Source organism: Amycolatopsis sp. NPDC104587 (genome assembly GCF_055583645.1).
On record NZ_JBVJNO010000009.1, the window covers coordinates 141,249 to 195,574 of the forward strand.

A 54,326-nucleotide genomic window follows, 5' to 3' on the forward strand; every position below is an offset into this window, starting at 1 on the left:
GGCACCGAGAAACATCCCCCCTCCCTGGTCGGGCGGCAAGGCGCCACCAACCCTACCGACAAAAAACCCCCCCTCTTCCCCCCCCCCCACGCCCCCCCCCCCCCCCCCCACCCCCCCCCCCCCCTCCCCACCCACCTCCTCCCTGGAGCACGACCATGAACGACTCGCCGGTCCGACGCGGCCTCAAGCGCTTCGCCGCCCCCGTCCTGGGCGTCTGCGCCACGCTCGCCCTCGTCACCGTCCCGCCCGCCTCCGCCTTGACCGCCCACCCGAGGACCGCCGGCCACCCCCTCGGCCCCGGCGGCGACGTCACCACCGCGGCCGCGCCCGCCCAGCCCGCCGCCGACGTCCTGCCGGTGACGAAGTCCTGCACGAGCGCGCTGCGGATCCGTGCCCAGCGGATGACCGCCGCCCAGCTGAGCGCGACCTGCTCGAGCCTCACCGGGCAGGACTCCTACTTCCACCAGCTGGTCAAGGACAGCGGCCCGGTCGCCGGCGACCGCAACACGGCGCTGGAGGTGGACGTGTTCGACTCCCGCGCCGACTACCAGTACTACGCGCCCTCGATGTTCGGCATCAGCACCGACAACGGCGGCGTCTACCTCGAAGGCGACCCGTCGGCGGCGGGCAACCAGGCCCGGTTCGTCGCCTACCGCGACGACACGAAGCCGGCGTTCGAGATCAAGAACCTCAACCACGAGTACACCCACTACCTCGACGGCCGGTTCGACATGTACGGCGACTACCAGGCGAACACCTCGACGCCGACGCAGTGGTGGATCGAAGGCCTGGCCGAATACGTGAGCTACAGCTACCGAAAGGTCTTCTACGGCCAGGCCGCGACCGAAGCCGGGAAGCGCACGTACGCGTTGAGCACGCTGTTCGACAACTCGCCGGGCAACGATCAGACGCGCACGTACGTCTGGGGTTACCTGGCGGTCTGGTACATGGCCGAGAACCACCCCGCCGACGTCACCAAGCTGCTCGGCTACTACCGCACGGGCGCGTGGAGCGCCGCGCGCACGTTCCTGAAGCAGACGATCGGCACCCGCTACGACACCGACTGGTACCGCTGGCTGCTCACCTGAGCCTGCTCCGACCGGCCGCCGAGGTGCCGGCGAGCTACCGTTGCCGAGGAGGAAGCCCGCAGCGGAGGGGAGTTCGTCGTGGCCGCCGAGCCGTTCGAGGTCAGCGTCACCGACGCCGAGATCGCGGATCTGCGCGACCGGTTGCGCCGGACTCGGTGGCCCGAACCCGAGCCGGTGCCCGACTGGTCCCAGGGCGTCCCGCTGGCTTACACGCGGGAGCTGTGCCGCAGCTGGGCCGAAGACTACGACTTCGGTTTCGCGAAGCGGGTCAACGCCTTCCCCCAGTACCGGGACACCGTCGACGGGCTGGGCGTCCACTTCCTGCACGTCCGCTCACCGGAACCGGACGCGTTCCCGCTGGTGCTCACGCACGGGTGGCCGGGATCGGTGCTCGAGTTCCTGGACGTCCTCGGCCCGCTGACCGACCCCCGGGCGCACGGCGGGGACCCGGCGGACGCCTTCCACGTGGTCGCGCCGTCCCTGCCCGGGTACGGCTGGAGTGACAAGCCGTCGACGACCGGGTGGGGCGTCACGCGCATCGCGCGCGCCTGGGACACGCTGATGGGTTCACTCGGCTACGAGCGCTACGGCGCGCAGGGCGGTGACTGGGGGTCGGCGGTGTCCGGCGCACTGGGCGAAGTGGCGCCGGAACGGGTCGCCGCCGTGCACCTGAACCTCGGGTCGGTGGCGGCGGGCACGTTCGATGACCCGACGCCCGCGGAACGGGCGAATCTCGAGGCCGAGAGGGAGTTCCAGCGCACCGGCCGGGGGTACTCGGCAGTGCAGGCGACCCGGCCGCAGACCCTCGGGTACGGCCTCACCGACTCCCCGGCGGGTCAGGCCGCCTGGATCGCCGAGAAGTTCCGGGCGTGGACCGACCACGACGGCGACCACGAGGACGCGGTGTCCCGGCAGAAGATCCTCGACGAGATCTCGGTGTACTGGTTCACCGCGTCGGCCACGTCGTCGGCGCGCCTGTACTGGGAGAGCTTCGCCCGCTTCCGGGACAAGGTCACCGCACCGTCCGGGCTGTCGGTCTACCCGCGAGACATCACCCGGCCGTCGCGGCGGGAGGCCGAGCTGCGGTTCACCGACCTCCGCTGGTTCGAGGAACTGCCGCGAGGGGGCCATTTCGCCGCGCTGGAGCAACCGGAGTCGCTGGTCGACCAGGTCCGCGGGTTCTTCCGCCTCTTCCGCTGACGACCGTGGCCGGGTGACGCTGCTGTTGGGCGCCTACGCGCTCAACTGCCTGCTTCAGGTGTTGTCGGCCGTCTACCTCCGGACCGACCTCTACCTCCGCGAAAACCTGGCCTGGGTTTCGACTCCCGGCCGGAACGGCGCAGGCCTTCCGGCGTGACGGCGGCCGTCGTGTGGTTCGGCCCGGTCGCCGCCGGGCTCGTCGTGGTGCTCGTCGGCCACCCCGGGATCGGCTCCTTCCGGCGACCGGCACTTCGGGATCCACCCGGCGATCCTGCTGCTGTCCCTCCTCGGGTTGGCCGCGGTGCCGCGTTCCTCGCACTGCTCTCGATCACGATGATCGTCACGCTGGTCATCGTCCACCAGCGAGCGCGATCCGCGCAGGCGGCAGACCACGTTTTGCCCGTGGCTCGAACGGGTATCGATCACTGAGTTCGCCAGAACGGACCGAGGGGGGTCATCAGTCTCTTGACGATCACTACCGGCGTGCGCCGATCCGGTTCCTGAACCGTGCAGGCCAAAACTGTGAACCGACGACTGCTGCTGACGCTCGCGCTAGCGGGAGCGGCGTCCGCCTGCGGCACTCACCAGCCGAGTCCGGCCGACCGGACGACACCACGCCAGCCGGCCTCTTCACCGGATCCCACCCCGAAACCCACGCCTTCGCCGTCTTCGAGAGCGGACACCACACCCCCGCTCCTCGTCGGCTTCTGCGGCACGCCGGGCTCTCCTGCCCTCGGCGCCATGACGGGCGACCTGACCGTCGCGAGCCGGAAGCTCCGCGACACGATCAGCACCTACCCTCCCGGGCGCCCGGTCCAACCGGTCGTCGAGCTCATCGCCACGACCGCGCACCGCTCACCCGGCGCGGACGGCAGGTACCGCAGCCGGTGCACCGACGAAACGGTGCGGCACTACCTCGACGCCGCGCGGGAGCTCGACGGCGTGCTCCTGCTCAACATCCAGCCGGGGCAGGCCGACTTCCTGCCCGAAGTGCAGGCGTACGAGCGATGGCTCACCGAACCCGACGTCGGCGTCGCTCTCGATCCCGAATGGGCGGTGGATCCCGGGGTCGTCCCCGGCGAAGAGTTCGGCAACACCACCGGGTCCGAACTCGACGACGTGGCGAGCTACCTCGGGAAGCTGGTCGAAGACCATCGGCTGCCGGACAAGGTCATGGCCTACCACCAGGTGGCGTCGTCCGTGGTCCGCGACGAAGGGTCGTTGGGCGTCCACAGCGGTGTCTCGGCACTCAAAGTGGTGGACGGGATCGGCTCGGCCTCCGCCAAGAGCGCGACCTGGCGGAAACTGACCAGCGATCTCCCCGACCAGGTCCGGACGGGTTTCAAACTCTTCTTCGACGAAGACACGCGAAACGGCTCCGCGCTGATGACGCCCTCGCAAGTGCTGGCCCTCGAGCCGACGCCGTCCTACGTCGTCTACGAATAAACGTTCTCCTTGCCCGGTGCGGCCCTGAGCCGAAACCATCGCGTGGATCCGGGGCCTACCAACCGGATGCGAGCCGCTCCGCGGCCCGACCGGGCTTTCGCCGTACCTACCAGGGCAGTTCGCCGCTCTCGTCCTGGAGGGTTCCGGTCGGGCCGTCCGCAGCGAGCACGGCCAGGCGCACGACCGTCTTGGCACTCTCGGCCGGCGGCCGTCCGATGCCGAACGCGGCGGTCATGTCGGTGGCGGTCGTGCCGGGCTCGACGGCGTTGAACTTGATGCCCGGCTGCGACTTCGCGTACTGGACCGTCAGCATGGTCGCCGCGGCCTTGGACGCGGAGTAGAGCGCGAGCGGCAGCCCGAACTCCGGCCGGTCCGGGTTGGTCACCGCCCAGAACGAACCGGCGCTGCTGGACACCGTGACCACGGTCGGGTTCGAGGACTTGCGCAGCAGCGGCAACGCGGCTTCGGTGACCCGCACGAGCCCGACGGCGTTGGTGTCGAACACCCGCAACGCCGTCGGGCCGTCGAGGGAGTCGCCACCGAGGACACCCGCGTTGTTGACCAGAACGTCGAGGCGCCCCTCGGCGGCGTCGATCGTCGCCAAGGCTCTGGTCACCGAAGCCTCGTCGGTGACGTCGAGCTGCACGAACCGCGCACCGAGCTCGGCTGCGGCTTTCTCGCCCCGCTCGGCGTCGCGGGCACCGACGTAGACGGTGTGGCCGTGCTGCAGAAGCTGTTTCGCGGTCTCGAACCCGATGCCCTTGTTGGCGCCGGTGATCAGGGTGACGGTCATGGATCTTCCTCTCAGCGGGTGAGCTGCCGGCGCAGCTCGCCGGCGTCGTGCAGGGCGGCCATGTGGACGAACCGTCCGTTGTGGACCCGGTAGATGGCGTATTCGGTGATCTCGAACGAGGCTCCGGTCGGTGCCACGCCGAGCCATTCCCGCACCGGGGTGCCGGTGTTGACCAGGCGCGCGGCCAGGCGGTCGCCGTCGAAGAGCAGGTCCTGGAGCTCCCAGTGCAGATCGGGAACCGCGGCCACGTCGGCCTTCTGGACGGCGATGAGGTCGTCGCGGGTGGCCGGCTCACCGTTGAGGGTCGTCCGGTCGTCGATGAACTCGGCCATCCGGTCGAACTCGTGGGCGTTGAGCTCGCCCAGGTAGCGCTCGTAGAACTCGCGCAGGTCGCGGTCGGGCATCTGCCGCCTCCGCTCTCGGTCCGATTTCCGCATCGATCGATGCAGAACTCGACCATAGCAGATTTCGCATCGATCACTACAGAAGTGGCGGCCGGCTCAGGAAAGCGGCCAGGCGCGCAACGCCGCGTCGGCCATCTCCTCCAGCTCGGCGCGGCCGACACCGCCGGCCGCCTGCACGGCGATGCCGTAGGCCAGCGCCGTGAGGTAGCGGGCCAGCAGGGCCGGGTCCGCTCCGGGCGGCAGGTCACCGTCATCGACGGCTCGCGCGAACCGGTCACGGAGGGCCCGGTACCCGTCCTCACGCCAGTCGACCAGCAGATCACGGGCGCCGCGACCGGTGTCTCCGGTGACCAGAGCCCCTTGGACACCCAGGCAGCCGTGCGGACCGGCCGGCCGGGTGGTCGTCCTGATCGCCCCCGCGATGAGCGCGGTCGCGACTTCGAGCGCCGTGGGCCGGTCCAGCGCTCGCACGACATACGCGCTCGGGCCCTCGGTGTAGCGCTCCAGCGCCCTGCGGAACAGCTCTTCCTTGTTGCCGAAGGTCGCATACATGCTGGTGGTGGAAATCCCCATGGCCTCGGTCAACGCGACCAGGCTCGCCCCCTCGTAGCCGTGTTCCCAAAAAACGAGCAGGGCGCGCTCGAGTGCCTCGTCGGGGTCGAATCCCCGTGGCCGCCCCGTCGAGCGACGCCGTCCGGTCTCCACGGCGACAGCCTACTCCTTTTCGCATCGATCACTACGAAAATTGGCGGAGGCTGGGCACCTGCGAGCGCTGCAGGAGCTGTACGAGCAAGAACCCGAGATCGCCGGGGTGTTCCCCGTTCCGGCCCACCCCGCAGCGCATGATCGCCGCCACCGCCGCCGGGCTGCCGAACACGTCCTGAAGCGAGCCGTCCCGGCGCAGCGCACTCAGCCAGGCCCACAGCGGAGCGTACAGCGCGGAGAACCCTCCGCCCGGTCAGGTGAATCGCCGTCGCCGACGAGTGTCACAACCGCGCCGTTCACTCCCGAGGTCCGATGATCCTGCTGGCGATCCGAACCCGAGACCCCGGAGGCGACAGCCATTCTCTACGCCCTGGCCGCCCTGTTCCTGATCGCGGCACTGGTCAGCATCCGCCAGGACCGTCGGCGGTTCCGCAACGCGGTCCTGCTCGGCTTGGCCGTCGCCGGCCTGGTCATCGCGCTCCTCGACGACATCGACCGGCTTCCCCCGGAAACCGCCGGCGTCGTCGTGTTCTTCGTCCTCCTGGCACCACTGATCACGGTGCTGGTCCTGACGGTCTTCCTGCTCGCGAACGGGGTGACCATGATCCGGCGCGAGAGCCGGTCCCTGGGCAACCTCCTGTCCTTCCTCGCCGGCCTGGGGCTGCTGGGCCTCGTGGTTCTGCTGGTCGCCGCCGAGTACACCCAGCACCCCACCATCGGAGCCGTGGCCGTGGCCGCGCTGGCCGCGGTGTCCTACGTCGGCTTCCTGTTCTGCTGCTACCTGGGTTACGCCTTCCTGTACAGCCGGCTGCGCGTCCGTCCCGGCGTGGACTTCGTGATCGTGCTCGGCTCCCGCATCATCGCCGGCCGGATCCCGCCGCTGCTGGCCGCCCGGCTCGACAAGACGATCGCCCTGTACCGGGACGAGCGCGACCGGGGCGGCGACCCGGTGATCGTCGCCTCCGGTGGCCAGGGACCGGACGAAAACCAGCCCGAATCCCACGCCATGGCCGACTACCTCATCGCCCACGGCGTTCCCGACGACAAAGTGCTCCGCGAAGACCGCTCGGCGACCACGGCGCAGAACCTCGCGTTCAGCCGCGAACTCATGCGGCAGCACCGGCCCGGGCACCGGTGCGTGGTCGTCACCAACAACTTCCACGCCTTCCGCGCCGCGATCCTCGCCCGCACGGCGAAGGTGAACGGACAGGTCGTCGGCGCACCGACCGCCCTCTACTACTGGCCCAGCGCCACCATCCGGGAGTTCACCGCCATCCTCATGGAGCACCGGCTCGTCAACTTCGGCGTGACGGGGTTGCTCGCGCTCACCGGCTTCCTGGCCGCGCTCCCCTGAACTCGCCTCCGACGCCCAGCCGGACCACCGCCCCGATGCCGGGTCTCGGAACTGAAATTCGGAAATGCGGGCAACAGGAGAAACCGGGCTCCATCGTCGGGGCCGGCGTCGCGGCGCGCGACCTTAGCCGAACACCGCGCCGCCCGCCACCCGTCGGTCACGAATTGCATTAATCCCGACCAGTACCGAAAAATCGCCGTCTACGCGAATTCGACCAAGGTCTTCCGCCATTCGACGACGCCTGCTCTGCCGAATGGCACAATCCGACGTGCCCGTTCCGCCGACAGGGTGACAGCGGCCAACCATGACTCTTTGTGATGCACCTGCTGTCCACGAGGGCAAATCACTCCCACGCGCTTGACAACGGCAGAAATTCGGCTCACAAGACAGATTCATGAATTACATTATTGTTGTTCAAGAATTGCACCCATGACGCCTTGACCGTGGAACGGCAACGATCGTAAGGTCGAGATCGCCCAGATCGGGAAGGTTCGTAAATTGACTCGAATCATTCATCAATTGGCATTCAATGAGAATCATTGGCCCCTGTTGCCGGGAGTGCCGGAAGCGCTGGCCGGCTCACTCGCCACCATCAACCTGACCGGTGACGCACTCGCCGCGCGGCTGGAACGGCGACTGGCCGAGGACCTCGGGACGCCGGCGGGCCGGGTGGTCGCCGGCGCGGGTTCCGGGGCTCTGCTGCAGCAGTTCCTGACCGCGCACTGCGCGCCGGGCTCGACCGTGGTGCACACCGAGCCGTCGTTCGACCTCTACCCGCTGCTGATCCGCAACGCGGGAGCGGAGCCGGTCGCGGTGCCCGCGGTTGAAGACGACCGGCAGGATTTCGCCGCCCTCGCCGGAGCCGTCGACGAGCGGACCCGGGTCGTGCTGGTGTGCAACCCGAACAACCCGACCGGCGAAGTCCTGGGCTTGCCGTGGCTGCGATCCCTGCTCGCCGCGCTGCCGCCGCACGTGCTCGTGCTGGTCGACGAGGCGTACCGCGAATTTGCCGATCCCGTCCTGATCGGGGACGCGACAACGTTGTCGGATCCGCGCCTGACCGTGGTCCGCACCTTCTCCAAGTCGCACGGCCTGCTCGGCCTGCGAGTCGGTTACCTCGTAGGGGCGGAAGAAGTGGTGGGGCCCCTGCGGCGGACGGCGCCGTTCCACCGCGTGCCCACCGTCGCGCAAGCCGCCGCGCTGGCCGCTCTCGACGCCGGTGACCGGATGCGCGCGCAGTGCCGGGAGGTGGCCGCGGAACGGGACCGGGTCCGCGCGGGCCTGCGCGAACTGGGCTTCGACGTCCCGCTCAGCGGGGGGAACTACCTCTGGGTGCGGCTCGGGTCGCGCAACCAGGTGTTCATCACGCACCTGGCCGAACACGGGGTGGCGGTGCGGGAAGTCGCCGGTGGCGTCCGCGTGAGCACCGGGCTTCCCGAGGCCAACGACGCCGTGCTCGCCGCGGCCCGCTCGTTCACCACCCACCCGCTCGTCACGGAGGCCGCGCGATGACCGGCACGATGAGCCAGGCGCTCGAGGCAGGCGACCGGTCCGAGGTGATCCGCGGCGCCCTCGTCGGGCGGCGGTCCGGGGCCGGTGACCGGTTCGATGAGCTGACGCACTACGCCATGGCCGTGCCGGGCAAGCTGCTGCGCCCGTTGATGCTCGTCACGGCCGCGGAAGCGGTCGGCGGCGCCGCCGAGAACACGCTGCCCGCGGCGGTGGCGGTCGAACACCTGCACGTGGCCTCGTTGGTGCACGACGACATCATCGACGGCGACGACCTGCGCCGCGGCCGCCCTTCGGTGCACGCGCGCTACGGCGTCGCGGACGCCATCGTCACCGGGGACGCCCTGCTGTTCGACCTGTTCGCCGCGGTCGCCGAAAGCCGCGCACCGGCGCAGGTGGTGGTGGCGGTCGTCGACGAGCTGGCTCGCTCGGGCGGTGATCTGTGCCGTGGGCAGGTGCTGGAGTCGGCGATGACACCGCCGGGACCGCATCGGCCGGGGAGCCGGTTGGCGGACTACCTCGACGTCGCCGCGTTGAAGACGGGGGCGTTGTTCCGCGCCGCGTGCCGGGCCGGCGCGCTGCTCGGCGGCGGTTCGGCCGAGCAGGTCGACCTGCTCGGTGACTACGGCCGGCACACCGGCGTGGCCTTCCAGATGTACGACGATCTGCTGCCCTACCTGGACTCCGCCCGGACCGGCAAGCCCGACGCCAGCGACGCCGCCAACCTCCGGCCGACCTGGCCGGTGCTGATCGCGCACCGCGACGGCCGGCCGGAACACCGGAAGGCCGTCGAGACCGCGCTTTCCGGCTCGCTCAGCCCGGCCGAGGCACTCGAGTCGCTGCGGCTCGCGGTGATCGGCAGTGGCGCGCTCGACACCGCTCGCCACCTCGCGCGGGAGCGCTCCGGCATCGCGGTGGCGCGCCTGCGGGAGCTGCCGGGAGCCGAGGCCGCCGACCGGCTGGCCGGCATCGCCGAGCTCGCCGTCGACCGTGACCACTGAGGCACGCGCCCCCGGGATCGCCCGGCGGACGGTACGGGGACGGGCGCAGGCGCACTGGGAGACGTGGCGGCCCTACACGACGTGCTACCCGGCCCTGCTCGGGCTCGCCGGCGTGCTGCTCGCCGGGGGCCGGCACCCCGCGGAGATCGCCGCCGCGGTGCTCGCTCCGGTGCTGGGCTGGATTTCCGGGCACTACCTCGGCGACTACTTCGACCGGCACCTGGACGCGATCGCGAAGCCGCAGCGGCCGATCCCGTCCGGGCGGTTGTCCCCCACCGCGGCGCTGACCGCGGGCATCGGCTGCGCGACGGCGTCGTTGGCGGTCGCGGTCGCGCTCAACTGGCGCATCCTGCCGGTCTTCGCGCTGGCGATGGGCGGCGTCGTCGCCTACAGCGCCGTCTTCAAGCGGATGGGGTTCAGCGGGAACCTGAGCCGGGGTGTGCTGTCGGCGCTGGCGCTGGTGATCGGCGCGATGACCGCCGTCCCCTGGCCGCCGATGGCGCTGCTGCCGGTGGCTGCGGGATTTTTGCTGCACGACACCGCGTCCAACCTGATCGGCACGGTGCGGGACGTCGACGGCGACCGGGCCGGCGGCTACCACTCGGTGCCGGTGCGGCACGGCGTCGCGACCGCGGTCAAGCTCGCGAGCGGGCTGTGGCTGGCGGGCACCACCGCGGTCGGCCTCGGCGCCCTGGTCGCCGCGCGGCCGGGCGCGCAGCTCGCGCTGGTCGTCGTGGCCGCGTTGCTCGGCGGCTGCGCGTTCTCGGTGGCACGGCCGGTGTCGCTCACGGCCCGGCGAGCCCTCCGCTCGCACGAGCTCCTGGTCGCCGAACGCCTGGTGCTGACCGCCGCGGTGGTCGCGGGGGCCGCCGGCGCCGGCACCGCCTTGCCGGTGCTGGTGCCGGCGCTCGTCTTCTCACTCGCTCTGCAAAGCCGGATGCGGTCCCGGCACGAGTTCCCGGATGGCACACCGAACAAGGGAGAGAGGCCATGACCTCGGTCCACACCGGCACGGTGGAGGAACTGGAAACCGCCATCTCGGCGGGGGCGCGGGACCTGTTCGGGGCCCAGCGTGCGGACGGGGTGTTCGACTTCGGGGCGAGCACCCTGCGCTCCACGCTCGCGACCGCGGGGGCGATCACCGCGCTGCACTTCGCCGACCCGGGCGGCGCCGCGGACCTGATCGAAACGGGCGCCGACCGGCTGCGCCGCACCCGCAACGACGACGGGGGCTGGGCGATGGTGCCCGGCCTGCCGAGTGAGCCGGGCCCGACCGCGGTGTCGGCGGCGGCCCTGCACCTGATCGACCCGGCCGGCAACGCACCGGTAGTGGAGGCCGGGCGGCGATGGATGGCGGACTACGGCGGCCTGGAGGCGATCCCGCACCCGGAAGTCGTGCTGTGGTGCCGCCAGTTCTACGGGTTCGCCGGCTGGCTCGCCCCGGAGCGGATGCGCCGGTTCCCGCTGGAGCTCGCGCTGGTTCCGGGCCTGTACCGGCGGTTGTTCGACCTGCGGCTGCCGATGGCCTCGGCGCTCGGGCTCGCGCAGGTCCGGCACCGGCCGCTGACCCGGCTGCAGCGATCGCTGGCCCGCCGGGCGGAGCCGAACGCGCTGCTGGGCATCCGGCAGGCCTTCGAACACGAGGGGTCCGCCGGCTCCTGGTCGGAAGACGCCTGGGTCACCGGGCTGGTCTGCATCGGCCTCGCGCGGGCCGGGCTCGGCCAGGACATGGTCGACGCGGCGGTGCGGTGGTTCCGTCGCACCATGCATCCCGACGGCTCGTGGGCGACGACCCCGCTGGACGCGGCCTGGACGATGTACGCGGTCCGCGGTCTGATCGAGGCCGGCTATCGCGACGACGAACGGCTGGCGGTGTCGCGGGACCTGTTCGTGCGCCTCCAGCAGCACCGGCCGTTCCTCGCGTTCGCGTGTCCGCCGGGGTTCTGGGGCTGGTCGGGTGCGGTGGGGTGGCCAGCGGTGCTGGAGACCGGCGAAATCGTCTCCGCCCTGGCGAAGCTGCCCGGGCGTGGACAGGCCGACGCCGTCCGCACGGGCGCGGCCTGGCTCGGGGATCGCCAGGACAGCCGTGGTTCATGGGGACTCTGCGTGCGCAACACCAAGGTCGCCAACAGCGGCCCGTGCCCGATGACGACGGCGCAGGCCGTCGATGCCCTGCTCGACGCCGGTGTTTCCGCGGCGGACAAACGGATCCGGCGCGCGGTGCGGTGGCTGGGCCGGGCGCAGCTGTCCGACGGCAGTTACGAGTCGGTGTGGTACCGCGAGCACACGATGGGCACCGCGGCGGTGCTGGAAACCTTCGCTCGCTGCGGCGCCGCCGACGGCGAAGCGGGGACCCGCGCGCGGTCGTGGCTGCTCGGCACGCGCAACGACGACGGCTCGTGGGGTGACGGCCACGGCGCTGCCGGCACCGTCGAGGAGACCGGCTGGGCGGTGTCGTCCCTGCTGGCGGCCGGCGAGGAACCGGCCGCGGTGGCGGCCGGGATCCGCTGGCTGCTCGACGTCCGCGCCGATGGCGGCGGGTGGCCCGCCGAGCCGGTGCACGAATACGTCCGGCGGGTGAGCCGCTACGCCAACCCGGGGTTCACGAACGGCATGGCGTTGCGGGCCCTGGGCCGCTACCGGGCGGTGACCCGATGACCGCGCCGGACGTCGTCGTCTGCGGAGCCGGCGTGGCGGGCCTCGCCGCCGCCTGCGCACTGGGCCGGCTGGGGCAGCGAGTCCTCGTGCTGGAGAAACAGCCCGTGCCCGCGCCCGTGGCCAAGGGAGAGGTGCTGCAGCCGGGTTCGCTGGCGATCCTGCACGACTGGGGCGTGACCGACCGGCTCGAAGCCGCCGGGGCGGTGCGGCTGTCGCGCCTGGTTGCCCGCGCCGCGGACGGCTCACCACGCATGGTGCTCGACTACGCCCGGCTTCCGGCCGCGCAGCCGTGGTTGCTGGCCCACGACTACCAGGCGATCCTCGACGCGTTGACCGACGCGCTCCCGAACAGCGTCGAGGTGCGCCGAAACGTGCACGTCCGCGAACCGCTGCGGACCGGCGGCCGGGTGGCCGGCGTCCGGTGCGACGACGGGGACATCCCCGCCGCGCTCGTCGTGGCCGCCGACGGCATGTCCTCCCGGTTGCGCACCGCCGCCGGGCTGAGCGCGCGGCGGCAGGACTACCCGCATCGCTTGGCGGCGTTCGAACTGCACGACGTCGCCGAGCTCGAACCGGACTTCTCGGCCTACGTCACCGACGGCGGGTTGCGGCTGCACTACCCCCTGCCCGGCCGCCGGGTCCGGCTCTACGCCCAGGTCGGCCCCGGCGAGCTGCGCGGGATCGGCCCGGACGGGCTGCGGACGTGGGCGGACGGCGTGCTCGACGGCTGTCCCGGCCTGGCGCCGCTGGCCGCGGCGTTCCGTGCCGGGCTCGAGCGCCGTCAGGTGCTGCCGGTGTCCCGGTCGACGGCGGAAACCTTGGTCGCGCCGGGGATCGCGCTGGTCGGCGAGAGCGGGCACTCGGTGCACCCGATGGCGGCGCAGGGCATGAACAGCTCGATCGCGGACGCCCACGAGCTGGCCACGATGGTGCGCCAAGGCGGCACACTGGCCGCCGACGTCCTCGACCACGCGTTGCGCCGCTACGACGAAGCGCGCCGGGCCAACCTGGCCCACATCGGGCGGACGAGCCACAACGCCGCGCGGATGATCACGACCCGGTCCTGGGTCGGCCGCCGGGCGCTGGCCGGCACCGGCCGCAACGACCGTCTCCGGCACGAAGTCATGCACACGATGTCGGGGCTCGGGGTGCGCCGGCTCACCCCGCTGGACCGGCTGCACCAGATCGAACTGCTGCCCGACCCGCGTGCGACCCGGCTCCCCGCCTGGGTGAACCGGGCGGTCTCCGTGGAGCCGGCCCGATGAGTCCGGACCGGTCCGGACCGGTGCGTTTTCCCCGAGGCATCAGGGAAAACGCACCGGGGGACTCACCCGCGGGCGTACTCCAGGATCACCAGGCCGTTCGCCCCCTCGATCCGCCCACACGGTTTCAGACCGGCAGCGGTGGCGAGCGCGTCGAAGTCCTCCGGCCGCCGTTCCCGGCCGCCGAGCAGGGTCAGCGACTGCAGGTCGAACGACGAGTTGTTCTTGGCGTGCTCCGCGCCGGCGAGCACCTCCACCACGAGCACCCGGCCGTCCTCCGGAACCGCCTCCGCGCAGCGGCTCAGGATCCGGGTGGCGTCCGCGTCGGGCCAGTCGGTCAGCACGCGGGAAACCATCAGCACGTGGTATCCGGTGGGAAGTGGGTCGAAGAAGCTGCCGCCGGCGAACTTCGCCCGGTCGCCCAGCCGGGCGAGGAACTCCTCGGCCTCCGGCCGGACCTCGGGCAGGTCCAGCACCGCGCCGCTCAGGTGGGGGTGCGCGGTCAGCACGGCCGCCAGCAGCGCGCCGGTGCCGCCGCCCACGTCGAGCACGCTCGGCACGGCGCTCCAGTCGTGGCGGGCGGCGACCTCGGGACCGGTCTGCCAGGCGAACCCGGCCATCGTCGCGCCGAAGAACGACCGCAGCTCTTCGTCGTCGCGGTAGTCCGCCCAGAAGTCCCGGCCGTGCACCGCACCGTAGGCCGAGGCGCCGGTGCGCACGGCGTGCAGCATCCCGCTGTAGGCCAGATCCATCTTCAGGCCGGGACCGTCGGCGTCGAGCCACGACCGCAGCAGCGCGTTCTGCTCGTCCAGCAGGGCCCGGGACACCGGGGTCAGCTCGTGCTCGCCCGGTGCGGGCTCGGCGAACAGCCCGACCGCCACGAGGTGGCGCAGCAGGCGGGCCAGCGCGTCCGGATCGGTGCCGGACGCCTGCGCCAGCGCCGCTGTCGTGGTGCACCCGTCCCGCACCAGCTCGGGCAGCTTCAACGCGACCGCGGACCGCACCGCGAACGGCGTGGCGAGGTCGACGAGAGCGGCGAGGGCGGCGGTGCCGGTGGTCTCACTGGTCACGGTGGTCCTTTCGGGAATGTCCCGGAGAGGGATTCGATGACCTTCTGAAGATGGCACGAAAAACCGGCTCGGACAAGTTTCCGGGGATATTCGACCATCCGTTCCGCGCGATGCGGAACGGCTGTCAGGAATGAGTGGAAAATGATTTCTCTTGACGTTCGCCCCCTCACCGGGGCGCTGGGCGCCGAGATCCGCGGGGTTGCGCTCGCCGACGTCGACGACGCCCTGTTCGACCGGATCCACCAGCTGCTGCTCGAGCACCTGGTGCTGTTCTTCCGCGACGAAGCCGGGCTCACCCCCGCCGATCACAAGGCCTTCGGCAGCCGCTTCGGGCCGCTCGAAGTGCACCAGTTCCTGCCCAAGCTGGCCGAGCACGAAGAAATCGTCGTCCTCGACTCCGACCAGGGCGCCAAGGCGGACGTGTGGCACACCGACGTCACCTACGCCGCATCCCCGCCGATCGCCTCGATCCTGCAGATCGTGCAGTCGCCGGAAGTCGGTGGCGACACGATGTGGAGCAACCAGTACCTGGCCTACGAGGCGTTGTCCGAACCGGTCCGGGAACTGGCCGACGGGCTCACCGCGCTGCACGTGTTCGAATACGGGTCGTTCCGCAGCGAGGCCGAGCACCCCGTGGTCCGCGTGCACCCGGAAACCGGCAGGCGATCCCTCTACGTCAACCGGATGTTCACCAAGCGCATCCCGCAGCTGACCGCCGAAGAGAGCGCGGCGGTGCTGGCCACCCTGTTCGCCGTGTCCGAGAGCCCGCAACGGGTGTGCCGGTTCCGGTGGACCGAGGGCGCGGTCGCCCTCTGGGACAACCGCGCCACCCAGCACCACGCCGTCAACGACTATTCGGCACGCCGGGTCGGCCGGCGGGTGACGGTGCTCGGCGACGAGCCCAAGGGCGACGGCGCACGCTGGCCGCACCACCGGGTCGCCGGCATGAGCGCGACCGCCGTCAAGGACTGACGCCGTGGACGACCGGGACTTCATGGCGTTGTACTGGCAGGATCCGCACCGCGCGCTGGCCTACGCCCGCGAGCACACCCCCGTGCGCGAGGTGACCTTCGAGACCGGGCCGACCTGGCTCGTCACGCGGTACGCCGACGTGCGGGCCGGGCTCGCCGACCCGCGGCTGGCGAAGGACTACCGCGCCGCGCTGCCCGCCGAAGAACGCGCGACCGCCCCTCCGGGACTGCCCGCGCCCATGTCGCACATGCTCACCTCGCTCGACCCGCCCGACCACACGCGGCTGCGCAGCCTGGTCACCCAGGCGTTCACCGTGCGCCGGGTGGCCGAACTGCGCCCTCGCGTCGAGGCCATCGCCAAGGACCTGCTTTCCGGCCTGCCCACCGGCGAACCGGTGGACCTCGTGGCCGGCTACGCGATCCCGCTGCCGATGGAGGTGATCTGCGCGCTGATCGGCGTGCCGGAGCTGGACCGGGAGGACTTCGCCCACTGGTCGACGGTGCTGATCGACGAATGCCCCGAACCCGAGCTGGTCCGCGCCTCGAACCAGCTGGCGGACTACCTGGGCGGGCTCGTGGCGCTGCGCCGCAAGAACCCGGACGACGCTTTGCTGTCCGGGCTCATCGAGGCGTCCGACGGTGGCGAACGCCTGTCCGACATCGAGATCGTCGCGATGGCGATGCTGCTGCTGATGGCCGGCCACGAGACGACGGCGGTGTTCGTCACCAACAGCGTGCGGGCCCTGCTGGCCGACCCGGCGGCGCGGCGGCGGCTGAAGCCGGGTGCCGCGGCGGAGCTGGTCGAGGAGCTGCTGCGCTGGGTCTCCCCCGCTCTCAACGCGTCGCTGCGGTTCGCCACCGAGGACGTGGAGATCGGCGGTGTCACGATCCCCCGCGGCGCCTCGGTCACCCTCTCCACGGGGGCCGCCAACCGCGACCCCGGCCGGTTCGCCGACGCGGCCGCCCTCGACCCGGATCGCGAACCCGCCGGACACGTCGCGTTCGGGCACGGCATCCACCGCTGCCTCGGCGCGGCGCTGGTGCGACTGGAAGCGGAGGTCGCTCTCACCGCGTTGTTCGGCCGCTTCCCGGAACTTCGCGCCGCCGCCCCCGAGGACGAACTGACGTTCCGCCGTAGCGTGCACGTCCACGCGCCGAGAACCTTCCCCGTGGTGCTCGGACAGCCGTCCGACGCGAGCTGAGCGGCCCGAAGCGTCAGCGGACTGCTTTGCGCGCGTTGATGTACGCACTCGACGGAGCCAGGAACGAGAGGACCACGCCGGCCACCGCGGCGAGGACGCTGACGTACGTGACCCACGTGCTCTGGCCCACCAGGACCGACAAAACCTGGAGGACGGTGATGACCGTCAGCACGATGCGGGCCCAGTTGCGGCCGGCGCGGAGCTTGAACGCGAACAACAGGTACAGCAGGGCGATCACCACGGCGATCACCACCGCCACGACGAGGCCGATCGTGACGGCCTGGTCGATCTGCGCCTCGGTCAGGCCGGTGCCGTTCCGCCTGCTGGCGTCCCGGGTGGCCGTGGCCAGGGCGTCCCTGTTGCCGAAGACCAGGACGCCGCCGATGAGGCTGATCACCGTGGAGGCGATGAACGCCCAGAACGAGGCCTCGATCGTGCTGGGCCGAGGCGGGGCACCGGCACCCGAAGCGGATGCGCCGGACGAAGCCGGATAACTCGGGTATTCACTCATCAGATCAACTTGGCACACCCGTCCGGGCCCCGCCCGCTGAACACGAAAGGCCGGCTCGACCGTCCGGAGCCGACGATGAAAAGCGATAGTGACACCACGAAAAGTCACGAATTTCGCGGTTTCGCCGAACGGGTTCCGCCGGCCGGGGCGGCTTCCGCACGAAGATGCAGTTCCTCGACGCCCGGACGCGGCGGCTACCAGCCACTGCCGTCTTGTCCTGAGCAGTCGTGGACAACGGAACACACGAGGACACGCTGCGCAGGATCGTCCAAAAAGGACGGGAGGATGCCGTGGCGCAGGAGCACTCGGGCCCGGCGGCGTGCCTCGGCGGCCTCCTCTACCAGCCTCATGATGCTGCGCCGCGGTGTCGGGTACGTGCGCCGCGCTCGTGCGGTGGTCGCTGACCTGCAGCACGATCCGCTCCGGCCGGGCGGTGATGCGGGCCGGCGAGCAGCCGTCGCCGTGCAGCACAGCGTTGGACACCAGCTCGTCGAGCGCCATGACCAGGTTGATCACGCGGGCTTCGGTCAGCTCGGGCGCGGGGTCGCGGTGTTGTCGCTGGTCGTGCCGGACTGCCTTTTCGCCGGCCCCGGAAGTCCGTGGCCCCCTCGGTGCGCGCGCAACTACTCCAGCACTGCGCCCTGTGGGCGATCGACCGAGGTCAACTCGGCCCAGACCGTCTTGCCGTTTTCGTGCTGAGCCTGGCCCCACACCATCGCGCACGACTCGATCAGCGTCAGCCCCCGTCCGCCGTCCTCGGCCGGCGGACGGGGGCATGCTCCGTCCACGCAGGAGTCGTCGACCTCGATGCGCAGCCAGCCCGGCCGGCGTTTGAGCCGGACCTGACGCGGCGGGGTGCCGTGGCGCAGGGCGTTGGACACCAGCTCGTCCAGCACCATGATCATGTCGGTGAGCTCCCGCGCGGGGATGTCCTCGAGGGCGGTGCGCGCCCAGCCGCGGACCCGGGCCAGTTCGGCCAGGTCGTCGGCCACGTCGAGGATGCTGACCTCGACCTGCTTTTCGGTGTGTTGGGCACGGTCAGCCGTCATCAACGATCCAATCCGGTTCGGCGCCCCGACTCCCCCAGGGCAACACAGCCACTGGACTTATGCCCCGTTCGGCGGGTGGCCAACCACGGACAGCGGTACGGCATCCGGGCGCGCAGACCGGCCGTCACGGGCAGCCTTCTCGCTGTGACGGATCCGTCACAGCGGGGTGAAGGTCGAGCCCGCTTGGCAAGAGCTGTCGGTGCCTCCGGGTAGTCTCATCGTGCGACGTCGTTGAGCACCCAGCCCCGTCGCTTCACCCCCGTCGGCACCGGCTCCGGCGGTCGCCTCGCACGCGACCGGCCTCACAGTGCCAGGGGCCACCGCATCACGGGCTGGAGCACCATGGCCGTCGACGACGCGTCCTCGCGTGCGCTGTTCACCATCGAGACTGCCGACCGCGGCGACGTGGTGGTAGTCGAAGCGTCCGGCGAGCTGGACTTGGCCGCGGAGCCGCTGCTGGGCGCCACCCTCACCCAGGCCGAGACCCGACGACGGCCGGTGATCGTGGACATGACCGCCGTGACGTTCTGCGCGTCGTGCATCCTCGGGCAGCTGGCGGCCACGGCGGTCCGGCTGACCGAGGCCGGGCTGCCCCTGGTGGTGGCCACCGACGTCGATGCCGTTCTGCGCCCGCTGACGCTGCTGGGCATGGACCGCTACCTCACGATCACTGCCTCCTTGGCCGCGGCTCTGACCACGGTCAAGGCGGCCCTGACCTCGGATCCGCTCGAGCCGGAACCAAGCTGAGCTTGCGACGCCGGAACACCCGTTCGGCGTCCCGCAACCGTTAGGCGGACGATCCGCATGACCGAACCCACCACCCTCTGCTGCACCACCTGCGAGCACCCCGACGTCAGCGTCGTGGTCGCCACCGGCGCGCTCGACCTGCACACCGACCCGCAGCTGGAAGTCGAACTGGCCACCACCGACCCCGACCTGCCACTGATCGCCGACCTGCAGGCGGTGACGTTCTGCGCGGCCAGCAGCGTGGGCCTGCTCGACGCCGCCCATGAGAGCCACGCGCACCGCGACGACCTGCTGGCCCGCGGCGGGTTCGTCCTGGTGACCCGCCAACGGGCCGTGCTGCGCCCGGTGCAGGCGCTGGGCCTGGACCGGAAACTGACCGTGGTCCCCACCATGGCGCGGGCACGGGCCTGGCTGGGTCTGCCCCCGGCCCTTGCGGCGATGTCTCGATGACCGAACGAGAGCACCGCCGGATCCGCTCCGGTGCGCGACACGACCGGAGGCCCGGGCCTCACCATTGCCACCATGGCGGCGCCATCGACCGCACCGACCCGCGCGCGAAAAACCATTCCGGATCAGGCCCAATCCCTCCCGGAGATGTCCTGTTGTGCCCGCAGAGGCCGAATCCATGAGCAGATCCTTCTGATCGGATTGCCACGCACGAGACCGTGGTGCGATCGACGCCCGTCGCGTCGCGGAAGTGACGGGACCGCCCGAAGCGCCCCCTTCGGTGACCTCTCGGAAGATGCGGTCATCGTTCGACCGGGACATTCAGCACCACACCCGGTGCTGCTATCCGGCGGCGTGCGAGCTGTCTGCTTCGACGCCACGGACCATCCGCGCCTGCTCCGGCCCGGCGTGGCCACCGGTGGCGCGCACCCCGGCGAGCACGATCGCGGTGACCCGCCGCGCGTCGGCTCGGGTGAACACACGGGCGCCGCGCCCGAGGAACAGGTGGACGGGACCGCTGAGCAGCTCGAGGAGAAAGTACGAATCGACCGGTGGCAGCTCGCCGGCCCGGATCGCCGTTTCCACCCGCCGGCGCAGCGTCGCTTGGCGCCGGGCGAAGACCTCGTCGACGACAGTCTGCAGCTGGGGATCCTCCCTGGCCGAGCTCATCACGTTCAGCAGGGCCCGTCCGTGCGGGCTCGCCAGGGAGGCGGCGAGGGCTTCGAGAAAGTCGACGAGGTCGGCTTCGATGTCACCGGAGTCGTGCAAGGGTGCCGCATCGGCGCTGAAGGCGGTCAGCGCGTCGGCGACCAGGGCCGTGCGGTCGGGCCAGTTGCGATAGACGCTGGTCTTGTTGACCCCGGCCTGCTCGGCGACGTCCTCGTAGCGCAGGCCTCGGATTCCGTCCCGCGCGACCAGCTCGACGGCGGCCTCGAGCATCTGCCGGCGCAGCCGGGCGGTCCGCCCACCCGGCCGGCGGGCGGGTTCTCGCTCGGGTCCGTCGTCGGCCACGGACGACACCCTACAGCGGCTGCACTGAGCGCAGCCGGGCGTTGCGCTCCTCGATGGCCTCCCAAGTGGCAGGAACCATGAGGTCGGCGCCGCCGCGCGCGAACTCCTGGGCCGCCGCCGCGTGGGGGCGCTGGCGCTGCTCGTAGGCGTTGAACGCCGCCTCGAGGTCATCTTCGTGGCGACCGAGCTCCTCGGTGAGCGTCCACGCCCCGAGCAGGGCCAGCGAGGTGCCGCGCCCGGCCATCGGCGTCGCGCAGTGCGCGGCGTCCCCGATCAGCACGACCCGTCCCCGGTGCCAGCTCGGCATGAGGATCTGGACGAGCACGTCGAAGTAGAGGTTCGGGTCGTCCTGGGCCGTCGCGACCAGCTCGGGAACCTTCCAGTCCTCGATCCCGGCGAAGGCCTCGGCCAGGACTCGCTTCTGCGCGCCCAGGTCGTGGTGGTCGTAGTCGATCGGCTCGGACCGGAACTCGAAGATCCCCAACGCCTTGTCGCGGTAGCGGGCCACACCAGCGAAGCACCCCGGCAGGTTGAGGACCTCCGTCACGCGGTCGCCGGAAGCCACCTGGCCGGGCGCGTCCCCGATCGCGACGTACACCCCGAGGTGCTCGGCGAAGTCCTTCTCCGGGCCGAACACCAGCCGGCGCACCGCCGAATGCGCCCCGTCGGCGCCGACGACGAGGTCGTAAGCGGCCTCGCGGCCGGAGGCAAAGGTGACCACTACTCGGCTCCCCTCGTCGGCCAGCACCGCGATCGACTCTTCGAAGCGCAGGTCGACCTGCTCGGGCAAGGCCTGCCGCAGAACGGCCATGAGGTCCTCACGGGGGATCTCGATGTCGTCGGAGCTCTCGTTGATCTCCGACATCACCAGGGAGGCCACGGCCGCGCCGGAGCGGTCGACGAACGTCGTCTGCTCGGTCATCGTGATCCGGTGCTCGAGTACCGCGTCGAGGATGCCCATCCTGCGCGCGGTCTCGATGGCCTCGCCGCGAACGTCGATCGGCGAGCCGTTGACGCGCAGGTGGTCGGCCCGTTCGACGATCTCCACTGTGTGCCCGGCCCGCGCGAGATCGATGCCCGCACTCAGCCCGGCCGCTCCTGCCCCACTGACCAGGATCCGCATGTCCGCCCCTTCGTCCGTTGACCCACCAGTAAAGCAACGCTTTGTTGCTTTAATCAGGCTAACACTCTCTTAAGGCAACGACAAGGTGAGTTAGAGAACGAGGGGGTGCGGCCTGGGCGAACACCGTCTGATGCCGGGCCCGGTCGGCTGCAGCCGAACTTCGGTGCGCCCCGGTCCGCCGGAGTTCCGCGCTGCCTGGTCCGCCTCGTTCACCGCGAAGCTCAGCAGCGCCTTCTCCGCCACGCGCACCAAGAGCAGTCCGAATCGGGAACGACACGCCGCCTACCGCGAACTCGCCACCCGCGAACCGGTCTTCGCCGGCATCGCTTACGACCGGATCGCCGACGCCACGGCGCTCTGCTCGCCGGCGACCTCGGTATCCGTCGCGCCATCCAGCCCTCATGGCACCTCGACCGGCTCCCCTCGATCAAGGACGTCCGCGCCCGCGCCGAAGCTGGACGCGAACGGCCCGCACGACCGGGGGTCCGCTCTCGGCGTCCATCGATCAGGCCTCATCCCCGGACGACGATCGACGCCAGCGGGGTCGTGTCGCAGCCTGCTCGGAGCACGCATGGCCGCATATTCGGCTGCCGGGCCTCGCGGGCGCCGCCGAGCGGTGGCGCCCCGGCGGAAGGTCGGCTCGGAGTCGCCGTTCCGAGCGGGTTTACAACGAGCGCAGTCTCTGTCACAAACGCATATTCGACTATTTCAAGAGGCTCATTCGACAACTTGGTTTCATGACCGTCACCCGAAAGGCCCCCTCCCTGAGTCGCTGCCGCACCGGGTGCCACCCGGCTCCGGCGGCGCTTCGACCACCGTGCGGACGACGTACCCGCATATCACCGTGACCAGCAAAAACGAGGATAAGTGTCGCCATCCTCGCTTTCCGCACCCTGTCTGATTGCCTTTTCGCCAGCACTGACCAGTCCCACTCCGGGTAGTGCATACGGCGGACTCGGAGACGCGCGAACAGCGGGGGTCTAATCGGGTGATGTGCCAAGGCCGAGTAGCACGTCGATCAGGTCGTGGGTAGCATCGGATGAAGCGTGATCATCAAAACCGCTCGCGGGTCGAACCCGCACCGCCAGCAACCATCGTCCCCGTAAGAATGGGACATGGAATCCAGGTGAACCAACGGATCGTCGAGCAATTTCAGTCAGTTGAGCACCTTTACCGATACGCGCCCGATTCGTCCCGTCTCAGACATCCGACGACCAGGCCAACTCCGCATTCACAGGGGGATCCTTTCGGCATGCCCGTGAACTTGAACACGTTGCTGTCCGGCCATCCACCGCACTCGACAGCCGTCATCCACGAGGAACGCTCTCTCAGCTATGGCGAACTCGACGAAAGATGTAAAGAACTTGTGTGCGAGCTGGATCGCCACCAGGTTCACCACGGCGAGGCCGTAGCGGTTTCCTGCAGTGAACGCGTCAACGCATTGATCGCCCTGGTCGCGTGCCTGCAAAGGGAGGTCAACTACGTTCCGGTGGATCCGCTGGCACCGGCGAGCGTCAATGCCGGCATCTGCCGGGCGATGGGAGCCCGGCTGATCGTCCGGGAAGAGGAAAGCGGCCTCCTGCGCCTGGACGAATTGTCCGAAACGGCGGACCGCGCACCCCGTTCACCAGGTGCGGAAAACATCGCCTACACATTGCCCACTTCGGGGACGACCGGCGTACCGAAGGGTGTGCAGGTCTCCCGAACCGTACTGGCCGCACACCTCTCGTCGATACGGGAAACGTTCGGTGTGGTGCCCGGTGACCGGGTCCTGTGGTTTGCCGCGCCGCACGTGGACGTTTCGATCGAGCAGGCTCTTCTCCCGCTGAGCGTCGGTGCGACGATCGTCGCACGGAGCGCGGCACCCCCGAGGTTCGTCGAGCTCGCGGCGCTGCTGGCCCGCCATCGGGTCACCGTGGCGAACCTGCCTGCCGGGTACTGGAACGCCTTCGCGCTCGCACTGCGCCCCGAAGACGTCGCCGCGTGCTCCGGGCTTCGCTTGATGATCTCGGGCAGCGAACGGATGTCCCCCGGTTCGGTGCGGGCCTGGCAGGAAAAGCTGCCGCACGTTCCGCTCGTCAACGCCTACGGCCCCACCGAATGCGCGATCACGGCGACGACCTACCACGTGCCGGAAGCGTTTCCCCCGGACGTGACCGACGTCCCGATCGGCTCGGCCTGCGGCGAACGGTCTCTGTACGTGGTGGACGAGCACCTGGACCCGGTACCCGATGGTGAGCCGGGTGAACTGTGCGTCGGCGGCCCGCTGCTGGCCGACGGCTACCACGGCGACTCCGAAGCGACCGACGCGGCGTTCGTGCCGGACCCCTTCGCCGACGACGACCACGCACGGATGTACCGCACGGGTGACCTCGTCCGCCGCTCCCCCGCCGGAAACCTGGACTTCCTGGGACGGATCGACGACCAGGTCAAGATCCGCGGTTTCCGGGTCGAGCCCGCACGAACCGCACAGGTGCTGGAGCGGCATCCCGCCGTGCGGTCGTGCGCCGTGCTCGGCCGCCCCGCGCCGAGCGGCGGCACCGTACTCGTCGCCTACGTCGTGGCGCCGGACTGCGACGCCGCAGAACTCTTGGCGCACGCGGAAAAGGCGCTGCCTCCGCCGCAGGTTCCCCGAGTCCACCTTCTGGATGCGCTCCCGCTCACCGCGGACGGGAAGCTCGACCGCCGCGCGCTGCCGGAGCCCGCCGACGAGCCGGAGCCGGCCACGTCGAGGCCCCTGACCTCCACAGAAGCCCGGCTCGCCGCGGTCTGGCGCGAGGTCCTCGCCGTTGACCAGGTGGGCCCCGGCGACAACTTCTTCGCGCTGGGCGGCGACTCACTCCGTGCGCTGACCACCATCGCCCGCCTGACCGAAGAGTACGGCGCCGACGTTCCCGCCCAAGCCGTCTTCTCCGCGCCGACTCTCGCGGACCTCGCGGTGGAGCTCGACCAGGTCGGCCCGTCTGCCGCGGCCGCGGTGCCCGAGACACGAGCCGGAGACCACGAGCACGCGCTGTCCAGCGGCCAGGAATCGTTGTGGTTCCTGAACAGCTGGGCTCCGGACAGTCCCGTCTACAACGTGCCGTGGTGCTTCCACCTGGACGGGCCGGTGGATCCCGGGCTGCTGGAGCAGTCCCTCAACGCACTGGTTCGGCGGCACGCGCCCCTCCGCTCGGCGTTCCCCAGCCCTTGGGGCGAACCGCGCCGGACGGACCTGCCTGACCTGTGGGTGCCGCTGGAGCGGCACGACCTGCGCGACGCCGGTCCCGAAGACGCCGCCGCGATCGTCCGGCAGGCCGCCCGGACACCGTTCGACCTGGCCCGGGGCCCGCTGATGCGGACCGTCCTCCTGCGCCGTGGTGAGGAGGAGTCCGACCTGATGGTCGTCGTCCACCACATCGTCTGGGACGAGCTGTCGCTCGCGGTGTTCGAGGCCGAGCTGGCGGAGATCTACACCGCGGGCGGCCGAACCCCGCTCCCCCCGCTCCGCCGGCAGTACCAGGACTTCGTCGAGCTCCGGGCGAACCGAGCGGAAACCGACGTGTTCCACGACGATGTCGCCTACTGGCGACGACGGCTGGCCGGTCTGGCGCCGGTCCACGGCCTTCCTCGACCGGAAGACCAGGGTTACCGGGGCGACACCGTCACCTTCGGCCTCGACATCGAGACCACCCGGCGGATCCGCGCTCTGGCTCGCGCCGAGGGAGTCACCCCCTTCCTGGTCCTGGCCACGGCCTGTGCCGTGGTGCTGGGCGAGCGCGCTCGGCAGGACGACATCGTCCTCGGCACTCCCGTCAGCGGCCGCCCGGCCGGCTTCGAGGGCCTCGTCGGCTACTTCGTCAACCTGATCGCGCTGAGGTTCGACCTCGGCGGGCACCTCGGCTTCCGGGAGCTGCTGCGCAAGGTCCGCACCACCGTCCTGCCGGACTTCGGTCACCAGGACGTGCCCTTCGACGTCGTCGAACGTGCTGTGCACAGCCAAGAAGGCCATCGCGAACCACTGGTGCGGGTCGCCTTCGAGATGCACACCCACGAACACCGCGACATCCGGCTCGGGCCGGTGACCGCGACTCGCGAGCTCGTGTCCACCGGAACCGCGAAGTTCGACCTCGGCTGGCAGGTGACCGATCACGGCGACGAACTGGACGGGGTCGTCGAGTTCAGCTCCGGCCGCTTCGACCGGGCGACCGCTCGGGCCGTGGTCGAGGACTGGACGTCACTGCTGGGCCGCGTCACCGCCACCGGGGACGACGCGCCGGACACGGACCGGAGGAGGAACTCCATGACTGCCCCGCCGCCCGACGCCGGAACGGCCCGGTGGAACGACACGGCGGCGGACTTCCCCCGCGCCACCACACTGCACGAACTGGTGCGCGCGGCCCTGCGCCGCGAGCCCGAGACCGTCGCCGTCGTGGCCGGCGACCGGGTCTTGACCCGAGGCGCTCTGGATTCGGCGACGGACGAGCTGGCGCGACGGCTGCGTGCGGCGGGAGTGACCCCCGGGACGGTTGTCGGCGTGCTCGCGGAACGCTCTCCGGAGCTGGTCGTGGCGCTACTGGCGGTGCTCAAGGCGGGTGCCGCCTACCTGCCCCTGGACCCCGAGTACCCGCCGGACCGGATCAGCGTGATGGTCACCGACGTCGACGCCCCGGTCGTCCTGTGCCAGAAAGCGCTCGCCGGGCTGGTTCCCCCCGGCGTCTCCGCGCTGCCGCTGGACGACGCACCTCGCGGTGGACCCGGCGGGGAGCTCCCCGCCGCGGCCGGGCCGCTCGACCCCGCCTACGTGATCTTCACCTCCGGATCCACCGGGCGGCCGAAGGCCGTGGTCACCCAGCACCGCGCGATCTGCAACCGGTTGAACTGGATGCAACGCCGCTTCCGGCTCGGCGCCGACGACGTGGTGCTGCAGAAGACCTCGGCCGGTTTCGACGTCTCGGTCTGGGAGTTCTTCTGGCCGCTGCTCACCGGGGCGAAGCTGGTGCTGGCCCGCCCCGGCGGGCATCGCGACCCCGCCTACCTGCGCGACGTCATCCGGGAGCACGAAGTCACGACCGTCCACTTCGTACCGTCCATGCTGGCGGCCTTCCTCGACCAGGAGGACGTCGACGGATGCCGGTCACTGCGCCGCACGATCTGCAGTGGTGAGGCGCTGCCGCCGGCGCTGGTCAACGACTTCCTCTCCCGGATGCCCGGCGAGCTGCACAACCTCTACGGCCCCACCGAGTCGGCGATCGACGTCAGCGCCTGGGAATGCCACCCCCTGCCCGCCGACGCGCGCGCGACACCGATCGGACGGCCCATCGACAACGTCCGGCTGCACGTGCTGGACGCCGACGGACGTCCGGTCGCGGCCGGCGACGAAGGCGAGCTGCACATCGGCGGCGCCGGCCTGGCGCTGGGGTACCTCGGCCGGCCCGCCCTCACGGCCGACCGGTTCGTGCCCGACCCGTTCTCCGACACGGGCGAACGCCTGTACCGCACCGGTGACATCGTCCGGCACCGCGACGACGGCGAACTGGAGTTCGTCGGACGGTACGACGACCAGGTCAAGATCCGGGGTCAGCGCGTCGAGCTGGGCGAGATCGAGGTGGTGCTCGAGCGCCATCCCCGGGTCGCGCGGGCGGCCGCGACGGTGCAGGACCACCGGGTGCACGCCCACGTGGTGCTCGCCCCGGGCCCGGCCCCGGCCGAGGGGGAACTGGTCACCCACGTGCGCACCATCCTCCCCGAACACATGGTGCCCACCGGGTGGTCGCTGCTGCCGGCTCTGCCGTTGACCGCCAACGGCAAGATCGACCGCACGGCACTGCGCGCCGCCCTCACCTCCGCCCCGATCGTGGCGACGCCCGCCACGGAAGGCGATCACGCCGTGGAGGACGTCCTCGCCAGAATCTGGTCGCTCGTGCTGGAGCTGCCCGAGCTGAGCCACGACCAGGACCTGTTCGCTTCCGGCGCCCACTCCCTGAACACCCTGCGGGCCCGGGCGCGGATCACGTTCGCCCTGCGCACCGAGCTCCCCATCCGGACCTACTTCGAGTCCAGGACGATCAGCGGGCAGGCCGGCCGGCTGCGGGAGCAAGCCGGTCCGGACTCGAAGATCGACGCGCGAGCGAGCGCGATCCGTGCCCTGCCGGCGATGGACGAAGCCGAATGGGTACGCGCGGTCGCCGAGATCAGCACGGAGGTGGGCTGAGATGACCGGCACCTGGATTCCCGTGACGAAGGCCGGCGCCACCACGGGACCGCTGGCCCCGGGCCAGCGAGCACTCTGGTTCCTCGACCGCTTCGCCCCGGGCACGGCGACTTACAACATCCCGTGGGCCCTGCGGCTGCGCGGGCCACTCGACACCCCGTTGCTGCAGCGCAGCCTCGACGCCGTGGTGCGGCGGCACGAAGCTCTCCGGACCACGTTCTCCGGTGCGCTGGGCGAGCCTCGCCAGGTGGTCCACCCGACGATGCCCGTGCCCGTCGAAGAGCACGACCTCCGCTCCGCCCGCGATCCCGCGGCCGCGGCGGCCGCCCGGCTGGAGGAGCTGGCGCGGCGCGGCTTCGACCTCGAACACGGCCCGCTGCTGCGCGCCGCGCTGGTGCGCGCGGAGGCCGGGGAAGCGACTTTGCTGGTCGTGTTCCACCACATCGTCTTCGACGAGCTGTCGACCGCGGTGTTCGAACGTGAGCTGAGCGAGCACTACGCCGCCGCGGCAACCGGGGCCGGGACGCTCCCGCGGCCACCGATGGTGCAGTACCTCGACTTCGCCCGGTATCAGCAGGACCTCGCCGGCGCACCGGAGGCCGCGAAGAGACTCGATCGGTGGCGCGAACGGCTCGCCGGCGCGCCGACTGTCCTGGAACTGCCCACCGACCGGCCTCGCCCGACGGTGCGGAAGTTCACCGGCGCCACCGTGTCCGCGGACCTGCCGGCCCCGGTCGCGGCGCGCGTGCGTGCGTTGGCGGCCGCCGAAGGCACCACGCCGTACGTGGTCCTGCTCGCCGCTTTCGCCGCCCTGTTGCGGCTCGACACCGGGCAAGAGGACCTCGTGATCGGCAGTCCGGCCGCAGGCCGCGACCGCTTCGAGTGGGAAGACCTGATCGGCTACTTCGTCACCATGCTGCCGCTGCGCGTCGACGCCGGGGGCGACCCGGCGTTCCGTGACCTGCTTCGCCGGGTCAACCTCGCCGTGCTCGACGACCTCGACCACCAGGAAGTGCCGTTCGAGTCCATTGTGGACGCCGTGCTCGCCGACCGCCCGGCCGACCACTCGCCGCTGGCGCAGGTGGTGTTCGGAATGCACGACGAGCGTTCCGCACACCGGGAGGTCACCCTCGGACCGGTGCGGGGCACGCGGCTGTCGCTGGACACCGGGACGGCCAAGTTCGACCTCATCTGGTCGGTGTCCGACCGGAGCACCGGATTCGGGGTGGAGGTCGAATACGACACAGCCCTGTTCGACGAAGCCACGATCGACCGAACCGTGCACCGGTGGCTGCTGTTGCTCGACGCTGTCACGCAGGACGTGCAGCAGCCGATCACCGCCCTCGACCTGCTCACGCCCGCGGACCGCACGATCGTCGGCCCCGTCGCCCCCGCGCCGACCGGCACGGCGGTCGCGCTGCACACCCGGTTCGAACAGGCAGCGGCACAGCACCCCGGCCGGGTCGCCGTTTCGGTGAACGGCGAGTCACGGACCTACGCGGAGCTCGATGCCGGAGCCAACCGGGTCGCCCATCGGCTGCGCGCGCTCGGCGTCGAACCCGGTGATCGGGTGGGACTGCGCCTCGAACCGTCCGCGGCCCAGGTCGAAGCCGTCCTCGGGGTGTTGAAGGCCGGTGCTGCCTACGTCCCGGTGAACCCCATGGATCCGGCCGAACGAGCGGACCTCGTCTTCACCGACGCCGGAGTCCGGCTGACCCTGTCCGACGAAGACGTCCACGCCGCGAGATCGGAACCGGCGGACAACCCCGGTATCGCCGTCTCGGCGGACGACCCGGCCTACGTCATCTACACCTCCGGCTCCACGGGCCGCCCCAAAGGCGTGGAGGTGACCCACCACAACGTGGTCGCCCTTTTCGACGCGACGTCGCCGGAATACGGGTTCGCCGCCGACGACGTCTGGACCGTGTTCCACTCCTACGCCTTCGACTTCTCGGTCTGGGAGCTTTGGGGCGCGCTGCTGCACGGAGCCCGCGCGGTGCTGGTGCCGTTCGCGGTCAGCCGCACGCCGGAGGAGTTCGCCCGGCTGCTGGCGGACGAGCGGGTCACCGTGCTCAGCCAGACCCCGTCGGCACTGGGGCAGCTCACCGCGGCGCTGGCCGAGCGGCCGCGAACGCTGCCGGACCTGCGGCTGGTCGTGCTCGGCGGGGAGGCCCTGCGACCGCACCACGTCGCCGGCTGGTTCCGGCACGCGGACGCGCCGAAGGCCCTGCTGTGCAACATGTACGGCATCACCGAGACCACGGTGCACGTGACCCGGCACGACATCGCCGGCCCGGAGGACTTCACCACCAGCGTGATCGGCCGGCCGCTCCCGCACCTGTCGGTCGCGGTGCTCACCCCCGCCGGGCAGCCGGCGCCGATCGGGATCACCGGCGAGATGTTCGTCGGCGGCACGGGCGTCGCCAACGGCTACGTGGGCAATCCCGGGCTGACGGCTCGGCGGTTCGTCACCAGCCCGGTCGCCGGTGACGGTTCGCGGTGGTACCGCTCGGGCGACCTCGCCCGCTGGCGGCCCGACGGCACTCTCGAGTACCGGGGCCGGTCGGACCACCAGGTCAAGATCCGCGGGTTCCGGATCGAGCCCGGCGAGATCGAACACGTGCTCGCCGAACACCCGGCGGTGACCGGATGCGCGGTGCTGCCCCGGACCGAGCCCGGCGGCGCGCACCAGTACCTGGTCGCCTACGCCGCGACCGGTGACGGGCACACCTCCTCGGCCGAGCTGCGGGCCCACCTCGTGTCCCGGCTTCCCGCACACCTCGTTCCCGCGGTGATCACCCCGCTGGCGGACCTGCCGTTGACCCCCAACGGCAAGCTCGACCAATCGGCTCTGCCCGCGGCCACGCGGACACCCGAGGAGCAGGTTCGCCACGAGCCACCGCGCACCGAGCGGGAACGGCTGCTGGCGCGGGTGTGGCAGGAAGTGCTGCGGGTGGAGCGGGTCGGGCGCACCGACAACTTCTTCGAGCTCGGCGGCGACTCGATCCGCAGTGTGGACGTCGCGGGCCGGATGCGCGCCCACGGGTTCGACCTGAGCCTGACAGCTTTGTTCGCCAGCCCGGTGCTGGCCGATCTGGCCGCGGCGGCCCTCCCGGTCGGCTCGGCCGGGGACGCGGTCCCGAGCGCGGCGTTCGACCTCGTCTCCGCCGGCGACCGGGCGCACCTGCCGCCGGACGTGGTCGACGCCTACCCGATGACGTCCATGCAGCTGGCGATGGTCTACCACATGGAGCTGGAACCGGGCCGCAGCCCGTACCAGAACGTGAACAGCTACCGGATGTCCGGCGCCTTCGACGAGCACGCGATGAGCGTCGCACTCGCCGAAGTCACCACCCGGCACCCGGTGCTGCGCACGTCGTTCGACCTGGTGTCCGCCGGCGTGCCGATGCAGCTCGTGCACGAGACGGCCACCGTCGACCTGACCGTGGAAGACCTGCGCGGCTTGGACTCCTCCACCCAGCACGAGCGCGTCGTCGAACTGGCGAACCGGGAGTGGGCCAAGCCGTTCGACGTGACTCGCGCGCCGATGCTGCGGGTGTTCATCCAGCGGCTCGCCGCCGGCACCTACCAGTTCACCCTCGTCGAACACCACGCCATCCTCGACGGCTGGAGCTTCACCTCGCTGCTGGCCGAGCTCCTGCGCCGGCACGCCGAACTGCGCGACGATCCCCGGCCCCGGCCGGCACCGGAGCCCGTCACCTCGTTTCGCGACTACGTCGCGCTGGAGCGGGCGACGGCGGAATCGGCGGCCTCGAAGCGGTTCTGGGCCGACCGGCTCGCCGGGGTCCGGCCGACCACGTTGCCCCGCACCGGCAGCAGCGATGCGCGCGCGGCCGACTCGGGAGTGCTGGAGCGCGAGCTGCCCGAAGCCCTGGGCGCCCGGCTTCGGCGGTTCGCGGCCGAGCACGGCGTAGGGGTCAAAAGCGCCGCGCTGGCGGCCCACGTCGTGGCACTGGCCAAGCTCACCGGCGACCGCGAAATCGTCACCGGGCTGACGGTCAACGGACGGCCGGAAGACGACACCGGCACCGATGCCAAAGGCGTGTTCCTCAACACCGTCCCCCTCCGCGCCGTTCCGGCCCCCGACTGGCCCACCCTGGTCCAGGACCTCCACCGGCAGGAGACCGAACTGCTTCCCCACCGGCGCACGCCGCACAGCGAGATCGTCCGGCACCTGGCCGGTCCCGCGCTGGAGTGCAGCTTCACGTTCAACCGGTTCCACGCGCTCGGCGCACTGTCCACATCGGACGCCGCGATCATCGACCCGCGACTGGGTGTGGAACCGACCGTGCGCCGCGAGCCGAACCACTTTCCGCTCAACGTGGCGCTCGTCCAGGACCCGGGCTCGGACCGGTCACTGCTGATCGCCGACAGCGGCACCCAGGCGCTGTCCGCCGAGCAGCTGCACCGCTACGCCGCCGACTACGCGACCGCTGTGGACGTCATGACCGGCGCCCCGTGGTCGGCCCCCTTCGCCTGACGAGCACCGGAGGATCCCGTGCACGAAAACCGACAGTTCGCCGTCGTCGTCAACGACCACGCCCAGTACTCCGTCTGGCCCGCGGACACCGAGCCGCCCGCGGGCTGGCACGCCACCGGCACCACCGGGACCCGGCCGGAGTGCCTGGAGCAGATCGACCGGGTCTGGACGGGTCTGCGGCCCGAATCCCTGCGCACCGCGAGCGGGGCATCCCGCTGATGCCCCGGTCGAGCGCCTTCGGCCGGCCGGGAGGAGGGTTCGGATGCTGCGCGATCCCGCGTTCCGCGTGCTGTTCTGCTTCCAGGTGCTGACCGGCTTCGCCAGCAACAGCCTGTTCCTCTCGCTGGGGGTGTGGGCCAAGGACCTGACCGGCAGCAACTCCGCGGCGGGGCTGGTGTTCTTCTGCGTGGTCCTGCCGGTGGCCTTCGGGCCGCTGATCGGGTACGCCGTCGATCACCTTCGCCGCAGATCGGTGCTGCTGACCGTCAACTGTGCCGCGGTCGTCCTGGTGCCGTCGCTGCTGCTGGTGCGCTCGGTCTCGAGCCTGTGGCTGATCTACGTCGTGGCCGGCGCGTACGGCCTCGCCGCCGTCTTCCTGCGGTCCGCCCAAGCCGGAATCGTCAAGACCCTGGTCGCCCACGACGACCTGGCCGTCGCCAACGCCTACCTGCGTTCCGCCGGGGAGGTGATGCGGGTCGTCAGTCCCTTGTTCGGGGTCGGGCTGTACGCCTTCCTCGGGGGCCGCACCCTGGCGCTCGTCGTCGCGGTCGTGTTCCTGCTGGCCGCGGTCACGCTGCTCCGGCTACGGGTCGCCGAGGCCGCGCCCGCGTCCGCCGACGTCCCGCGGAGTGTGGTGCGGAGGGTCGGCGCCGGGCTGACCCACCTGTGGTCCCAGCCGCGGCTGGTGGTGATGACGACCGCGATCGGCCTGGCGTTCGGGGTCGTCGGGTTCTTCGACAGCTCGGACTTCGCCGTCGTCAGCGAAGGGCTGGGCAAGCCCGCGTCGTTCCTGGGCGTGCTCACCAGTGTCCAAGGCGTCGGCAGCGTGGCCGGCGGCGCCACCGCGGCGGTGCTGATCAGGCGGCTCGGCGAGTCCGCGACCGCCGGGGCCGGGCTGGCCGGGATGGCCTTGGGCGCGCTCGGCATGACCCAGCAGTCGCCGGTCGTCGTGTTCGCGGCGTTCGCCGCGTTCGGCGTCGGGGTGCCCTGGCTCGTCGTCGGTTACACCACAGCCTGGCAACGGGACACCCCACCCCACCTCGTCGGCCGGGTCGCCACCGCCGCCGACCTGTCGATCCTGGGCCCGCAAGCACTTTCCATCCCGGTCGGCGCACTGCTCATCGAAGCCGTGCCCTACCGCCTGCTGCTGGCCGTCTGCTTCGTGGTGCTGCTCACCGCCGGCGTCACCCTCGTCCTGCGGCGCCGAACGGACGCTCGACCCGGCGTCCGCTCGGAAACTTCTTCGTCAACGTCCAGTTAGGAGTCTGCCCATGTCCCGCCAGAAAGGCACCGGCCCCGGCGCGTTCAGCCCCGAAGGTGACCCCGTCGAGCTGTACTCCATCCTCCGCGCCGGTCGCACGCCCGACGTCGTCAACAGCGCGCTGCCGCCTTCGGCGTTCGTGCTCGAGCTCGGCGCCGGCGCCGGTCGGCTGACCCATCCGCTCGTCGAGCTCGGCCACAAGGTCGTCGCCGTCGACCACAGTCCCGACATGCTCGCCCACATCCGCGGCGCCGAGACCGTGTGCGCCGAGATCACCGACCTCGACCTCGGCACCCGCTTCGACGCGGTCGTGCTGGGTTCCTGCCTGGTCAACCTCACCGACGCCGAGGTGCGGTACGAGATGCTCGCGACCGCGCGCCGGCACGTCCGGGACGGCGGCCAGGTCATCATCGAACGCGCGCTGCCCGAATGGTTCACCGGGGTCGGTGAACCCCGGGAATGGGACGAGCTGACCGCGACGCTCGTGCGCGCCGACCACCTGACCCCGCACCTCGTGCGCGCCCTCATGCACTACAGCTGGCGGGGCCGGGAGTGGACCCACCTGCAGCACGTGCAGTTCCTCGACGACGCCGAGCTGGACCTGTACCTCACCGCCACCGGGCTGGGCCGAGCCGGCTGGCTGACCGACGACATGTCCTGGTGCACCGCCGCTCCCGTGTCCTGACCGACCGCCCCGGAAGGAGCAGAAGACCATGCCGAACCCGGCCACCCGGGGCGACTGGTTCTGGTTGCCCGAACCCCGGCCGGACGCCGCTGTCCGGCTCTACTGCTTCCCGCACGCCGGCGGCGACGCACCGGCCTTCGCCGACCTCGCCCGCGAACTGCCCGAGCAGGTCGAGGTCTGGGCCCTGCGCATGCCCGGCCGCGCCGGACGGGCCCACCACCCACCGCCCCCGACGTTCGACGCACTCCTCGACTCGGTCACGCACGCGGTCGTGACATCCCTCGACCGGCCCTGGGCCGTACTGGGACAGAGCATCGGCGGCCTGCTCGCCTACGAGACGGCCCGCGCCCTCGCACCGGTGTCCGCCCCGCTCGCCTGCACCGTGCTCGGGTTCGCCGCGCCCCACACCCTGGATTCGCCGGGTGGCACGACCGCCGCCGACGCCGACGAGCTCATCGACTTCCTGCTCGGTGACGACGACCACGCGGCGGCGATCCTGCGGCATCCGGTGCTGCGCGAACACGCCCGCCACGTCCTGCGCTCCGACCTGGGTCTGCTCGGCTCCTACCGCCATCGGGCCGAACCGGTCTACGGGCAGCCTCTGCACGTCGTGCGTGGCACCGACGACACCTCGTTGTCGCGCCGGGACGCCGAGGCGTGGCACGAGCTGTGCACGGGTCACGTCACCACGGCCGAGCTGCCGGCGGGCCACCTGATCCTGCAGTCGGGCGCGGCGGCGGTGCGCGCGGTGGCCCGTACCACGACCGAACTGCTCACCGCCCGGCTCTGAACCCCGGCGCCGGGCCCGCGCCCAAGACCTTCCAGGAGAAGCCATGACCGGAGTGGCCACCACCCTCGACCTCACCGATCCCGCGTTCTGGGCCGCCGAGGACTGCCACCGGGTGCTGCGCGAGCTGCGTCACGCGGCACCCGTGCACCTGATCGAATCCGCGGAAGAGGGACCACTGTGGTGCGTCCTGTCACACCGGCTCGCGAGCGCCGTGCTCAACGACGCAGCGACGTTCAGCTCGCAGAGCGGGTCCCTGCTCGGCGCGGGAAAAGGCAACACACCCGCCGGCGCCGGCAAGATGATGGCGCTCACCGATCCCCCGAAGCACCGCGACCTGCGCCGGCTCGTCCTGCCGTTCTTCACCAAGAGCAAGGCCACCGAACTCACCGGCCGGGTACACCAGCTGACGAGCGAAGTCGTCGAAGCCGCGATGGAGCGTGGCGACACCGACTTCGTGCGCGGCATCAGCACCGCGACGCCGCTGGCGGTGATGTGCGACCTGATCGGTGTCCCCGAAGGCGACCGAGACCACGTCGTCCGCCTGTGCGACGCGGCGTTCCTGGGCACCACGCCGGCCACCCGCAGCGCCGCGCACCAGAACCTGCTGCCGTACCTGTTCCAGCTGGCCCTTCGGCGTCGCGCCGACCCGCAGGACGACATCATCAGCACCCTGGCCACCCACCGCGTCGACGATGAGCTGCTCCCGCTCGAGGAGGTGCTGCTCAACTGCGACAACATCCTGGTGGGGGGAATCCAGACCGTCCGGCACACCGCCACGATGGCGATGCTCACGCTCATCGACCACCCCGAGGCGTGGGAGACCCTGGCCGCGCCGGGCTGCGATTCCGCGCTCGCCGTGGAGGAGCTGCTGCGGTGGACCTCGGTCGGCCTGCACGTGCTGCGCACGGCGACTCGCGACGTCGAGCTGGCGGGCCGGACCATCCGCGCCGGTGACCGGGTCGTGGTGTGGCCACCGGCGGCGAACCGGGACGAGACGGAGTTCGAGGCGCCGGACCGGCTGGACCTGCGCCGATCACCGAACCGCCATCTCGCGTTCGGCTGGGGTCCCCACTACTGCATCGGCGCCCCGCTGGCTCGTGTCGAACTGGCTTGCCTGTTCACGGTTCTCGCGCGACGAGCCGCACCGCCCGGCCTGGACGCCCCTCCGGAGTACAACCAGTCCATCATCAACTTCGGACTCGACACCCTGGAGGTGCGTCTCTCGCCACGTCGCTGACTCCCGGTTGACGGCAGTGCCGCACGAACGACGGCTCACGGCCGGGCGAACCGCGTCCGGATGGCGTCGGCGACCTGGTCGGCGTGTTTCGCCATGATGGTGAAGTGGTCGCCGTCGAGGACTTGGTTCTCGTGCGGCTGCGGCCACGCGTGGCGCCACTCGGCGTCCTCGAGCGGATCGGCGCCGGCGGGCGTCTGTGGTGGAGCGACGGCGGTGAGCATCAGCACCGGCACGGACAGCGCGGGGTCGAGGCGCCATTCCTCGTTGTGCAGCCCGATGTAGAGCGCGGACGCGGTGATCTTCTCGAACGAATAGTTCTCGCGCCGCGTCACTTCCTGGTACTGCCGCTGGAAGAACTGCTGCAGCCGCACCGGGATGTGGTCGCCGGTGTAGGTGTCGATCAGCACCACGCCGAGGGGCCGCGGGGCGCCGGCGCGCTCGATCGCGGCGGCCACGGCGTGCGCCTGGGCGCCCCCTGACGAGTAGCCGACCAGCACGTACGGCTCGTCACCGCCGGCCCGGCCGACGGCGTCGGCGAGCGTGTCGACCAGTGCGGTCCACGACGCCGCCACCGGCGCGTCCGTCGTGTACCCGGGCGGCACGATCACCGTCACGTCGGCGACGCCGGCGAAGTGCGCCGCCATGGCGCTGTAGTTCAGCACCGGCTCCCAGGTGGAGATCGACGGCAGGCAGATGAGCTTCGGCATGAGGTGTCCGCGCGCCAGTTCCGTGACGCGCACGCCGGCGGCCAATTCCTCGACCGTCGTCCCTCGTTCGCGGACCGCGGCGGCGGCCGAGGCGAGCGCGGTCGCGGCCGGGTACTGCCCGCTCTCCGCCAGCGCGGCGTAGACACCGGCGAAGTCGCGGCCGGACGACGGGGTTTCGCGCGGGTGGTCGAGCCGGGCGAGCAGGTCCTGGGCGCCCGCGCGCGGGGTGGCGTGGTCGAACACCCACGTCACCGGCAGCTGCACCCCCGTGGCCCGGCTGAGCCGGTTGCGCAGTTCCACCGCCGTCAGGGAGTCGAACCCCGCTTCGCGGTACACCTTCGTCGCGCCGAGCCCGCCGTCTTCGGTGTCCCGGCCCAGGACGACGGCCGCCTCGCGGCGGACGAGGTCGGTGAGCACCTCCAGCTTCGCCCCGGCGTCCAGGCCGGTGAGGTCCGGCGCACCCGGCTTCGGCGCGGCCGTGCGCGGTGCGAGGTCCCGCAGCAGCGGGTCGACCGTGCCCGCGCGCAGCGCCGCATGGTCGAGCAGCACGGGCACCAGGACCGGCTCGGTCGACGTCAGGGCCGCGTCCAGCAGCGCGAGGCACGTCTCTTCCGGCATCACGCGCAGTCCTGACCGGGCGGTCCACTGCGCTTCGCGAGCCGTGCGCTGCTCGTCCGCTTCCCGGTAGCTCCACAGGCCCCACGCGAGGGAAGTCGCGGGCAGACCGGCCGCGCGGCGGCGGGCGGCGAGGGCGTCCAGGGACGCGTTGGCCGCGGCGTAGGCGCCCTGGCCGGGGCTGCTCAGCACCCCCGCGGCCGACGAGAACAGCACGAACGCCCGCAGGTCGCTCTCGCGCGTGAGTTCGTCGAGGTATTCGGCGGCCTCGCTCTTCGGTCGCCGCACGGCGGTCAGCCGCTCCCGCGTGAGGTCGTCGATCAGGGCGTCGTCGAACATGCCGGCGGCGTGGACCACCGCGGTCAGCGGCCCGGCCGACGCGACCAGCTCGCGCAGCTGGTCCCGATCGGTGACGTCGCACGCGACAGTGCGCACCGACGCCCCCGCCGCCGCCAGCTCGGCGACCAGCGACGCGTTCGCGCCGGTCCGCGAAGCCAGGACCAGCCGGCGGATCCCGTGCGTGGCAACGAGGTGCTTCGCGACGGTTCCGCCCAGCACGCCGGTGCCGCCGGTGATCAGCACCGTCCCGGCCGGGTCGAGCGGGGCGGCTTCGCCGGTGTGCTCGAGCCGCTTCAGCCGGGGCGCGACGAGCGAGCCGTCCCGCACGGCCAACTGCCACTCCCCCGTGTCCAGCACGTCGGGGATCTCGTCGCCGGGGAGGTCCAAGAGCAGGAACCGGTCCGGCAGCTCGGCCTGGGCACTGCGCACCAGGCCCCACGCCGCAGCCGCGCGCGGGTCCGTCTCGGCGTCCCGCGTGACGACCACCAGCCGCGTGGGGCCCGTGCCGAACCGCTGGAGTGCGTCGAGGACGTCACCGAGGTCGCCCGCCCGCAGCACCGCCCACGGCTCGTCCGTCACCTCGCCGGCCGAGGGCAGTTCGACCGGTCCCGGCACCGGCGAAACCGGTACCCAGTCCACCACCAGGGGTTTCGGCGCGAACGACACCGGTCGTGTCACCAGTGATCCGGCCGAGAACACGGGCGCGCCCGTCTCGTCGGCGATCACGACCGCGACACCGTCCGCCGAGACGGTCAGCTTCACGCGCACCGCGGACCCGGCGGTCCCGGGCACGGCGACGTCCTTCCACGCGAAGGCGATCCCCGGCTCGCCGTCGGCGAGGAAAGCGGGATGCAGGGCCGCGTCCAGCAGGGCGGGGTGGATCGCGAACCCGCCCGGCTCGGCCTCGATCGCGACCTCGGCGTAGAAGCACCCGTCCGCCCGCCACGCCGCGCGCAGCCCCTGGAACGCCGGGCCGTAGTCGTACCCCAGATCGGCGAGCTTCGCGTAGAAGTCCTGCAGCCCCACCGGTTCCGCACCGGCCGGTGGCCACGGCCCCGGCGGTTCCGGGACGTCCGCTTCGGCGCCGAGTGTGCCGGTGGCGTGCCGGGTCCACTCCGGACCGAGGCGGGAGTGGATCTCGAAGGCGCGGCCGCTCACCGCGACCTGCACCGCCACCTTCTCCGCGCCCAGCACCAGCGGCGTCTCCATCACCAGCTCGCGCACGACCGGCTGGTCCACGCGGCGGCCGGCCTGCACCGCCAGTTCGACGAACAGCGATCCAGGCGCCAGCACGGTGCCCGAAACCGCGTGTTCGGACAGCCACGGCTGCGTCTCCCGGGACAGCTCACCGGTCAGCACCAGGCCGCCGGACGGGCTCGCGACGGCCGCGCCGAGCACCGGGTGCCGCACGCCTTCCAGACCCAGCCGCGTGGGGTCGCCGTGGGTCTCGGGGCGCAGCCAGAAGTGCCGGTGCTCGAAGACCGTGGTCGGCACCGGGACCGGCCGGACCTCGGGCAGCACCGACGTCCAGTCGACGTCGGCGCCGTGGGCGAACAGCTCCGCCAGGGTCCGGGCCAGCCGGTCCGGGCCGCCGTCGTCGCGGCGCAGCACCCCGGTGACCGCCGCATCCGGCAACGTCCCGGAGATCGACGAAGCCAGCACCGGGTGGGTGCTCACCTCGACGAACAGCCCGAACCCGGCCAGCTCGGCGACGGCGTCGGCGAAGCGCACCCGGTGGACCAGGTTGCGTCCCCAGTACCCGGCGCCGGGTGGCTCCCGCACCCAGTCGGCGTCCACAGTGGACATCCAGGGGACGGTCGGCACGCGGCCGCGGACGTCGGCCAGCAGCTCCACCACCCGGTCCGCGATCGGTTGCGCGTGGCGCGTGTGCGAGGCGAACGAAGACGCCACCGCGCGCACCCGCACCCCGCGCTCGCGGTAGTGCTGTTCGACCTCGGCGATCGCGTCGTGGCTCCCGGCCAGCACCACCGAGTCCGGGCCGTTGACCGCGGCGATCTCGATCCCGTCCGGGACGTCCACCTGCTCCACCGGCAGGCCGACGGTCACCAGTCCCCCGCCGCGGCCCAGTTCGGCGCCCGCCGCCGCCCGCAGCGACACGACCTTCGCCGCGTCCTCCAGCGTCAGCGCGCCCGAGACGCACGCCGCCGCGATCTCCCCCTGTGAGTGTCCGACCACCGCGTCCGGCCGCACCCCGCAGGACTCCAGCAGCGCGGCGAGGGACACCATCACGGCGAAGGTGACCGGCTGCAGCACCTCGACCCGGTCCAGCGACCCCGCGCCCAGCACCACGTCCCGCAGCGACCAGTCCACCCAGGGCGCCAGCGCACGCTCGCACTCCGCCATCCGGGCCGCGAACACCGGCTGGGCGCGCCACAGGTCCCGGCCCATGCCGACCCACTGCGCGCCCTGGCCGGGGAACACGAACACCGTCTTCGGCTCCTCGGCCGCCTCGCCGGTGACGACCCCGGCCGAGGTCCGGCCCGCGGCGAGGTCCCGCAGCCCGGCGACGGGGTCCGCGCCGAGCACGACGGCGCGGTGCTCCCAGCGCGCCCGGCCGGTCACCAGCGCCCGGGCGACGCCCGCCCGCTCCGCCCGGGTCGTCGTCAGGTGCTCGACCAGCTTCGCGGCCTGGGCGGCCAGCGCCGTGGCGGACCGCGCCGAGACGACGAGCGGCCAAGCCCCAGGTGCCTCAGCGGGCAGTTCCTCGGTCCCGGCTGGAGCTTCTTCGAGGATGACGTGCGCGTTCGTCCCGGCGACGCCAAAGGAGGACACCGCGGCCCGCCGCGGGTGCCCGTCGGGCTTCCAGGCGACCGGCTCGGTCAGCAGCTCGACCTCGCCGCGCGACCAGTCGACCTGGTCGGTGGGCCGTTCGACGTTGAGCGTGCGCGGCAGCAGCTCGTGCCGCATGGACAGGACCATCTTGATCACCCCGACCACCCCGGCCGCCGCCTGGGTGTGGCCGAGGTTGGACTTGACCGACCCGAGCAGCAGCGGCCGGCCGCGGCGCTGCTGCCCGTAGGTCGCCAGCAGCGCCTGCGCTTCGATCGGGTCGCCGAGCACGGTCCCGGTGCCGTGCGCCTCCACGGCGTCCACTTCGGACGGCTGGACGCCGGCGTCGGCGAGCGCTTGCCGGATCACCTGCTGCTGCGCCGGGCCGTTGGGCGCGGTCAGCCCGTTGGACGCGCCGTCGGAGTTGACCGCGGAACCGCGCAGCACCGCCAGGATCGGCTTTCCGGCGCGCTGCGCGTCGGAAAGCCGTTGCAGCACCAGGACTCCGGCCCCTTCGGACCAGCCGGTGCCGTCGGCGTCGGCGGAAAACGACTTGCACAGCCCGTCGGAGGCGAGGCCGCCCTGCTTGGAGATCTCGGTGAACACACCAGGCGTGGCCATCACCGTGACCCCGCCGGCCAGCGCGGTCGAACACTCGCCGGCTCGCAGGGCGCGCTGGGCGAGGTGCAGCGACACCAGGGACGAGGAACACGCCGTGTCGACCGTGAGCGACGGCCCTTGTGCCCCCAGCACGTACGAGACGCGGCCGGACAGCGCCGCCGGAGCAGTGCCGGTGAGCAGGAACCCTTCCGACTCGCCTTCGGCACCGATCCCGTAGGACTGCATGGAAGCGCCGATGAAGACGCCGAGATCGCTGCCCCGCAACGAGGTCGGGTCGATCCCCGCTCGTTCCAGGGCCTCCCAGGCGGTTTCCAGCACCAGCCGCTGCTGGGGGTCCATGGCCAGCGCTTCGCGGGGCGAGATGCCGAAGAAGTCCGCGTCGAACGCGCCCGCGTCGTGCAGGAACGATCCGCGCCGGGTCACCGACTTGCCGGTGCCGAACAGCGCGTCCAGATCCCAGCCGCGGTCGGCGGGGAACTCGCCGACGGAGTCGCGGCCGTGCGCGAGCAGGTCCCAGAACTGCCCGGGCTCGGCGATGCCGCCGGGCAGCCGCAGGCCGATCCCGACGATCGCGACGGCCTCGCCGCGCTCGGCCTCCAGCTGCGCCACGCGGTCCCGGGCCCGGCGCAGCTCGACGGTCATCCGCTTGAAGTACTCGACGCTCTTGTCGTCCACACCGGCCTCCACCGCCGTCACCCGAGTTCCTGGTCGAGGAATTCGAAGAGGTTGTCCTTGGTGACCTCGTCGAGGTCGCCGTTGCGCGCCGGTTCCGCCACCGGGAGCGCGTCGAGCAGTTCTCGCAGGCGCGCGGCCACGACGGCCACCGCGGGATCGGCCGCGTCGAGCGCGCCGAGCTCCGCGCCGAGCCGGTCGAGCCGGGCCGGCCAGGCGGGTTCGGTGGCGGGCTCGGCCAGCTGGTCGTGCAGGTGCCCGGCCAGCGCCGTGGCGTTCGGGTGGTCGAAGACCACCGTCGCGGGCAGAGCCGCGCCGGTGGCCGCGCCGAGCCGGTTGCGCAGTTCGACCGCGGTCAGCGAGTCGAACCCGGCGTCGCGGAAGGACCGGGTCCGGCCGATTTCCCCGCCGAGCACGGCGGCGGCCTCCGTGCGGACGAGGTCGAGCAGGCGCGCCCGCCGTTCCGGCTCGGCCAGCCCGGTCAGGTCGAGCCGGGACCGCTTCGGCGCGGGCGCGACGCCCGCGAACGCGGAGAGCACGGCAGGCAGGTCTCCCGCTCGTGCGCGGAGGGCGGGCTTGTCCAGCCGGATGGGCACGAGGTCCGCTCTCGGCGCGGTCAGTGCGGCGTCGAGCAGGCGCATGGCTCGGTCCGGGGCCAGCGCACGGACTCCCGAACGGCTCATCCGGTCGGCGTCGACCTCGGTCAGCCGGGCCGCCATGCCGGTGTCCCACGCGCCCCAGGCCAGTGAGACGGCCGGATGCCCGGCGGCGCGCCGCCGGGCCGCGAGGGCGTCCAAGGCCGCGTTCGCGGCGGCGTAGTTGCCCTGCCCGGCGCCGCCGAGCACCCCGGCGGCCGAGGAGAACAGCACGAACGCGGCCAGGGCCCGGTCGCGGGTCAGCTCGTCGAGGTGCAGCGCGGCGTCCAGCTTCGGCCGGAGCACCCGGTCCACCGAGTCGGCGTCCATTGTGGACACCGTCGTGTCGGCGACCACGCCCGCCGCGTGCACCACGGCGGTCAGCGGCGCCGGGACGGCGTCGAGCAGGGCACGCACCTGGTCCCGGTCCGCGACGTCGCAGGCGAGCAGCATCACCTCCGCGCCGAGGGCCTCGAGCCGCTCGCGCAGTTCGGTCGCCTCCGGAGCCGTGCGTGCGGCCAGCACGACGCTGCGCACGCCGTACGTGGTGACGAAGTGTTCCGCCACGACGCCGCCCAGCGCGCCGGTACCGCCGGTGATCAGCACCGATCCGGCCGGGTCCGGCCGCCGGGGCAAGGTGAGGACGTTCTTGCCGACGTGCCGGGCCTGGGACATCGCCCGGAAGGCGTCGACGGCGTGGCCGACGTCCCACCGGGTGATCGGCGGCAGCACCAGCGCACCGTCGGCGAACAGCCCGAGCAGCGTCGTCAGCATCTCCCCGATCCGGTCCGGTCCGGCTTCGTTCAGATCGAACGCCTGGTAGCCGGGGATGCCGGTGCGGACGTCGGTCTTGCCCATCTCCAGGAACCGCCCACCGGGGCGCAGCAGCCGCAGCGACGCGTCGACGGCCTCCCCGGTCAGCGCGTTGAGCACCACGTCGACCGGCGGGAACCGCCGCTCGAACCCGGTGGTCCGCGAGTCGGCGATGTGGTCGTCGGCGAGGCCGCTCTCGCGGAGCAGCGCGTGTTTGGGTGTGCTCGCCGTGGCGAACACCTCGGCACCGAGGTGCCGGGCGAGCTGCACGGCGGCAGTGCCGACCCCGCCGGTCGCCGCGTGCACCAGCACCTTCGTGCCGGTACCGAGACCGCCGAGGTCCACGAGCCCGTAGTAGGCGGTCAGGTAGGCCACCGGCACCGCCGCGGCCTGCTCGAACGTCCATTCCGCGGGGATCGGCGCGACCAGGCGCGCGTCGGTGGTCGAGACCGGGCCGAAGCTGCGCGGGAAGAGCCCGAAAACCCGTTGTCCCGGCACGAAGTCCACGTCCGGGCCGACCTCGGTGACGACGCCGGCCGCCTCGCTGCCGAGCACCGGCTCGCCGGGATAGAGGCCGAGCGTCATCAGCACATCACGGAAGTTCACGCCCGCGGCCCGCACCTCGATGCGGACCTCCCCCGCCGCCGGCGGGCGGTCCGGGCTGCGGCGCGCGGCCACCCCGTCGACAGTCCCGGACCCGGTGACCTCCAACGCCCACGCGCCGACGCCGTCGAACGCGGCCAGCCGCGGCACCCACACCCCGCCCTCGCGCACGGCGACCTGCGGTTCCCCGGCCGCGACGGCCAAGGGCAACTCCGCCGGGTCGCCGAGTTCGGCGAGGAGGTAGCGACCGGGGTCTTCGGTCTGCGCGCTGCGGACGAGACCCCAGACCGCGGCCGCGACGGGGTCTTCCCGCGCCGGGCCGGTGACCACCGCCAGGTTCCGGCCCTGCTCCTCGGCCTCGGCGATGTCCGCCAGCACCGCCGCGACGGCCTGCCGGACGTCCGGCGCCTCGACCCGGTGCACGAGCCACCCGTCGGTCGCGGCCTCCGTGGCGGCCAGCAGCCGCACCCAGTCGAGTGCGTACAGGTCGTCCACGCGGGAGCCGGGTGCGGCCGGGCGGCTGAGCAGCGAGTCCAGCGTCAGCACCGGATCGCCGTGTGAGTCGAACATCGCGAGCGCGGCCCCGCCGCCAGCGGGGGTGAGCCGGACCCGGACCGCGGTGACGTCGCGGGCGTGCAGTTTGACGCCGGTCCAGGCGAACGGCAGCCGCGGGTCGCCCGCGTCCAGCGCGCCGACGTGCAGCGCGGCGTCGAGCAGCGCCGGGTGGAGACCGAACCCGGCCGGGTCGAGCGAGTCCGGCAGGGTGACCTCGGCGTACAGCGTGGCGCCCTGCCGCCACGCGGCGCGCACCCCTCGGAAAGCCGGTCCGTAGCCGTAGCCCTGGTCCGCCAGCCGCTCGTAGAAGTCGGTGACGTCCACGGTTTCGGCGTCAGGCGGCCACTCGGTGAGCCGGTCCGGGGCGGCGGTCGCGGGGGCGAGCGTGCCGCTCGCGTGGCGGGTCCACCGGTCCCCGGTCCGGGCGTGGACGGCCACCGGGCGCCGACCATCCTCGGCCGCTCCGACGATCACCTGGACCGTCGCGGTTTCCCGGGGTTCGAGCACCAGCGCCGACTCGACGACGAGCTCGGCGACCGCCGGGCAGCCCACCCGGGCGCCCGCCTGCAGCGCGAGGTCGACCAGCACGGCACCGGGCAGCAGCGCCGTCCCGGAGATGACGTGCCCGGCGAGCCACGGCTGGGCCGCGAGCGAAACACGGCCGGTCAGCACGATCCCGCCGGTTTCGGGGTTGTCCACGGCCGCACCGAGAATCGGGTGCCGCACGTGGTCCACCCCGAGCCCGGCCGCGTCGCCGGCGCCGGGCGGCAGCCAGTACCGCTGGTGCTCGAAGGTGGTCGTCGGCATCGGTGCCTTCGGTCCGGCCGGGAGCACGGCGGCCCAGTCGACGTCGGCTCCGCGCGTGAACACCGTGCCCGCGGCGGCGAGCGCGGATTCGGCCTCCGGGCGGTCCCGGCGGGTCACGGCGACGGCGGCCGGGCCGTCGGCGAGACCCGCCATCAGGCCGGTCAGGGTGCCGCCGGGACCGAGCTCCAGCACGGTGCGCACCGGCAACGCGGCCACGGCGTCGGCGAACCGGACCGTCCGGCGCACCTGGGCGGTCCAGTAGTCCGGCGAGCAGGCTTCGTCGTCGGACAACGGTTTCCCGGTCACCGAAGAGATCAGCGGCACGGTGGGCGGGCGGAAGTCCAGTGCCGCGGCGACCGCGCGGAACTCGGCCAGCATCGGTTCCATGAGCACCGAGTGGAACGCGTGGCCGGTGGCGAGGTCCCGGCACCGGTGGCCGGCTTCGGTGAGCGTGCCGACGGCCTCGGCGATCCGGTCGCCGTCGCCGGAGAGCACCACGGAGGCCGGTCCGTTGACGGCCGCCAGATCGAGGTCACCGCACAGGGCGCGGACCTCGGCCTCCCCGGCGGCGACCGCGACCATCCGGCCCTCGCCAGGCAGGTCTTGCATCAGCCGGCCACGCGCGGCGACCAGCTTCGCCGCGTCCGGCAGGGTCAGCACCCCGGCGACGTGGGCGGCGCTCAGCTCGCCGATGGAGTGGCCCAGCAGCACCGACGGCCGGATGTCCCACGCCGCCAGCAACTCCGCCATCGCCACTTCCACCGCGAACAGCGCCGGTTGGGTGTGCACCGTGGCGTCCAGGTCGCCGCCTTCGAAGACGATCTCACGCAGCGGCAAGGCGAACTCGGCGCACACGGCGTCGAACGCGTCGCGGAACACGGGGAACGCTTCGTAAAGCTCTCGGCCCATCCCCGGCCGCTGCGCGCCCTGCCCGGCGAAGGCGAACGCCACTGCGCCGTCGCCCGCCGGGACGGACGCGGGCAGTGACCGCAGGGCCTCGGCGGCCTGTGCGGGATCCTCGGCGACGACGACCGCCCGGTGTTCCCAGTGCGCCCGCGCGGCGAGGGTCCGGGCGACGGCGGGCAGGTCGGCGTGCAGGTGCGCGGCGATCCGCTCGGCCTGCGCGGCGAGCCCGGTTTCGGTGCGGGCCGAGATCACGAGCGGCACCGGGCCGGTCGCCGTCTCGGCCTCGGGTTCCCGCCGCGGGCCTTCTTCGATGATCACGTGCGCGTTGGTGCCGGAGACGCCGAACGAGGAGATTCCCGCGCGTCGCGGGCGTTCGCCGCGCGGCCAGGCGACGGGTTCGGTCAGCAGCGCCACCGCCCCCGCGGTCCAGTCGACCTTGGCGCTCGGGGTGGCGGCGTGCAGGGTGCGCGGCAGCAGGCCTTCGCGCAACGCCAGCACCATCTTGATCACGCCGGTGACCCCGGCCGCGGCCTGCGTGTGGCCGAGGTTCGACTTCACCGAGCCGAGGTGCACGGGTTCGGATCGGTCCTGGCCGTAGACCGCCATGACCGCCTGCGCCTCGATCGGATCACCGAGTACCGTGCCGGTGCCGTGTGCCTCGACGGCGTCCACTTCGGACGGTGTCAGTCCGGCGTTCGCCAGTGCCTGCCGGAGGACCTTCTCCTGCGCGGGCCCGTTCGGTGCGGTGAGCCCGTTCGACGCGCCGTCCTGGTTCACCGCGCTTCCCCGCAGCACGGCCAGGATCTCGCGGCCTTCACGCCGGGCGTCGGACAGCCGTTGCAGCGCCAGGACGCCGACGCCTTCGGCCCAGCCGGTGCCGTCGGCGTCGGCGGAGAACGAGCGGCAGCGCCCGTCCGGGGACAGGCCGCGCTGGCGGGCGAACTCGACAAACCCGCCCGGGGTGCCCATCACCGTGGCGCCGCCGGCCAGCGCCATCGAGCACTCCCCCGATCGCAGCGACTGCGCGGCCAGGTGCAGCGCCACGAGCGACGACGAGCACGCGGTGTCGATCGAGACCGCCGGGCCCTGCGCCCCGAGCACGTACGCCACACGACCGGCCGCGACGCTGGCCGCGGTGCCGGTGCCGAGCAGGCCTTCGAGGTGTTCGGCGCGCGTCCCGCTCGCGTAGTCGTGGTACATCAGGCCGGTGAAGACCCCGATTTCCTTGCCGCGCAACGATGTCGGGTCGACGCCCGCGTGTTCCAGGGCCTCCCACGAGGTTTCCAGCAGCAACCGCTGCTGCGGATCCATCGCGAGCGCCTCGCGCGGGCTGATCCCGAAGAAGCCCGCGTCGAAGTCGCCCGCGCCGTCGAGGAAGCCGCCGTGGCGGGTGTAGGTCGTCCCGGGGGTGGCGGGGTCCGGGTCGTAGAGCGCGGCCAGGTCCCAGCCGCGGTCGGCCGGGAAGCCGCCGATGGCGTCGCCGCCGCTGGAAAGGAGGTCCCAGAACTCGCCGGGCTCGGTGATGCCACCGGGCAGGCGCAGGCCGAGGCCGACGATCGCGATCGGCTCGGTGGTCGCCACCGGCACCGCTGCTGCAGAGACCGCCGTGGTGCCCGCCAGACGTTCGCGCAGGTGCTCGGCCAGTGCGGTCGCGCTGGGGTGGTCGAACACGGTGGTCGCGGGGAGCCGGAGCTTGGTCGCCGCGGCGAGCCGGTTGCGCAGCTCGACCGCGGTCAGCGAGTCGAAGCCGAGGTCGCGGAAGGCCGTCGACGGCGGCACCGGCTCCGAACCCAGCACCGCGCCCGCTTCACGGCGCACGAGCGCCAGCAGGTCACGCTCGGGGGCCGCCGTGCGCCGGGACGGCCCGGCGAGCGCGCGCAGCACCGGCGGGATCCGGTCGCCCTGCTCGCGCAGCTTCGGCAGGTCGAACACGACCGGCACCAGCAGCGGACGCGGCGAGCGCAGAGCCGCGTCGAACATCCGCAGTCCCTGCGCGGGGGCGATGCCGGACAGCCCGGCCCGGGTCATCCTTCCCTTGTCCGCGCCGCTCAGGTGCCCGGTCATGCCGGACGGCGGTGTCCAGAAGCCCCAGGCCAGCGACCAGGACGGCAGCCCGGCCGCCCGCCGCTTCGCCACCACGGCGTCGGCGTAGGCGTTGGCGGCGGCGTAGTTGGCCTGTCCCGCGGACCCGAGCACGCCGGCCGCGGACGAGAACACGATGAACGCGTCGAGATCGCGGCTCAGCTCGTCGAGGTGGTCGAGGGCGTCGGCCTTCGGACGCAACACCGCGTCGAAGCCGGTCAAGGTGGCCAGCAGCCCGTCGTCGAGAGCGCCCGCCGCGTGGATCACGACCTTCGGGGCCAGGTCGAGAAGCTTCCGGACCTGCTCGCGGTCGGAGACGTCGCAGGTTTCGAAGCGGACGTCGGCCGCCCGCAGGCGTTCGGCCAGGCCGGCGTCGTAGCCGGACCGGGACGCGAGCACGAGGTTCCGCACGCCGTGTTCGGCGACGAGGTGTTCCGCGACGAGACCGCCGAGCGTCCCGGTGCCCCCGGTGATCAGCACCAGGCCGTCGGGGTCCCAGGCGAAGGGGTCACCCTCGTCGCGGGCTCGCGTCAGCCGAGGGACGCGCGGGCGGCCGTGCTCGATCAGGAGCTGGGTCTCCCCGGCGTCGAGCGCCGCGGCGACCAGGGCGGGCAGCTCCGGGGCGTCGTTCGCCAGCAGGAACCGGCCGGGGTGCTCGGCCTGGGCGCTGCGGACCAGGCCCCACACCGCCGCGGCGACGGGCTCGTCGGGCGGCTGGGACGTGGCGACGACGAGCTGCTCTTCGGCCCGCAGCAGCTCCAGCACCTCGTCGAGGACCAGGCGCAATGGCCGGTCGGTGGCGACGCGGCGGATCGGCCAGGAGGCCGTGGACGCGGTCGTGAGCGGTGCCTCGACCCAGTCGAGGCCGTAGAGCGGGTCGGTCGCGACCGGGCGGGTGACCAGCTCGCCGAGCGTGAGCACCGGGGCGCCCGCCGGGTCCTGCAGGGCAAGCGCGATCCCGTGCGGGGTCGGCGTCAGCCGGGCGTGGACGGTGGTCGCGCCGGTTTCGTGCACGGCCAGCCGGTTCCAGGCGAACGGCAGGCGCACGCCGTCCGCGCCGCCGAGCGCGGCGGCGTGCAGGGAGGCGTCGAGCAGCGCGGGGTGCACGGCGTACCCGGCGGGTGCCTCCGGCAGGGTCACCTCGGCGAAGATCTCCTCGCCGTGGCGCCAAACCCTTCGCACTCCCTGGAAAACCGAATCGTAGTCGTAGCCGAGGGAGGCGAGTTCGGCGTAGAACTCACCGACGTCGACGGGGTCGCCGGCCGGGGTGAAGGGGGTCGGTTCGGCGGCCGCGCCCAGGGTGCCCGTGGCGTGTCGCGCCCAGTCGCCGTCCTCGGTCCGCGCGTGGATGCTCAGCTCGCGGCCGTTGGTCACCAGCTGGATGCGGCGGGGGCGCGCGTCGAGCGCGATCGGGGCCTCGATGACCAGTTCCTCGAGACCGGGGTGCCCGGCGAGCACGCCGGCCTGCAGGGCCAGTTCGGCCAGCACCGCGCCGGGCACGAGGACTTCCCCGGCCACGATGTGGTCGGCCAGCCAAGGGTGCAGCGTGGTCGACAGCCGGCCGGTGAGCACCAGCCCGCCGGTCGCCGGGTTGTCGACGACGCCGTCGAGGATCGGGTGCGCGAGCGGCGAGCCGGTGGCGGCCGGGCGCGGGAGCAGCCAGTAGTGACGCCGCTCGAACACCGTGGTGGGCACGGCCACCGGAGGCACGTCGGGCACCACGGTGGTCCAGTCGACGTCGGCGCCGTGGGCGAAGGCTTCGCCGAGTGAGCGGAGGAACCGGGTGCGGCCGCCGTCGTCGCGGCGTAGCGAACCCACCGCGGCCGCGCCGGGCAGCGTGTCGAGCACCGCGGCGGTGAGGATCGGGTGCGGGCTGCACTCGACGAACAGACCGAATCCGCCGAGTTCGGCGACGGCCGCCGAGAACCGCACCGGTTCACGCAGGTTCCGCACCCAGTAACCGGCATCCACCGCACCGGCCCACTCGACGTCCACAGTGGACATCCACGGAATCTCGGGCGTGACGGTCTCCACCGCGCCGAGGCGCGACCGGATCTCGTCGGCCACCGCGTCCACCTGGGCGGTGTGGGAGGCGTAGTCGACGTCGATCCGGCGCACCCGGATCTCTTCCCGCCGGTAGCGTTCCTCCAGTTCCGTCAACAGATCGCGTTCACCGGCGAGCACCACCGAACGCGGCCCGTTCACCGCGGCGATTTCGACACCCTCGGGGACTTCGCCCGGGGAAATCGCCACGGACAGCATGCCGCCGCGGCCGGCCAGCCCGGTGGCGATCACCTGGCTGCGCCGGGCGACCACCTTCGCGGCGTCCGCCAGCGACAGCGCACCGGCCACGCACGCCGCCGCGATCTCCCCCTGCGAATGCCCGAGCACCGCGTCCGGCTTGAGCCCATACGACTGCCACAACGCGGCCAGCGACACCATCACCGCCCACGAAACCGGCTGCACGACGTCCACCCGGTCCAGCGGCCCGCAGAAGACGACGTCGCGCAGCGACCAGTCCACGAAGGGCGCCAGCGCGCGCTCGCACTCGGCCATCCGCGCGGCGAAGACCGGCTCGGACTCCCACAGTTCGCGGCCCATGCCGGGCCACTGGGCGCCCTGGCCCGGGAACACCAGCACCGTCCGGCCGGACCCGGCCGTCACGGGGGTCGCCGCCCGCAGCGCGGCCGCAGCGTCCACGGCGGACTCCGCGACCACGACCGCCCGGTGGTTCCACACCGAACGGCCGGTCACCTGCGCGCGAGCCGTCCGGACCAGCGACGCGCCGGTCTCCAGGTGCTCGGCCAGCTTCGCCGTCTGCGCGGCCAAACCGGACTCCGTCCGCGCCGAGACGACCAGCGGAACCGGCCCGGCGACAGGCGGTTCCGCGACCGGCTCGGTCCGCGGTCCTTCCTCCAGGACGACGTGCGCGTTCGTCCCGGACATGCCGAACGACGACACCCCGGCCCGGCGCGGACGGCCCGTCCCCGGCCAGCCGGTCCGCTCGGTCACCAGCCGGACCCCTCCGCTCGACCAGTCGACCTGGCCGGTCGGGCGCTCGGCGTGCAGGGTTCGCGGCAGCTCGCCGTGCCGCATCGCCAGGACCATCTTGATCACCCCGATCACCCCGGCCGAGGCCTGGGTGTGGCCGAGGTTCGACTTCACCGAGCCGAGCCACAACGGCGTCTCGCGGCCCTGGCCGTAGGTCGCCAGCACCGCCTGCGCCTCGATCGGGTCCCCCAGCACCGTGCCGGTGCCGTGCGCCTCCACGGCATCCACTTCGGACGGTTCCAGCCGCGCGTTGGCCAACGCCTGGCGGATCACCTTCTCCTGCGCCGGACCGTTGGGCGCGGTCAGCCCGTTGGACGCGCCGTCCTGGTTGACGGCGCTGCCGCGCAGGACCGCCAGGATCTCCCGGCCGTCGCGCTCCGCTTCGGAAAGCCGTTGCAGCACCACGACTCCCACGCCTTCGGCCCAGCCGGTGCCGTCGGCGTCGGCGGAGAAGGGCTTGCACCGGCCGTCCGCGGCCAGGCCGCCCTGCCGGGCGAACTCGACGAACCCGGTCGGCGTGGCCATCACGGTGGTCCCGCCCGCGAGGGCCGTCGAGCACTCTCCCGACCGCAGCGACTGTGCGGCAAGATGCAGCGCGACCAGCGACGACGAGCACGCCGTATCCACGGTGACCGCCGGGCCCTGCGTCCCCAGGACGTAGGACAGCCGTCCGGAAAGGACACTCGACGAGACGCCGGTCAGCAGGAAGCCGGCCGAGTCCGGTGAGGACATTCCGTAGGCCTGCGTCGCCGCGCCGACGAAGACACCGAGTTCGCTGCCGCGCACCGACTTGGGTGCGATCCCGGCGCGTTCCAGCGCCTCCCACGACGTCTCCAGCAGCAACCGCTGCTGCGGGTCCATGGCCAGGGCCTCGCGCGGGCTGATGCCGAAGAACCCGGCGTCGAACAACCCCGCGTCGCTCAGGAAGCCGCCGCGGGTGCCGGCCGCGTCGAACTCCGGGTCGAGGTCCCAGCCGCGGTCGTCCGGCGCCGCGCCGATCACGTCCCGGCCTTCGGCGAGCAGGTCCCAGAACTCCTCCGGCGTCTCGACGCCGCCCGGTAGCCGCACGCCCAGGCCGACGATCGCGATCGGTTCGTCGGCGGCGGCGCGCTGCTCGGCCGGTTCGGACACGGGGGCCGCGCCGCTCAGCTCGGCGTGCAGGAACGCGCCGAGCCGGTGGGCGTCGGGGTGGTCGAACGCGACGGTGGCCGGCAGCCGGATCCCGGTCGCCGCGCTGAGCCGGTCGCGCAGTTCCACGGACGTCAGCGAGTCGAACCCGGCGTCCCGGAACGCCTGCTCCCCGTCGATCGGCCCGGCGAGCGCGAGCACCGCGGCGGCCTCGGCCCGCACCAGCTCGACGAGCTCGGCCGCCGAACGGTGTGCCACCGGCGCCGCGGTGGTGTTCTCTTCCGCCGGTTCGACGACCCGCGACAGCAGCGGGCTCGGTCGCGCGGCGGTGAACAGCGCGCCGAAGCGTGGCCAGTCGATCCGGGCCACGACGGCCGCCGTCCGGCCGCTGCCGACGACCTCGGCCAGCGCGCGCACGGCGGATTCCGGCTTCATCGTGAGCACGGCACGGCGGCGCAGCTCGGCCTCGCCGTCGGCCGCCATGCCTGTGCCACCCCAGGCGCCCCAGGCGATCGCGGTCGCGGTGAGGCCTCGGGCGCGGCGGTTGCCGGCCACGGCGTCGAGCACGGCGTTCGCCGCGGCGTACGCGCTTTGCCCGGCGGCTCCCCACACCCCGGCGATGGAGGAGAACAGCACAAACGCGTCCAGCGGCCGGTCGTCCAGCAGCTCGTCGAGTACAACCGCGCCGCCGACCTTCGCGGCCAGCACGTCGTCGTAGTGGGCCCGGTCGAACTCGTCGATCCGGTGCAACCCGCCAGGCACCCCGGCGGCGTGCACCACGGCGTCGGGCGCGTACAGCGCCAGCACCTCGGCGACCCCGTCCCGATCGGTGATGTCGCAGGCCACCGGGATGATCCGCGGGTCGTCACTGGCACCGCCGCCGCGGCTGAGCAGCACCACGCGCTCGGCCCCGGCGGTCAGCGCCCACGCGGCGACGTGCCCGCCGAGCGCGCCGGTGCCGCCGGTGATCAGGACCGTGCCTCGCGGCGTCCACCGGGCCGAGCCGCCCGGCAGCGGGACGAGCCGCCGTCCGAACGTCCCGTCGGCGCGGATCGCCACCTGGTCCTCGTCGCCGCCGAGCACGCCGAGCAGGGCGTCCACCGGGGTTCCGGGCGGCAGGTCGATCAGGCCGCCCCACTGGTGCGGCCGCTCCAGGGCCGCGACGCGGCCGAAGCCCCACAGTTCCGAGGCGGCGAGGTCCACGGCTTCCGTCGCGTCGACCGCGACGGCACCGCGGGTCGCCACCCAGACGCGGGCGTCCGGGTACGCGTACAGCGTCGCCACCAGGTCGTCCACGGACGGCGACACGCACAGCACACCGTCCGGGACACTCTCGGTGCCCAGGGCCGCCGCGAGGTCGTCGTCGCCGAGCACGAGCCATCGCCCAGCGGGCGGCTGGGAGCGGTCCGGCAGGCGCTGCCAGGTGACCTCGTACCGCCACGGGTCCACAGTGGACCGAGGGTCGGGGGCGAGGCAGTGGTGGGGGGGGGGGGGGGGGGGGGGGTTGGGGTGGGGGGAGGGGGGAGGGGGGGGGGGGGGGTGCTCTCCTCCGCCTGTGCCTCGCG

The 54,326-nt window shown here is 72.4% G+C and carries 32 protein-coding genes; 22 read left to right on the forward strand and 10 right to left on the reverse strand.

Going from position 1 to position 54,326, the window contains the following annotated elements:
- Window positions 1-155: 155 nt before the first annotated feature.
- The 5 genes from ACZ61C_RS28300 to ACZ61C_RS28320 all read left to right on the forward strand — a co-directional run bounded on the left by ACZ61C_RS28300 (window position 156) and on the right by ACZ61C_RS28320 (window position 3,734).
- On the forward strand, window positions 156-1,088 hold the full coding sequence (locus ACZ61C_RS28300; protein ID WP_465310874.1) for a collagenase: 933 nt from the start codon (window positions 156-158) through the stop codon (window positions 1,086-1,088).
- Between the two features lie 78 nt (window positions 1,089-1,166).
- Complete coding sequence (locus ACZ61C_RS28305; protein WP_465310875.1) at window positions 1,167-2,288, forward strand: epoxide hydrolase family protein; 1,122 nt, start codon at window positions 1,167-1,169, stop codon at window positions 2,286-2,288.
- Window positions 2,289-2,301: 13 nt separating this feature from the next.
- The gene (locus ACZ61C_RS28310) at window positions 2,302-2,445 is read left to right on the forward strand and encodes a hypothetical protein (protein ID WP_465310876.1); all 144 of its coding nucleotides are present in this window, start codon (window positions 2,302-2,304) and stop codon (window positions 2,443-2,445) included.
- Complete coding sequence (locus ACZ61C_RS28315; RefSeq protein ID WP_465310877.1) at window positions 2,442-2,717, forward strand: hypothetical protein; 276 nt, start codon at window positions 2,442-2,444, stop codon at window positions 2,715-2,717. The genes ACZ61C_RS28310 and ACZ61C_RS28315 overlap by 4 nt, the downstream gene beginning before the upstream one ends.
- Before the next feature lie 312 nt (window positions 2,718-3,029).
- On the forward strand, window positions 3,030-3,734 hold the full coding sequence (locus tag ACZ61C_RS28320) for a hypothetical protein (RefSeq protein WP_465310878.1): 705 nt from the start codon (window positions 3,030-3,032) through the stop codon (window positions 3,732-3,734).
- A 106-nt stretch (window positions 3,735-3,840) separates the two neighbouring features.
- On the opposite strand, the gene ACZ61C_RS28325 is transcribed toward ACZ61C_RS28320, so the two are convergent.
- From ACZ61C_RS28325 to ACZ61C_RS28335, 3 genes are all read right to left on the reverse strand, one after another.
- Window positions 3,841-4,527, reverse strand: a complete 687-nt coding sequence (locus ACZ61C_RS28325) for an SDR family NAD(P)-dependent oxidoreductase (protein WP_465310879.1) — start codon at window positions 4,525-4,527, stop codon at window positions 3,841-3,843.
- Between the two features lie 11 nt (window positions 4,528-4,538).
- Window positions 4,539-4,931, reverse strand: coding sequence for an ester cyclase (locus tag ACZ61C_RS28330; protein ID WP_465310880.1), 393 nt, complete (start codon window positions 4,929-4,931; stop codon window positions 4,539-4,541).
- A 96-nt stretch (window positions 4,932-5,027) separates the two neighbouring features.
- A complete protein-coding gene (locus ACZ61C_RS28335) occupies window positions 5,028-5,636 on the reverse strand; it encodes a TetR/AcrR family transcriptional regulator (RefSeq protein WP_465310881.1) in 609 nt (202 codons plus the stop codon).
- A 451-nt stretch (window positions 5,637-6,087) separates the two neighbouring features.
- Here ACZ61C_RS28335 and ACZ61C_RS28340 point away from each other — a divergent pair, with 451 nt between their 5' ends.
- The 6 genes from ACZ61C_RS28340 to ACZ61C_RS28365 all read left to right on the forward strand — a co-directional run bounded on the left by ACZ61C_RS28340 (window position 6,088) and on the right by ACZ61C_RS28365 (window position 13,423).
- A complete protein-coding gene (locus ACZ61C_RS28340; protein WP_465310882.1) occupies window positions 6,088-6,990 on the forward strand; it encodes a YdcF family protein in 903 nt (300 codons plus the stop codon).
- 519 nt (window positions 6,991-7,509) lie between these two features.
- On the forward strand, window positions 7,510-8,502 hold the full coding sequence (locus ACZ61C_RS28345) for an aminotransferase class I/II-fold pyridoxal phosphate-dependent enzyme (protein ID WP_465310883.1): 993 nt from the start codon (window positions 7,510-7,512) through the stop codon (window positions 8,500-8,502).
- Complete coding sequence (locus ACZ61C_RS28350) at window positions 8,499-9,500, forward strand: polyprenyl synthetase family protein (protein ID WP_465310884.1); 1,002 nt, start codon at window positions 8,499-8,501, stop codon at window positions 9,498-9,500. The genes ACZ61C_RS28345 and ACZ61C_RS28350 overlap by 4 nt, the downstream gene beginning before the upstream one ends.
- Window positions 9,490-10,494 (forward strand): UbiA family prenyltransferase, encoded by a 1,005-nt coding sequence (locus ACZ61C_RS28355; RefSeq protein WP_465310885.1) that lies wholly within the window; start codon window positions 9,490-9,492, stop codon window positions 10,492-10,494. The genes ACZ61C_RS28350 and ACZ61C_RS28355 overlap by 11 nt, the downstream gene beginning before the upstream one ends.
- Window positions 10,491-12,158 (forward strand): prenyltransferase/squalene oxidase repeat-containing protein, encoded by a 1,668-nt coding sequence (locus ACZ61C_RS28360; protein ID WP_465310886.1) that lies wholly within the window; start codon window positions 10,491-10,493, stop codon window positions 12,156-12,158. Before ACZ61C_RS28355 ends, ACZ61C_RS28360 begins: the two co-directional genes overlap by 4 nt.
- Entirely contained in the window at window positions 12,155-13,423 is a 1,269-nt protein-coding gene (locus ACZ61C_RS28365; protein ID WP_465310887.1) for an FAD-dependent oxidoreductase, read from the forward strand. Before ACZ61C_RS28360 ends, ACZ61C_RS28365 begins: the two co-directional genes overlap by 4 nt.
- A gap of 62 nt (window positions 13,424-13,485) precedes the next feature.
- On the opposite strand, the gene ACZ61C_RS28370 is transcribed toward ACZ61C_RS28365, so the two are convergent.
- On the reverse strand, window positions 13,486-14,490 hold the full coding sequence (locus ACZ61C_RS28370) for a methyltransferase (RefSeq protein ID WP_465310888.1): 1,005 nt from the start codon (window positions 14,488-14,490) through the stop codon (window positions 13,486-13,488).
- A 141-nt stretch (window positions 14,491-14,631) separates the two neighbouring features.
- Between ACZ61C_RS28370 and ACZ61C_RS28375 the strand changes: the two genes are divergently transcribed.
- On the forward strand, window positions 14,632-15,462 hold the full coding sequence (locus tag ACZ61C_RS28375) for a TauD/TfdA dioxygenase family protein (RefSeq protein ID WP_465310889.1): 831 nt from the start codon (window positions 14,632-14,634) through the stop codon (window positions 15,460-15,462).
- 4 nt (window positions 15,463-15,466) lie between these two features.
- The gene (locus ACZ61C_RS28380; RefSeq protein ID WP_465310890.1) at window positions 15,467-16,663 is read left to right on the forward strand and encodes a cytochrome P450 family protein; all 1,197 of its coding nucleotides are present in this window, start codon (window positions 15,467-15,469) and stop codon (window positions 16,661-16,663) included.
- 13 nt (window positions 16,664-16,676) lie between these two features.
- On the opposite strand, the gene ACZ61C_RS28385 is transcribed toward ACZ61C_RS28380, so the two are convergent.
- The gene (locus tag ACZ61C_RS28385) at window positions 16,677-17,174 is read right to left on the reverse strand and encodes a hypothetical protein (protein ID WP_465310891.1); all 498 of its coding nucleotides are present in this window, start codon (window positions 17,172-17,174) and stop codon (window positions 16,677-16,679) included.
- Between the two features lie 623 nt (window positions 17,175-17,797).
- A complete protein-coding gene (locus tag ACZ61C_RS28390) occupies window positions 17,798-18,223 on the reverse strand; it encodes an ATP-binding protein (RefSeq protein WP_465310892.1) in 426 nt (141 codons plus the stop codon).
- Between the two features lie 342 nt (window positions 18,224-18,565).
- Between ACZ61C_RS28390 and ACZ61C_RS28395 the strand changes: the two genes are divergently transcribed.
- Together ACZ61C_RS28395 and ACZ61C_RS28400 are read left to right on the forward strand one after the other, a co-directional pair.
- Entirely contained in the window at window positions 18,566-18,970 is a 405-nt protein-coding gene (locus ACZ61C_RS28395; RefSeq protein ID WP_465310893.1) for an STAS domain-containing protein, read from the forward strand.
- A 57-nt stretch (window positions 18,971-19,027) separates the two neighbouring features.
- Complete coding sequence (locus ACZ61C_RS28400; protein WP_465310894.1) at window positions 19,028-19,420, forward strand: STAS domain-containing protein; 393 nt, start codon at window positions 19,028-19,030, stop codon at window positions 19,418-19,420.
- A 339-nt stretch (window positions 19,421-19,759) separates the two neighbouring features.
- Here the strand turns inward: ACZ61C_RS28400 and ACZ61C_RS28405 are convergent, their stop codons facing one another.
- Entirely contained in the window at window positions 19,760-20,428 is a 669-nt protein-coding gene (locus ACZ61C_RS28405) for a TetR/AcrR family transcriptional regulator (protein WP_465310895.1), read from the reverse strand.
- A gap of 10 nt (window positions 20,429-20,438) precedes the next feature.
- Window positions 20,439-21,551: an FAD-dependent monooxygenase gene (locus tag ACZ61C_RS28410; RefSeq protein WP_465310896.1), complete on the reverse strand. Its 1,113-nt coding sequence runs from the start codon at window positions 21,549-21,551 to the stop codon at window positions 20,439-20,441.
- Between the two features lie 1,252 nt (window positions 21,552-22,803).
- Between ACZ61C_RS28410 and ACZ61C_RS28415 the strand changes: the two genes are divergently transcribed.
- From ACZ61C_RS28415 to ACZ61C_RS28445, 7 genes are read left to right on the forward strand one after another with little or no spacing between them, the layout of a single operon-like run.
- Window positions 22,804-27,744: an amino acid adenylation domain-containing protein gene (locus ACZ61C_RS28415; RefSeq protein WP_465310897.1), complete on the forward strand. Its 4,941-nt coding sequence runs from the start codon at window positions 22,804-22,806 to the stop codon at window positions 27,742-27,744.
- Window position 27,745: 1 nt separating this feature from the next.
- On the forward strand, window positions 27,746-32,245 hold the full coding sequence (locus tag ACZ61C_RS28420) for an amino acid adenylation domain-containing protein (RefSeq protein WP_465310898.1): 4,500 nt from the start codon (window positions 27,746-27,748) through the stop codon (window positions 32,243-32,245).
- 18 nt (window positions 32,246-32,263) lie between these two features.
- Window positions 32,264-32,464 carry an MbtH family protein gene (locus ACZ61C_RS28425; RefSeq protein ID WP_465310899.1) on the forward strand — a complete coding sequence of 67 codons (201 nt, stop codon included), beginning with the start codon at window positions 32,264-32,266 and terminating at the stop codon, window positions 32,462-32,464.
- A 43-nt stretch (window positions 32,465-32,507) separates the two neighbouring features.
- The gene (locus ACZ61C_RS28430) at window positions 32,508-33,725 is read left to right on the forward strand and encodes an MFS transporter (protein ID WP_465310900.1); all 1,218 of its coding nucleotides are present in this window, start codon (window positions 32,508-32,510) and stop codon (window positions 33,723-33,725) included.
- Window positions 33,726-33,735: 10 nt separating this feature from the next.
- The gene (locus ACZ61C_RS28435; RefSeq protein WP_465310901.1) at window positions 33,736-34,410 is read left to right on the forward strand and encodes a class I SAM-dependent methyltransferase; all 675 of its coding nucleotides are present in this window, start codon (window positions 33,736-33,738) and stop codon (window positions 34,408-34,410) included.
- A 28-nt stretch (window positions 34,411-34,438) separates the two neighbouring features.
- The gene (locus ACZ61C_RS28440; protein ID WP_465310902.1) at window positions 34,439-35,200 is read left to right on the forward strand and encodes a thioesterase II family protein; all 762 of its coding nucleotides are present in this window, start codon (window positions 34,439-34,441) and stop codon (window positions 35,198-35,200) included.
- Between the two features lie 43 nt (window positions 35,201-35,243).
- Window positions 35,244-36,437, forward strand: coding sequence for a cytochrome P450 (locus tag ACZ61C_RS28445; protein WP_465310903.1), 1,194 nt, complete (start codon window positions 35,244-35,246; stop codon window positions 36,435-36,437).
- A gap of 35 nt (window positions 36,438-36,472) precedes the next feature.
- Here ACZ61C_RS28445 and ACZ61C_RS28450 read toward each other — a convergent pair whose 3' ends face one another.
- Entirely contained in the window at window positions 36,473-42,205 is a 5,733-nt protein-coding gene (locus ACZ61C_RS28450; protein WP_465310904.1) for an SDR family NAD(P)-dependent oxidoreductase, read from the reverse strand.
- Window positions 42,202-54,210, reverse strand: a complete 12,009-nt coding sequence (locus tag ACZ61C_RS28455; RefSeq protein ID WP_465310905.1) for an SDR family NAD(P)-dependent oxidoreductase — start codon at window positions 54,208-54,210, stop codon at window positions 42,202-42,204. Before ACZ61C_RS28455 ends, ACZ61C_RS28450 begins: the two co-directional genes overlap by 4 nt.
- Window positions 54,211-54,326: the final 116 nt, after the last annotated feature.

Coding starts and splice junctions, on each gene's coding strand:
- ACZ61C_RS28300 (WP_465310874.1), top strand. CDS start 156: ATGAACGACTCGCCGGTCCGACGCGGCCTCAAGCGCTTCGCCGCCCCC.
- ACZ61C_RS28320 (WP_465310878.1), top strand. CDS start 3,030: ATGACGGGCGACCTGACCGTCGCGAGCCGGAAGCTCCGCGACACGATC.
- ACZ61C_RS28325 (WP_465310879.1), bottom strand. CDS start 4,527: ATGACCGTCACCCTGATCACCGGCGCCAACAAGGGCATCGGGTTCGAG.
- ACZ61C_RS28330 (WP_465310880.1), bottom strand. CDS start 4,931: ATGCCCGACCGCGACCTGCGCGAGTTCTACGAGCGCTACCTGGGCGAG.
- ACZ61C_RS28350 (WP_465310884.1), top strand. CDS start 8,499: ATGACCGGCACGATGAGCCAGGCGCTCGAGGCAGGCGACCGGTCCGAG.
- ACZ61C_RS28360 (WP_465310886.1), top strand. CDS start 10,491: ATGACCTCGGTCCACACCGGCACGGTGGAGGAACTGGAAACCGCCATC.
- ACZ61C_RS28365 (WP_465310887.1), top strand. CDS start 12,155: ATGACCGCGCCGGACGTCGTCGTCTGCGGAGCCGGCGTGGCGGGCCTC.
- ACZ61C_RS28375 (WP_465310889.1), top strand. CDS start 14,632: ATGATTTCTCTTGACGTTCGCCCCCTCACCGGGGCGCTGGGCGCCGAG.
- ACZ61C_RS28385 (WP_465310891.1), bottom strand. CDS start 17,174: ATGAGTGAATACCCGAGTTATCCGGCTTCGTCCGGCGCATCCGCTTCG.
- ACZ61C_RS28390 (WP_465310892.1), bottom strand. CDS start 18,223: ATGACGGCTGACCGTGCCCAACACACCGAAAAGCAGGTCGAGGTCAGC.
- ACZ61C_RS28395 (WP_465310893.1), top strand. CDS start 18,566: ATGGCCGTCGACGACGCGTCCTCGCGTGCGCTGTTCACCATCGAGACT.
- ACZ61C_RS28400 (WP_465310894.1), top strand. CDS start 19,028: ATGACCGAACCCACCACCCTCTGCTGCACCACCTGCGAGCACCCCGAC.
- ACZ61C_RS28410 (WP_465310896.1), bottom strand. CDS start 21,551: ATGCGGATCCTGGTCAGTGGGGCAGGAGCGGCCGGGCTGAGTGCGGGC.
- ACZ61C_RS28415 (WP_465310897.1), top strand. CDS start 22,804: ATGCCCGTGAACTTGAACACGTTGCTGTCCGGCCATCCACCGCACTCG.
- ACZ61C_RS28420 (WP_465310898.1), top strand. CDS start 27,746: ATGACCGGCACCTGGATTCCCGTGACGAAGGCCGGCGCCACCACGGGA.
- ACZ61C_RS28430 (WP_465310900.1), top strand. CDS start 32,508: ATGCTGCGCGATCCCGCGTTCCGCGTGCTGTTCTGCTTCCAGGTGCTG.
- ACZ61C_RS28435 (WP_465310901.1), top strand. CDS start 33,736: ATGTCCCGCCAGAAAGGCACCGGCCCCGGCGCGTTCAGCCCCGAAGGT.
- ACZ61C_RS28440 (WP_465310902.1), top strand. CDS start 34,439: ATGCCGAACCCGGCCACCCGGGGCGACTGGTTCTGGTTGCCCGAACCC.
- ACZ61C_RS28445 (WP_465310903.1), top strand. CDS start 35,244: ATGACCGGAGTGGCCACCACCCTCGACCTCACCGATCCCGCGTTCTGG.